53 protein-coding genes and 1 tRNA gene are annotated in these 54,831 nt (G+C 57.5%); 18 read left to right on the top strand and 36 right to left on the bottom strand.

All coding sequences use genetic code 11. The features are described 5' to 3' along the window. The 13 genes from HBH25_RS23925 to HBH25_RS21555 all read right to left on the bottom strand — a co-directional run. The coding region (locus HBH25_RS23925; RefSeq protein ID WP_484573233.1) for a hypothetical protein at nucleotides 1-87 on the bottom strand (87 nt) is incomplete at its 3' end. A 5-nt stretch (nucleotides 88-92) separates the two neighbouring features. Next, nucleotides 93-554: a DcrB-related protein gene (locus tag HBH25_RS21610; RefSeq protein ID WP_168085996.1), complete on the bottom strand. Its 462-nt coding sequence runs from the start codon at nucleotides 552-554 to the stop codon at nucleotides 93-95. 26 nt (nucleotides 555-580) lie between these two features. Further along, on the bottom strand, nucleotides 581-1,162 hold the full coding sequence (locus HBH25_RS21605; protein ID WP_168085995.1) for a DcrB-related protein: 582 nt from the start codon (nucleotides 1,160-1,162) through the stop codon (nucleotides 581-583). Between the two features lie 589 nt (nucleotides 1,163-1,751). Further along, entirely contained in the window at nucleotides 1,752-2,102 is a 351-nt protein-coding gene (locus HBH25_RS21600; protein ID WP_168085994.1) for a type III secretion protein HrpV, read from the bottom strand. 6 nt (nucleotides 2,103-2,108) lie between these two features. After that, nucleotides 2,109-2,315 carry an HrpT family type III secretion system protein gene (hrpT, locus tag HBH25_RS21595; protein WP_168085993.1) on the bottom strand — a complete coding sequence of 69 codons (207 nt, stop codon included), beginning with the start codon at nucleotides 2,313-2,315 and terminating at the stop codon, nucleotides 2,109-2,111. Further along, the gene (gene sctC / locus HBH25_RS21590) at nucleotides 2,312-4,414 is read right to left on the bottom strand and encodes a type III secretion system outer membrane ring subunit SctC (protein WP_168085992.1); all 2,103 of its coding nucleotides are present in this window, start codon (nucleotides 4,412-4,414) and stop codon (nucleotides 2,312-2,314) included. The genes hrpT and sctC overlap by 4 nt, the downstream gene beginning before the upstream one ends. A 78-nt stretch (nucleotides 4,415-4,492) precedes the next feature. Next, the gene (locus tag HBH25_RS21585) at nucleotides 4,493-4,717 is read right to left on the bottom strand and encodes a type III secretion protein (RefSeq protein WP_168085991.1); all 225 of its coding nucleotides are present in this window, start codon (nucleotides 4,715-4,717) and stop codon (nucleotides 4,493-4,495) included. 86 nt (nucleotides 4,718-4,803) lie between these two features. Beyond that, complete coding sequence (gene sctL, locus HBH25_RS21580) at nucleotides 4,804-5,376, bottom strand: type III secretion system stator protein SctL (protein WP_168085990.1); 573 nt, start codon at nucleotides 5,374-5,376, stop codon at nucleotides 4,804-4,806. Nucleotides 5,377-5,398: 22 nt separating this feature from the next. Next, complete coding sequence (locus HBH25_RS23430; RefSeq protein WP_229631907.1) at nucleotides 5,399-6,046, bottom strand: type III secretion protein; 648 nt, start codon at nucleotides 6,044-6,046, stop codon at nucleotides 5,399-5,401. Beyond that, on the bottom strand, nucleotides 6,043-6,843 hold the full coding sequence (sctJ, locus tag HBH25_RS21570) for a type III secretion system inner membrane ring lipoprotein SctJ (RefSeq protein WP_168085989.1): 801 nt from the start codon (nucleotides 6,841-6,843) through the stop codon (nucleotides 6,043-6,045). The genes HBH25_RS23430 and sctJ overlap by 4 nt, the downstream gene beginning before the upstream one ends. A 10-nt stretch (nucleotides 6,844-6,853) precedes the next feature. Continuing rightward, on the bottom strand, nucleotides 6,854-7,228 hold the full coding sequence (gene sctI / locus HBH25_RS21565) for a type III secretion system inner rod subunit SctI (RefSeq protein ID WP_168085988.1): 375 nt from the start codon (nucleotides 7,226-7,228) through the stop codon (nucleotides 6,854-6,856). 46 nt (nucleotides 7,229-7,274) lie between these two features. Further along, on the bottom strand, nucleotides 7,275-8,222 hold the full coding sequence (locus HBH25_RS21560) for a hypothetical protein (protein ID WP_168085987.1): 948 nt from the start codon (nucleotides 8,220-8,222) through the stop codon (nucleotides 7,275-7,277). Nucleotides 8,223-8,278: 56 nt separating this feature from the next. Continuing rightward, nucleotides 8,279-8,623: a type III secretion system major pilin HrpA gene (locus tag HBH25_RS21555; protein WP_168085986.1), complete on the bottom strand. Its 345-nt coding sequence runs from the start codon at nucleotides 8,621-8,623 to the stop codon at nucleotides 8,279-8,281. 206 nt (nucleotides 8,624-8,829) lie between these two features. Here HBH25_RS21555 and HBH25_RS21550 point away from each other — a divergent pair, with 206 nt between their 5' ends. Beyond that, nucleotides 8,830-11,349 (top strand): type III effector HrpK domain-containing protein, encoded by a 2,520-nt coding sequence (locus HBH25_RS21550; RefSeq protein ID WP_168085985.1) that lies wholly within the window; start codon nucleotides 8,830-8,832, stop codon nucleotides 11,347-11,349. A 39-nt stretch (nucleotides 11,350-11,388) separates the two neighbouring features. Here HBH25_RS21550 and HBH25_RS21545 read toward each other — a convergent pair whose 3' ends face one another. From HBH25_RS21545 to HBH25_RS21525, 5 genes are all read right to left on the bottom strand, one after another. Further along, on the bottom strand, nucleotides 11,389-12,294 hold the full coding sequence (locus HBH25_RS21545) for a sigma 54-interacting transcriptional regulator (RefSeq protein WP_168085984.1): 906 nt from the start codon (nucleotides 12,292-12,294) through the stop codon (nucleotides 11,389-11,391). Between the two features lie 61 nt (nucleotides 12,295-12,355). Then, entirely contained in the window at nucleotides 12,356-13,201 is an 846-nt protein-coding gene (locus tag HBH25_RS21540) for a sigma 54-interacting transcriptional regulator (protein WP_281361168.1), read from the bottom strand. An 863-nt stretch (nucleotides 13,202-14,064) separates the two neighbouring features. Beyond that, entirely contained in the window at nucleotides 14,065-15,144 is a 1,080-nt protein-coding gene (locus HBH25_RS21535; RefSeq protein WP_168085982.1) for a transglycosylase SLT domain-containing protein, read from the bottom strand. Nucleotides 15,145-15,388: 244 nt separating this feature from the next. Then, the gene (locus HBH25_RS21530) at nucleotides 15,389-16,210 is read right to left on the bottom strand and encodes an amino acid ABC transporter permease (RefSeq protein ID WP_168085981.1); all 822 of its coding nucleotides are present in this window, start codon (nucleotides 16,208-16,210) and stop codon (nucleotides 15,389-15,391) included. After that, the gene (locus HBH25_RS21525; RefSeq protein WP_168085997.1) at nucleotides 16,207-17,028 is read right to left on the bottom strand and encodes an ABC transporter substrate-binding protein; all 822 of its coding nucleotides are present in this window, start codon (nucleotides 17,026-17,028) and stop codon (nucleotides 16,207-16,209) included. Before HBH25_RS21525 ends, HBH25_RS21530 begins: the two co-directional genes overlap by 4 nt. Nucleotides 17,029-17,131: 103 nt before the next feature. On the opposite strand from HBH25_RS21525, the gene HBH25_RS21520 reads away from it, so the two are divergent. Together HBH25_RS21520 and HBH25_RS21515 are read left to right on the top strand one after the other, a co-directional pair. Next, nucleotides 17,132-18,031 carry a homocysteine S-methyltransferase family protein gene (locus HBH25_RS21520; RefSeq protein WP_168085980.1) on the top strand — a complete coding sequence of 300 codons (900 nt, stop codon included), beginning with the start codon at nucleotides 17,132-17,134 and terminating at the stop codon, nucleotides 18,029-18,031. A 330-nt stretch (nucleotides 18,032-18,361) separates the two neighbouring features. Then, nucleotides 18,362-19,660 (top strand): tyrosine-type recombinase/integrase, encoded by a 1,299-nt coding sequence (locus tag HBH25_RS21515; protein ID WP_168085979.1) that lies wholly within the window; start codon nucleotides 18,362-18,364, stop codon nucleotides 19,658-19,660. Nucleotides 19,661-19,712: 52 nt separating this feature from the next. On the opposite strand, the gene HBH25_RS21510 is transcribed toward HBH25_RS21515, so the two are convergent. The 3 genes from HBH25_RS21510 to HBH25_RS21500 form a co-directional block, all read right to left on the bottom strand. Next, a complete protein-coding gene (locus HBH25_RS21510; protein WP_168085978.1) occupies nucleotides 19,713-22,205 on the bottom strand; it encodes an N-6 DNA methylase in 2,493 nt (830 codons plus the stop codon). 159 nt (nucleotides 22,206-22,364) lie between these two features. Beyond that, nucleotides 22,365-23,363, bottom strand: a complete 999-nt coding sequence (locus HBH25_RS21505) for a replication initiation protein (RefSeq protein WP_168085977.1) — start codon at nucleotides 23,361-23,363, stop codon at nucleotides 22,365-22,367. A gap of 195 nt (nucleotides 23,364-23,558) precedes the next feature. Next, nucleotides 23,559-23,879, bottom strand: a complete 321-nt coding sequence (locus tag HBH25_RS21500) for a helix-turn-helix domain-containing protein (RefSeq protein WP_168085976.1) — start codon at nucleotides 23,877-23,879, stop codon at nucleotides 23,559-23,561. Between the two features lie 528 nt (nucleotides 23,880-24,407). On the opposite strand from HBH25_RS21500, the gene HBH25_RS21495 reads away from it, so the two are divergent. Continuing rightward, nucleotides 24,408-24,944, top strand: coding sequence for a hypothetical protein (locus tag HBH25_RS21495; RefSeq protein WP_168085975.1), 537 nt, complete (start codon nucleotides 24,408-24,410; stop codon nucleotides 24,942-24,944). Between the two features lie 70 nt (nucleotides 24,945-25,014). Here HBH25_RS21495 and HBH25_RS21490 read toward each other — a convergent pair whose 3' ends face one another. From HBH25_RS21490 to dapA, 6 genes are all read right to left on the bottom strand, one after another. Next, nucleotides 25,015-26,679: a hypothetical protein gene (locus tag HBH25_RS21490; protein ID WP_168085974.1), complete on the bottom strand. Its 1,665-nt coding sequence runs from the start codon at nucleotides 26,677-26,679 to the stop codon at nucleotides 25,015-25,017. A gap of 554 nt (nucleotides 26,680-27,233) precedes the next feature. Continuing rightward, nucleotides 27,234-27,323 (bottom strand) — tRNA-Ser (locus HBH25_RS21485). 228 nt (nucleotides 27,324-27,551) lie between these two features. Beyond that, entirely contained in the window at nucleotides 27,552-28,262 is a 711-nt protein-coding gene (gene purC, locus HBH25_RS21480; RefSeq protein ID WP_168085973.1) for a phosphoribosylaminoimidazolesuccinocarboxamide synthase, read from the bottom strand. A gap of 26 nt (nucleotides 28,263-28,288) precedes the next feature. Beyond that, nucleotides 28,289-29,047 (bottom strand): MBL fold metallo-hydrolase, encoded by a 759-nt coding sequence (locus tag HBH25_RS21475; protein WP_168085972.1) that lies wholly within the window; start codon nucleotides 29,045-29,047, stop codon nucleotides 28,289-28,291. Next, nucleotides 29,048-30,160 (bottom strand): outer membrane protein assembly factor BamC, encoded by a 1,113-nt coding sequence (gene bamC, locus HBH25_RS21470; protein WP_168085971.1) that lies wholly within the window; start codon nucleotides 30,158-30,160, stop codon nucleotides 29,048-29,050. A 17-nt stretch (nucleotides 30,161-30,177) separates the two neighbouring features. After that, entirely contained in the window at nucleotides 30,178-31,056 is an 879-nt protein-coding gene (dapA, locus tag HBH25_RS21465; protein ID WP_168085970.1) for a 4-hydroxy-tetrahydrodipicolinate synthase, read from the bottom strand. 260 nt (nucleotides 31,057-31,316) lie between these two features. On the opposite strand from dapA, the gene HBH25_RS21460 reads away from it, so the two are divergent. Together HBH25_RS21460 and HBH25_RS21455 are read left to right on the top strand one after the other, a co-directional pair. Continuing rightward, complete coding sequence (locus HBH25_RS21460) at nucleotides 31,317-31,877, top strand: glycine cleavage system transcriptional repressor (RefSeq protein WP_168085969.1); 561 nt, start codon at nucleotides 31,317-31,319, stop codon at nucleotides 31,875-31,877. A 10-nt stretch (nucleotides 31,878-31,887) separates the two neighbouring features. Beyond that, on the top strand, nucleotides 31,888-32,352 hold the full coding sequence (locus tag HBH25_RS21455) for a peroxiredoxin (protein ID WP_168085968.1): 465 nt from the start codon (nucleotides 31,888-31,890) through the stop codon (nucleotides 32,350-32,352). A 21-nt stretch (nucleotides 32,353-32,373) separates the two neighbouring features. Here the strand turns inward: HBH25_RS21455 and HBH25_RS21450 are convergent, their stop codons facing one another. Continuing rightward, complete coding sequence (locus HBH25_RS21450) at nucleotides 32,374-33,444, bottom strand: AI-2E family transporter (RefSeq protein ID WP_168085967.1); 1,071 nt, start codon at nucleotides 33,442-33,444, stop codon at nucleotides 32,374-32,376. Between the two features lie 20 nt (nucleotides 33,445-33,464). Then, nucleotides 33,465-33,704 carry a sulfurtransferase TusA family protein gene (locus HBH25_RS21445; RefSeq protein WP_168085966.1) on the bottom strand — a complete coding sequence of 80 codons (240 nt, stop codon included), beginning with the start codon at nucleotides 33,702-33,704 and terminating at the stop codon, nucleotides 33,465-33,467. 185 nt (nucleotides 33,705-33,889) lie between these two features. Here HBH25_RS21445 and HBH25_RS21440 point away from each other — a divergent pair, with 185 nt between their 5' ends. After that, a complete protein-coding gene (locus HBH25_RS21440; protein ID WP_168085965.1) occupies nucleotides 33,890-35,323 on the top strand; it encodes a M48 family metalloprotease in 1,434 nt (477 codons plus the stop codon). A gap of 131 nt (nucleotides 35,324-35,454) precedes the next feature. Then, complete coding sequence (locus HBH25_RS21435) at nucleotides 35,455-35,979, top strand: DUF4174 domain-containing protein (RefSeq protein WP_168085964.1); 525 nt, start codon at nucleotides 35,455-35,457, stop codon at nucleotides 35,977-35,979. Here HBH25_RS21435 and HBH25_RS21430 read toward each other — a convergent pair. Further along, nucleotides 35,976-37,160 carry an aspartate aminotransferase family protein gene (locus HBH25_RS21430; protein ID WP_168085963.1) on the bottom strand — a complete coding sequence of 395 codons (1,185 nt, stop codon included), beginning with the start codon at nucleotides 37,158-37,160 and terminating at the stop codon, nucleotides 35,976-35,978. The genes HBH25_RS21435 and HBH25_RS21430 overlap by 4 nt on opposite strands. 96 nt (nucleotides 37,161-37,256) lie before the next feature. On the opposite strand from HBH25_RS21430, the gene HBH25_RS21425 reads away from it, so the two are divergent. The 3 genes from HBH25_RS21425 to HBH25_RS21415 all read left to right on the top strand — a co-directional run bounded on the left by HBH25_RS21425 (nucleotide 37,257) and on the right by HBH25_RS21415 (nucleotide 39,582). Further along, nucleotides 37,257-38,168 carry a LysR family transcriptional regulator gene (locus HBH25_RS21425; protein WP_168085962.1) on the top strand — a complete coding sequence of 304 codons (912 nt, stop codon included), beginning with the start codon at nucleotides 37,257-37,259 and terminating at the stop codon, nucleotides 38,166-38,168. A gap of 98 nt (nucleotides 38,169-38,266) precedes the next feature. Continuing rightward, the gene (locus HBH25_RS21420; RefSeq protein WP_168085961.1) at nucleotides 38,267-38,806 is read left to right on the top strand and encodes a PadR family transcriptional regulator; all 540 of its coding nucleotides are present in this window, start codon (nucleotides 38,267-38,269) and stop codon (nucleotides 38,804-38,806) included. Nucleotides 38,807-38,808: 2 nt separating this feature from the next. Further along, nucleotides 38,809-39,582 carry a siderophore-interacting protein gene (locus HBH25_RS21415; RefSeq protein ID WP_168085960.1) on the top strand — a complete coding sequence of 258 codons (774 nt, stop codon included), beginning with the start codon at nucleotides 38,809-38,811 and terminating at the stop codon, nucleotides 39,580-39,582. Here the strand turns inward: HBH25_RS21415 and HBH25_RS21410 are convergent. Beyond that, nucleotides 39,539-40,198, bottom strand: a complete 660-nt coding sequence (locus tag HBH25_RS21410; protein WP_168085959.1) for a Pr6Pr family membrane protein — start codon at nucleotides 40,196-40,198, stop codon at nucleotides 39,539-39,541. The two genes, HBH25_RS21415 and HBH25_RS21410, sit on opposite strands and share 44 nt — an antisense overlap. Before the next feature lie 148 nt (nucleotides 40,199-40,346). Here HBH25_RS21410 and HBH25_RS21405 point away from each other — a divergent pair, with 148 nt between their 5' ends. Both HBH25_RS21405 and HBH25_RS21400 read left to right on the top strand, forming a co-directional pair. After that, a complete protein-coding gene (locus HBH25_RS21405; protein WP_168085958.1) occupies nucleotides 40,347-40,553 on the top strand; it encodes a hypothetical protein in 207 nt (68 codons plus the stop codon). A 37-nt stretch (nucleotides 40,554-40,590) separates the two neighbouring features. Further along, nucleotides 40,591-42,984 (top strand): glucose/quinate/shikimate family membrane-bound PQQ-dependent dehydrogenase, encoded by a 2,394-nt coding sequence (locus HBH25_RS21400; RefSeq protein WP_168085957.1) that lies wholly within the window; start codon nucleotides 40,591-40,593, stop codon nucleotides 42,982-42,984. A gap of 697 nt (nucleotides 42,985-43,681) precedes the next feature. Here HBH25_RS21400 and HBH25_RS21395 read toward each other — a convergent pair. From HBH25_RS21395 to HBH25_RS21380, 4 genes are read right to left on the bottom strand one after another with little or no spacing between them, the layout of a single operon-like run. Continuing rightward, nucleotides 43,682-44,107, bottom strand: a complete 426-nt coding sequence (locus HBH25_RS21395; RefSeq protein WP_168084333.1) for a group I truncated hemoglobin — start codon at nucleotides 44,105-44,107, stop codon at nucleotides 43,682-43,684. Further along, nucleotides 44,107-44,931: a DUF3034 family protein gene (locus HBH25_RS21390; protein ID WP_229631913.1), complete on the bottom strand. Its 825-nt coding sequence runs from the start codon at nucleotides 44,929-44,931 to the stop codon at nucleotides 44,107-44,109. The genes HBH25_RS21395 and HBH25_RS21390 overlap by 1 nt, the downstream gene beginning before the upstream one ends. 44 nt (nucleotides 44,932-44,975) lie before the next feature. Further along, nucleotides 44,976-47,333 carry a putative bifunctional diguanylate cyclase/phosphodiesterase gene (locus HBH25_RS21385; protein ID WP_168084335.1) on the bottom strand — a complete coding sequence of 786 codons (2,358 nt, stop codon included), beginning with the start codon at nucleotides 47,331-47,333 and terminating at the stop codon, nucleotides 44,976-44,978. Further along, on the bottom strand, nucleotides 47,317-47,997 hold the full coding sequence (locus HBH25_RS21380; protein ID WP_420708481.1) for a methylamine utilization protein: 681 nt from the start codon (nucleotides 47,995-47,997) through the stop codon (nucleotides 47,317-47,319). Before HBH25_RS21380 ends, HBH25_RS21385 begins: the two co-directional genes overlap by 17 nt. A gap of 221 nt (nucleotides 47,998-48,218) precedes the next feature. Between HBH25_RS21380 and lon the strand changes: the two genes are divergently transcribed. The 5 genes from lon to nadE all read left to right on the top strand — a co-directional run bounded on the left by lon (nucleotide 48,219) and on the right by nadE (nucleotide 53,917). Then, entirely contained in the window at nucleotides 48,219-50,657 is a 2,439-nt protein-coding gene (gene lon, locus HBH25_RS21375; RefSeq protein WP_168084336.1) for an endopeptidase La, read from the top strand. 64 nt (nucleotides 50,658-50,721) lie between these two features. Then, nucleotides 50,722-51,126 carry a protease inhibitor I42 family protein gene (locus tag HBH25_RS21370; RefSeq protein WP_168084337.1) on the top strand — a complete coding sequence of 135 codons (405 nt, stop codon included), beginning with the start codon at nucleotides 50,722-50,724 and terminating at the stop codon, nucleotides 51,124-51,126. Between the two features lie 153 nt (nucleotides 51,127-51,279). Further along, complete coding sequence (gene cmoA, locus HBH25_RS21365; RefSeq protein ID WP_168084338.1) at nucleotides 51,280-52,023, top strand: carboxy-S-adenosyl-L-methionine synthase CmoA; 744 nt, start codon at nucleotides 51,280-51,282, stop codon at nucleotides 52,021-52,023. Beyond that, entirely contained in the window at nucleotides 52,020-52,982 is a 963-nt protein-coding gene (gene cmoB / locus HBH25_RS21360; RefSeq protein WP_168084339.1) for a tRNA 5-methoxyuridine(34)/uridine 5-oxyacetic acid(34) synthase CmoB, read from the top strand. The genes cmoA and cmoB overlap by 4 nt, the downstream gene beginning before the upstream one ends. A 95-nt stretch (nucleotides 52,983-53,077) precedes the next feature. After that, nucleotides 53,078-53,917 carry an ammonia-dependent NAD(+) synthetase gene (gene nadE, locus HBH25_RS21355; protein WP_168084340.1) on the top strand — a complete coding sequence of 280 codons (840 nt, stop codon included), beginning with the start codon at nucleotides 53,078-53,080 and terminating at the stop codon, nucleotides 53,915-53,917. A 6-nt stretch (nucleotides 53,918-53,923) separates the two neighbouring features. Here nadE and pdxJ read toward each other — a convergent pair whose 3' ends face one another. Then, entirely contained in the window at nucleotides 53,924-54,676 is a 753-nt protein-coding gene (gene pdxJ / locus HBH25_RS21350; RefSeq protein WP_168084341.1) for a pyridoxine 5'-phosphate synthase, read from the bottom strand. Nucleotides 54,677-54,831: the final 155 nt, after the last annotated feature.

The following is a 54,831-nucleotide window of genomic DNA, read 5'->3' as shown; positions in this document are numbered from 1 at the left end:
GCCGATGCCAAGAACAGCCCCCAACACAAAGCCGCCCATTGCGCCGGAGTGGGCGATCTGGTCACCAAACCGTGCTGCCTCGAACATGGGCGTTACTCCTGTTCGGGGGTGGCGGGGGTCGCTGGCAGGCGAGGCTGGAAGCTGGCCAGCAGGTCAGCCCAGCCTTGGGTCTGTTCAGGGCTGAAATCAGCCGCAGAGGTGGTCGAGAACACCAGAGCACGTGTCGGTTCGATCAGGAACGCGGCCTGGCGCTGATAGTAGGGCCGCCCTTCGCCCATGTAGTACGCATCGATCTGCACGCCCTCCATGGGCGCCGCTGTCGAGAGAAACACGGCCTTGCGGCCGAGGGCAGTATAGCCGCGCAGCTTGGAGGCCATCAGCTTGACCTGCCGGTCCACATAGGCCTGCAGCGTTTCACCCGGCAACAACGTGTCCCTGGACACCGTGATGCTCAAGGGCGCTGGCAGCACGGAACCCAGCACGAACATGTTGACGGTACGGTCCTGAAAACCTTCTGGCAGCGTGATGTCGCCTTCTTGCAATGCGTATTCCATGTAACAGGAACTCCTTGTATCGAAAATCAGCCAGCGGCCAAGTCGGCCACCAGGCTATCGAAGTGTGCCAACCAGTCGCTTAGCTCGGGTTGGGTGGGGTCGATCCGGCAGGACACTTCCAGCCATTGCAAAGCTTCACTGCCTGCCTGGGGTACCAGTGCCCCAATCAGCCGTGCGTGCTGCGCCTTGCCCTGCGCGTTGATATGAACATCCACTGCCTGGGCATCACACCCTAGAAGCGTACAGCCCTGCTGACGAATCACCCGCAGGCCCGGCGCTTGCGCACTGAAGGCCTGCAGAGCACGTTCAAAGAGCACACCCAGCGCGTCACCTTCCCGCACCGTGCTACGTTTGATCGCCACCGTAAGCGGCTCGCCGTTGTAGTCCACCGTGGCCTGGACGGCGAGCAGGCGGGCGTGTGCCGGTAAACTCACCTGCAACCCACCAAAGCTGAAATGGCTGGGCCCCTCTTGCAGCGGTGTAACGGCCTGGGGCTCAGGCTCGGGTGCCGCTTCAACCACCGGGGCTTGAAGCGCGGCAAGGCGGGCCGCTTCTTCGTCGGCAATACGTTTGGCAGCAATGCGGTCGTACAGGCTTGGTCTGGCCATGGGCTGTTGTCTCACTGGTTGATATCGACCCGATCGCCTTGTACGAAGGTGTTTTCGCCCAGCACGCTGATCGACTTGCCTTTTAAATAAGCCAGGCGGCTTCCTCGGAGAACTTTGCTGGACATAACCCGCTGCACTAACGCCCTCGAAACAACGAGTAAGTCAGCGGTTCAACCCTGCAGGGGAACGGGTTCACTTTTAAAGCAGGTTGGCGCGCAAGGAAACACGCTTGCATAACAGGCTGTCAACCCAACTAGCGGACGTGGCGGGGGCTTAACGTGATCGGCAGGATGCGCTTTTAAAGGGAATAATACCCATTAAAGCCAACGATCACCGGGCGTTTGCGAAGCATGGAGGTTCACGCTTGGCACTTGGCGCGCAAAGTTTTTTTACAATTAAGCAGATTTTTTCGGACAAAACAGTAAGTGCAAAAACATTCAAAAAGGTTTAAGGCCGGATTATAAAAAGCAAACATCAAGGCCAGGCAGAGAGCTCATTTAGAGCGCTCAATCTTAAAATATTTCGTAATAAAGCTTCTGTTCAAAGAGGCTTCTAAAAAATCTCTTAAAGTGCTATGCCCAGCACTTACTCAATTAAACAAATGCTCAAGCCCTGCCAGGGCCAACTGGGTGCTGCGGATGTCGTCCAATGGTACAGCAGGGCTTACGCCCTGGGGCAGGCCGCGCCAGATGACGAACGCCTGGCGGGCGTCGAAGAACAGGAAGTAGTCATTGAAACGCTCGGCTTCACGAAAGCGCCTGGCCAACGCCGTGCGCAGTTGCTGTGGGCTAAGCACCTGGCCGGTGACCTGCAAAGCCAGACCCCAACGTCGATGTTCACGGCAACTGACAAAGCACACGCCTTTGGCGATGGGCCAGGTGGCTGCCTGCTCAGCGAGCAGGTGTTCGTAAAAGGCGCCTTTTTCCGCCACCTGGATCATGGGGCATCAATCCTTCAACGGGACCACAGTGAAATCTACCTGCGGGTCTCGGTCATTAAGGCCCTGACGCATATCTTCGGGCCACCACACTACCAACTGCCGGTCGGTAGAGTCTGGCCGCTTGCATGCGTAACCGGAGCAGCCTTCACGGCTGGCACACCCAGCGAGCGCGGCCAATGCAACGAGGGCAATCAGTACATGACCGGGCTTCATGGTGCGGTTCTCCGAAGCAGCGAGGTACGGCCCTGAGCTGCATTTTTCAAGGATTGTTTAGGCTGGCGCAGCGCGATGTAGATCTCGCTCTCCTCACCCGGCTGCAGCCACGCATGGGGCCAGGCACCTACGCCCATGGCCCAGCGGCCACCACAGCGGCTTTCATCGATGCGCAGCGGTTTGCCAGTATCGTTTTTCGCCACCACCACCGCCACACCCCAGTCTTTGCGGGCAAACCACTGGGAGCGTTGGGCATCGAGCACCAGGCCGTTGCCTGGGTCGCAGAGTGTTTGCGGTTCGAATGGCAATGCCGCTGACGCACTGAAGCCCGGCGGGGATACGCCATCGAGCAGTTGGCTGAACGCCTTTTCAATCTCGCCACGGGTAGGCTTCACGAACCCATCGCGGCGCGTGTCGATCCGGTCCATCTGCGCATCCACATCATGGGGGTTGCCATTGTCCACATAGCGGGAAGGGTCCACCTGGTCACCAATCAGGCGTGGCGTGAGAATGAACAACCGCTCACGCTGGCTGAACTCGCGGCTGCGGGACTGGAACAGCAGTTTACCCAGGTAGGGAATATCGCCCAGCAGGGGTACCTTGTTGATACGGTCGTTGGCCTCCAGGCCATGGAACCCACCGATTACCAGTGAGCCATGCTCGGCGATGACGGCCTGGGTGCTCACGTTCCCTCGGCGTACGGCCGGTTGCTCGTCGTTGATCTGGGACACATCGATTTGCCCGTCTTCAATGTCGACAATCAGTTGCACCTGAGACTTGTCGGCATGGGACAGCGCCCGCGGAATCACCTGCAAGCTCGTACCCGCAGTGATAGGTTCGATATTGGCCACCCGCTCACCCAATGCGGTCAGGTATTCGGTACGGCTAAAGTCGATCACCGCCGGCTGGTTTTCCAGGGTAAGAATGGACGGGTTACCAATGATCGAGGCCGAGCCATTACCCTCCAAGGCACGCAGGTCGGCTGCGAACTTGCCAGCATCCTGAATGAACAGTGTAGAGCTGGTGCCGGCATCCAACAGGCTGGCCCCACCGCTTATGCGCCCGGCGTTGAAATTCCAGCGGCTGGACAACTGCGCCAGTTCATTGCGGTCGATGTCCAGAATCACTGCATCGATCTCTACCACATTACGGGGCACATCCAGTTGTTTGACCACGGCCTCGTACATGGCGCGGCGCTTGGGCAGGTCGTAGATGAGCACGGCGTTATTGCGCACGTCAGCACTGACCCGGATACGAGGCCGGGCCGTGCTTTTTTCACCCCGCCCTTTGCGCCCGCTGCCACCGCCCAGTACCTGGTCTATCCCCTGCTCCAGCACGCCCATGTCGGTATCACCCCCGCCCAGGCCACCGAAATTCAGGCCCAGGGGGGTGTTGGCCATGCCACTGGCTGTTCCGCTGGAGCGCTGTGCCAGGCTGATGCCATTCAGAGACTCACCTCGCGAACGGCTTTCGAGCAGTTCCTGCAGAATGCTGGCCACGCCAGCTACGTTCAGGGTTTGGTCGCGGTAGTGGATGGTACGGTCTGCCGCGTTTGCATACTTGAGGGGCAGTACCATGATGTCCTGTTTTTCGGCCTTTTCAGGGGCTTCTACCTGGCGGCTGTAGTCACGTACAAAATCCACGTATTTGGCAGGCCCGCGTACCAGTACCAGCCCTTCGTCAGGCAATACACCCCAGCCAAATCGCGTGTCCAGCAGGCCAACATCGGTGAGCGCCTGTTGCAGGTCATCGACCGCATCCGAGGACACTTCAATGCGTGCAGTGGTCTGGTCCGACGTGGGGCTGATGTACAGCGTTTCGTTATAGACGAACCACTGGAAATGATGCTCCTGGCCCAGCCGGTCCAGGAAGGCCTGTGGGCTGGCAGCGCGGATGCGCCCATCGACCACGGCGTCCATGCTAGGCATGTCCAGGCCCATGCCAAATTCTTTGGCAAAATCTGCCAGGGTGGTATTCAACGTAGTCTGCCGCGCATCGTAGGCATACGCGGTTTGCTTCCAACTGTCGGGCACGGCCGCCCAGGCTTGCTGGCCAAGCAACAGCACACAACAGGTCAGCCACATTACAGCCTTTTGCATTTCACGCTCCCAACAGCGGTGCATCGAAGGTAGGCACGACCGAGGCGTGCCCCGGCCATGGTGTTGCTGGCCAAGAGTTTACTGGATTCCGTCGATGATTGACTTGGTAATGCCGTGCTTGGCGCGAAGCGATTCATTGAGAATGGTGTTGGCCATCTGCGTTTTGCGGGAGGCATCGTTGAAGGCAAGCATGTCTTCGAATTCACCGCTGTCGCTGGCGGTCATTTCTGCGTCATCCATTTCGGACTGGGCGTTGGAATAGGCATGGTCAAGGCGGTTCTGCAGTGATTTCAGGCTTAGCATGGCGAGGGCCTCAAGGTGGGTTCAGCCCTGTGTGGGGCTGAACCCCTCGGTGGTTCCCTGCGAGGCCGCCCCAGTGCTGGCGCAGGCTATGCCGTAGCCGCCAGCAGCCCCGCCCGCAGCTGGGCCCATTGAATATCGAAAGCCCCGGTAGCATGGCTGAGGGTAAGCACATCGTCTGCCAAACGGCTGTTGGCTTGCACCTGCCACACTGTTGCAAAACGGCTATCGGCCAACCATTGCGTGACCGCCGGCAGCAGGTCTGGGTGGCACTGTAAGGTGGCCTTCACCTCCAGCGGCTGGCTGGCCGCCAGGCTTCGTAACAGCGCACGGGTACGCTCGGCCAGGCCTGCTTCATCCAGCAGGCGAGCCATGGCGGTGCTCAGTAGCTGTTCGGCGGCTGCCAGTGCCTCGTCCTGGAAGTTCTGGCGTTCGGCTTCCAGGCCTTGAAGGAAGGCGCCGGCCTGCTCCCAGAACTCGGCTACGGCTTGGCTGACCTGTTCGTGGGCCTGCTCTTGGGCATGAAGCTGTATCTGTTCGGCCTGCGCCAAGGCCTGGGCCAGCACGTCCTCAGCGCGACGCGCATCCTCGATATGTTCACGCTTGAGTATGGGCTCAGCCAGGGAAGATACACCCAGCGACAGTGAACGCTTGACCAGCATGGCAATCTCCGTAATAGGCAGGCTAGCGTGCTTCAACCCGCCACAGCACCGCAGGCCACAAGGTATTGAGCCGTGCAGTGGCTAAGGCAGTGAACGCCGTTTGGTCAGTGGCCGCCAGCGTGCCCGGCCGAGGCCAGGCCAGCCGTAACCTGGCCCAGCACTGTGGGCCTAGCCAGCCCCCCAGTAAAGTAGGTGCTTCGGTTTTTTCGCTCTCCAGCCACAAGCCGGGGCGCAGGGCCTTCGCCAGGCTTCGGCACCAAGCCAGGTGGGGCTGTGCAGGAAGGTCCTCTGCCTCCGTTGGAGGCGGGCCATTGCAGATGTACGTGACGAGGGACAGTGCCAGCTGTTGCTGGGCAGTTGTCATCGACAGCCACTGCAACACCTGCGGCACAGGCGGGGGCGGTTGTGGCGGGTAGACACCGGCAAAGGCCAGAAAGGCCTGGGGGCGGTGACCGGCCCAAGCCTCGCAGGCCGGCAATGGCACACCCGCTTGCTCGGCAAAGCTTTGCTTCCAGCTGGTATGGGCATCGTTCCACGGTGTGCACCACCACCGTACCCATTGTGCCTCGGAGACCGCCGCAGGCACTGCCTGGGGTGCGGCGGCAGGCTCCGTAGCTTGGTCCGCATTTAGGGAAGTATCCAGCGCGATGTCGGCCGCCGCGTCACTCATACTCGGCTCGGCAAATTGGCACCGCTACCACGGCGCGATACCCTTCCGAACAGTGCCGCGCGCCAGTCAGCACGCACCACCAGCATCAACAGCACGATCAAGGCCAGCACACCGACCGGCGCCAGCCATACCATGCGGCTCCAGAACCCTACCTGCTTGCTGTCCACCAGAAACGGCCCGAAGCTGACCAGTTGCTGGCTGTCCTGGAACTCCGCCGCTGGCACGAATACCAAAGAAAATTTGCGTGAATCCGGCCCAGTGCCGGACGCCATCCCCGGAATACTGCTGGCGACCATTTGCTGGATGCGGCCACGCACGCTGTCAGGGTCCAATGCCGCGGTGTGCTTGATAAACACGGCTGCCGAGGCTGGCTGCACGGGTTCCCCAGGCGCCACCCGCTCGGGCAGCACTACATGCACACGTGCTACCACCACACCATCGATCTGCGACAGGGTGGCCTCCAGCTCCTGGGACAAGGCATAGATGTAGCGAGCCCGTTCTTCCAGCGGGGTAGAAATTACCCCTTCCTTCTTGAAGATCTCGCCCAGGCTGCTGCGGGCACGCCGGGGCAGCCCGGCCGCATCGAGCACACGTACCGCCCGGTTGATCTCGGCACTGTCCACGGCCACCACGATGCCGGTCTTGGCAGAGTGCTTGTCTGCTTCAATGTGCTGCTCAGCCAGCGAGGCGATCACATCGTTGGCGTCTTGCTCGGACAACCCGCTGAACAGTTCGGTCTGCTGGCCGCAACCGGTCAGCAGCAGGCACAGCGTTAGCAGTGCAGTGGGCCATTTCACAGGTTCGTACCTATTGCAGGTTGGTGAGCTTGTCGAGCGTCTGGCCGACTTTATTGACCACTTTCGTGGTCACGGCCGTTTGCAATGAATAGTTCGACAGGGCCCGGCTCATCTCAGTGATGTCAGTGGGGTCTTCCCCGACGGCTGCGGCCTTCATGCTGCGCATGGCCTGCTGGGAGAGCTTGTCAGTGGCCTGTACACGGCCCGACAAGGCCCCGGCCATTAACGCCGGGAGCGGCCCTGCGCCTACGCTTGCCACCTGGGCAGCACCCATGGCGGCTGAAAAGAAGTCGACGTCCGCCGAGGAAGGCTCATGCACCAAACCCTGCTCAAGGTCATCATCGGCCTTGGTTGCGGTGTGTTTGCTTACAGATGTAATGGTCATGCATGGCCTCCAGAGAACGGTGTCGAATGCAACGGGCAGACGTAGATCAGCGGATAGGGCTAGGGCTGGTCTGCGAATCGCTGCTTTGTACCAGGGTTTTGAGCAGTTCCTGCACAGTTTGGGCGCTGGTGCTGTCCAGGTTGTGCTGTTGGCGAGGGGTTAGCTGTTGCGACGGCCCGTCGGTCTGTCCTTTGGCACCCTGATCCAGTAATTTCAGGAGCGCGGCCTCTAGCTTCTCGGCCGAGATGCCACCCTGTGGCACTCCGCCGATCGGCGTGCTACTCCCGCCACCGAAGCCGCCTGATCCACCGCTACCGCCCAGGCCACCTTGTGCGTTACCAACGGAACCTGCGTCAAGCTGGCTGCTCAGCATGTCCAGGGCATTTTGTACCTGGCCGGTTTCGTCGGCGTTCAGGAGGTTGTCTTGCTCGCCGCCACCCTTGGACAGTTCGGTTTTCCAAGAGCCAGAATCCGGTGGAGGGAACTTTGCAGGGTTCTGATCCATGAACTCGCCGATTTTACTCAGCATGGCCTGGTCTTTTTCGGAGAAATTGCTGTTCCCCTTGCCATCAGGCTTGAGCATGCCACCGAGCATGGATTTGACCAGCGCCTTTAGCAGCTGGGTCATCAGGTCTTCTTCACCACCATTTGCGCCACCCACGCCTGCGCTACCACCCGTGCCGCCGGTCCCACTTGTCCCCTGCGTCCTAGGTTGAGCCTGGTCCGAACCGAAATTCTCGCCCAGCTTCTCCTTGATCAAGCTCTGCAACGCCTTCTCTACTTGAGCTTGACCACTTCCAAAAAGACCTTCGTTAGGCATTTTGGAGGCAACCATCTTGCCGAGCGGAGAACTTTCATCAAGCTTGCCATCCATTGTCATTAGCTGACTGGCTAGTTCTCTGATCGCTTTTTGAAGAGAGCTCAGTTGTTGGCCGCCGCCCTCGGACGGCTGAACGCGCGCACCCTGAATAGGTAGTGTGTTAGAAACCTGCATGTTGCCTCCTTAACCCGCAATGAGGCCCTGCGGTACGGGCAGGGCCGAACCCACGCTTAGAAGCTGATGCCTTTGGCGTTCTGAGCGGTAGCACTGATTTTCTTGTTGGTGGAGTCTTCCTTGCCCGACTGGATGGCGTTGAGCACGTCCTGGGTCTGCTTGCGGCGGGTTTCTTCACCCTGCAGGCCGATCAATGCGGCGCCGTTGGCGTCGGACTTGGCACTCTCAGCGCGCTGGGCTTCCAGCGACTTGGTGGTGCCGGTGCTGTCGATGATGGCTTGCTGATCGTTGATACCAGCTTTGGTCTGGTTGATGCCTTGCGCGAATTGGCCACCAGCATTGGTTACGTCGCCTACGAAGCCAGTCAAGCCAGTACCAGGGTTATTTACGGAGCCGACCATGGGGTGTACCTCAGTAGTGTGATGAATACCCGCAACATTGCGTGGTGCCGATAGGTGGCGCTAGCTTCCCGTTTGGTTCCATTACCGTTCGTCGGTACTTGTTATGTTGTTGTCCTGCCTCGCAGGGTGGTGGAAATGCGTGGGAACCGTCCGCAGCCCGGCGGCCACTCAGCAGCTCACTTACATTTTCACAGGCAGGTGCCGCTATGCGCGTAACTCAAACCACGCCCGGGCTGGGCGATATCGGCAATCAGGGAGGCGCAGGCGAGGCCATGCCTGCCTTGAACCCCGCCCTGAAGGCGCCGCTAGGCGGCATGGGCAATGGCGGAAATGGCGGGAATATCCAATTTGGCACCGCTTTCACTGTATCGACCCTTAAGGGCGCCCCAGCGGGCCTGCAAAACCCGCCGATAACGGCAGGCGCCAACGACGACACTTTACAATCGCTATTCAAGCAGTTTGCTGACCTCTTCCTGGGCAAGCCGCAGCCAGGCTCAAATAGCAACGGCACAACGCCTACGGGAGGTAATGCACCCGCTGCGCCGGCGGCTGGTACTAAACCTGCTGCACCAGCTGCACCTGCTGCGGGCACTACCCCTGCTACGCCCACTCAGGGCACCTGTGAAACACAGGGTGCAACCAAGCCCGACAACAGTACCGCCCTACCCAAAGCAACCCCTGCACCGCTTCTTGATAACTCAAAATATTCCTCCCCCGAAGAGTTGAAGAAATACGACGCGCTGGTGGCGCACTTGCCTGCCAACGAACGGGAGCAGGCGGCCAAAGAGCTGAACCGGCCAGTAGCGGCCGCGAAAATGGCGGCCGCTGGCGGAGAAGAAGGCAAGAAGGCCATGGAATTCATCAAGGCCAACCCGGCCTTGGAAAAAGCCTTGGACACCAGCAAGCACGGAGGTAAGGCGGACGGCAAAATTTCAAAGAATGACTTTTCCTCGTTCATCAAGAACATGGACAAGGCGACCAAGGCAGCAGGCAAAGACATTGAGGAGTACCAGAAGAAAAATCCCGATGCCGACCCACAGTCGCTGGCCATGGTGCACTCGGCGGCCATGCTGCGGGCTAATGAACCCTTGGTAAAGGCAGGTGAAAAAGACACGCCAGACGATCGCAAGCCGGTAGACAAGTACATCACCGACAAGGCATTGAAGGGCATGCAAGACGGCAACTCTGGCCTCTCGTTGCTGGCAAGGCAAACGGCCAAAACCTTCGCCGAGCCCGGCTTCCTGCACATGCTCGACCAGGGTGGTTTCGAAGGCGAAGGCCTGGCCCTTCACAACGCCGACAAGAAGATCAGCACCAAGAACATCGACGACTGGATCAAAAAGCAGGCGCCCAAGACCGGTGGCGAGTTTGCTTCGATGATGAGCGATGCGGCGACACGTAATGCCGTGGCGAAGGTGGACATCAGCAACCTCAACGAGGATGTATTCAACAACCCGGACAAGTACAGCGGTGAGCAGAAAGCCGCTGTCATGATCAAGCTCCAGGAAACCCAGGAGCAGGTAGAAGGCGGTAGCAAGCTGCGCAAGGTGGGCAAAACCTCCGAAGCCTTGCAGCAGAAGATTGCCCAGCTGCAGATGGACCCGGACGTTAAGACGTTTATGGATAAGGCCATACCCGAGCAGCAGAACGCCATTCTTAAAAGCGATCCAGCCCTGAAAGCGTCAGTGGAGAAGCGAAACGCTGACCTGGTCAGTGGTAAAGCGCTGCAGGATGATATGGCGACCGCAGAAAAGCAGGCCGAGGAAGCGAACAAGGGCAAAAAACCAGAAGACCGCACCCCAGTCGATTACAGCAAAGCACTGGGCGGCCTGAATGCCGAGCTTCAGATGCAGGGTGAACGCTCCGGCAACAAGACCCCCATGACCGCTGCCCAGGTGCTGGATAAGCGCCCAGACCTCAAGGCCAAGATCAACCAGTCGTACCAGGAAAGCTTTGTACAGGGCAAAGCGGTTGAAGGCGCCCTGAAAAAAGACCAGAAGTCTGATGCCAAGGACGTGCTGGGCCAAGTGGACAGCCAGAAAATGGCCTATGACGAAGCACTGGGCACCAGTGCGACCGCGGCGGCACAAAGTGGTTATGCCGAAGCCACCATGAAGGCCCTGACCACTACTGGCAAAGGCGCTAGCGTGCTCAAGGAACTGAAAGACGCCGGCACCCTGCCCAAGGATGCCGACACCCGCAAAATGACCGGCGCCCAGATGTATGGGCAACTGCGTGACAGTGTGGAGAAACAGACCTCCGCAGCAGGCTTGAACACCAGTGGCAAGCTTATGGCGGCCGGCGGCGGCGCCTTCAGCGTGGCCAGCTTGTTGAACATCAACCAGAAGCTCAAGGATGGCGACACCAGTGGTGCGATCAAAGGCATATACGATGGGGCCAAAGGCGCCGGGGAATTGGGCAAGCTAGGCTATAACGCGGCCGCTCAAGCCTTGGGCAAGGACGCCTCTGCAGGCCTGGGCCGTATCGCTGGCGCAGCGGCCGGGCGTATCGCCGGTATGGTTGCCGGTGAAGCAGCAGGCCTGGCAGCAGCGAGTGCCATTGGTGCGGCTGCCGGGCCCATAGGCTGGGCCATTGATGCCATCATGGCTATTGGCTTCGGTATCAAAGCCATTGTGGATGCGGTGAACAAGCACAAGCGGCAGGAAACGTTCGACCACAACGTGGACCCTACCTTGAAACAGTTCGGTATTCCAAAGGCCCACTGACACCCTACTCGCCCGCCTGATAGTCAGGCGGGCACAAGGTTACACATCCAACTCCTTCATGCGGTGGTACAGGGTGCGCCGGGGGATTTCCAATTCCCGAAGCACCGCCTCAATGCAGTGATTATTGCGCTTGAGTGACTCCTGAATCAGGGTTCGCTCGATGAGCCGCAGCTGTGATTTAAGGCCAGTGGCGCCGTTGTCCGGTTCTTCCTCGCCTAGCAAGGGGAGGTTGAGTACAAACCGCTTGGCAGCCGATTTCAGTTCACGGATGTTGCCAGGCCAGTCATGGTTGAGCAGCACCTGAGCCATTAGCGGGTCGATCGCTTGAGCCACCTGCTGTTGCTCAAACGCCGCTTGCTCGGCAAAGCGCTTGAACAAGGGCAATATACGTTCGCGTTGTTCACGTAGAGGCAAGAGCTTGAAGGTGAGCACGTTGAGGCGAAAATACAGGTCTCGCCGGAACATGCCCTGCTCCACCAGCTCGTCCAGTGAGCGCTGAGCCGAAGCGATCACACAAATGTCCAGTGGCACCGGCGTTGTAGAGCCAAGGCGTTCCAGCATACGGGTTTCCAGCACGCGCAACAGCTTGGGCTGCAACGTGAGGGGCATACTGTCTAGTTCGTCAAGGTAGAGGGTGCCGCCTTGAGCCGCTTCGATGTAGCCCATTCGTGACCGGTCCGCGCCTGTGTAGGCGCCACTGACCACGCCGAACAGTTCGCTCTCGCACAGGGATTCAGGGATGGCCGCGCAGTTCATGGCCACGAAGGGGCCGGTGCGGCCAGACAGGAAGTGAATGCGTTGAGCCAAGGTGTCTTTGCCGCAACCGGTTTCACCGGCCACCAGCAAATCAACACCCAGGTCCGACAGGCTCTTGGCTATGGCATCCAGGTTGCCCAGGTGATGGCCGAGCGCCAAGTGATCGTCTACTGCGTCGTACTCGCCCATGCTTAATCTCGATGCGGAACGGCCGGCCCCCTGCCTGGCCCATTCGCAGTAATTGAATCGGTTACACGCCCAATGCCTTCATGCGTTGGTAAAGGGTGCGTTTGGGGATGTCCAGCTCCTCAATGACCGAATCCAGGCTGTGTTTATGACGCTTGAGCGCATCCTGGATCAATAGGCGCTCCACTACGCGTAGCTGTGATTTCAGCCCCGCCGTACCTGGCTCGGACAACGGTGCGGACAGGTCACCCCCTAGCAGCCCGAAGCCCAACACAAAGCGCTTGGCCGCGGATTTTACTTCCCGGATATTGCCAGGCCATGAATGGCTGAGCAGCACCTGAGTCAGGTGGTTGTCCAACGGTGGTACGGAACGGCCCAGCTCAGCCGCTGTTGCCTGGGTGAACTGGTCGAACAATGGCAGAATCCGTTCCCGCTGCGCACGCAGGGCGGGCAACCTGATGGTTAGCAGGTTGAGCCTGAATAGCAGGTCGCGGCGAAAATGCCCTTGTTCCACCAGTACATCCAACGAACGCTGGCTTGAAGCGATGACGCGCAACTCGACCGGCACAAAGGTCGTTGACCCCAGGCGTTCGATTCCACGTGCCTCCAGTACCCTTAGCAGCTTGGCCTGCAAAGCCAGCGGCATGCTGTCTATTTCGTCCAGGTAAAGGGTGCCGCCGTGGGAGGCTTCTATATAGCCCTCACGCGCTCGGCATGCGCCCGTGAAGGCACCGCTGGTCACGCCAAACAGCTGGCTCTCAGCAAGCGCTTCTGGGATAGCCGCACAGTTTATGCCTACGAAGGCACCCGTACGCCCAGACGCATCATGAACCTGCCGCGCAAGTGTGTCTTTTCCAGTACCTGTATCGCCATAAAGCAGAATATCCATATCCAGATGACTGGAGTTCAATACAGACGGGTCTACTTCTTGGGGTTTGTTTTGCGGGCGGGCAATATGACTAGGTAAATCGATTTCACCATTCATTGACTTCCCTCACCGAAGGCTGTCGGCAGTGTATAACCCGCTTGGCGAGACCGTCAACAATATCAAGCGTGATGAAAATCACGCTGCTGTTACGAAAAGCTGACAGCGCTTTTTAAACGTCGGATTCAAACGACCATTTAACTATTCGCGAAAAATAGGCCTGTCGACACGGCGTGGAGAGGACAGCCTAATCTCAGCAAAAACAACGCTTTACCCTTTCAGCTTGCGGGCTCTGCCGTTTTTTCGTCAAAAATCGATCCTGGGCTCAAGCGCTGAAATCAAACTGAAACAGAACGGCTGAAACCTTCTTTTAAGTGGATGACCCGACTAACTATAAATTGTAAAAATCAGAAAATATAAAGGGGTAAAACTGGATGTTTGTAACGAACTTAAACGAACTAAAAAAGAGCTTTGCAATATTGCAGACCACTACACATTCACATCAAACTTACAACTCATCCAACTTACCTTTAGTTATAGGGAACTTGTAAGACACCTCATTGGGTGTCTCCTGCATCCCCTTGTTTTCATGGGCAATCCCTCAGCGGTCGCCACGACTCGCTGCGCTTCGGGCAATGGGAAATCGACATAGGAAAGCAAAGTATGGCAAAGGGCTATACGATGGATCCGACTTGTCACCTACCGTGCCCGAGGACAATGCTGCATGCGCGCTACCATGGTTCGTCGTAATACCCCGCCATAACGTTTGTAAATGTAGGCCCATGGATACAATTTGTATAAATTTGCACAAACTGTGACATATCGTTTATGCCCAACTAGATAGCCAGCTAAGGTACTCCAGCCACTACTACACCTGTCGAAGCCTGCACCCGTTCCGGCTCAGCAGCACCCTTCGGGCTCGATCCACTCAGGTACGCCAGGAGCGGGCCCCTGCCAGTGACGGGCACTAGCACATGGCCAGGGCCGCCTGCCGTATTGCTGCTCGAATAGGCGGGATTAAGCATGCGAAGGTCGTTTTCAGATATGCCGCAAGCGGTAGAGAGCTGTTTGAACCCCACAGGGTAAGGTAGCGCAACGGAAGCAAGGTAAGGCTGATCGGCCACAGGATGAAGCCGAAGGCGGTGTTCGCTGGGGTTGCTGATCAATCTGGACAAGGCCAGAAGGCGCGGCACGTAGTCCTTGGTCTCACGTGGCAGCTCCAGGTGCCAGTAGTCCACTGGCAAGCCTTTGCGGCGGTTGGCTTCCCTGGCACGGGTGACAGTCCCCTCGCCAGCGTTGTAGGCTGCCAAGGCCAACAGCCAATCGCCTTCGAACAACGTATGCAGCCGCTCCAGGTAATCCATGGCTGCCTGGGTAGAGGCCAATACGTCACGCCGGCCATCGTAGCCAGGTGTACGGCGCAGCCCGTAGTCGGTCGCCGTAGCCGGCATGAACTGCCATAGCCCTACTGCCATCTGGGGTGACACCGCCATGGGGTTGTAGGCGCTTTCGATCATGGGCAACAAGGCGAGCTCCGACGGCAGGCCACGCTGTTGCAGGCTCTGCATGATCAGGTGCACATAAGGTGTGGCTCGCCGGCTGGCCTGTGTGACAAACCCGGGGTTGCCCATGAGCCACGCCATTTGGCTAGATACACGCGGGTTAGGGCCAACTTGGCTCCACCAGCTTGTACCGCGCCCTACCCGCTCCCAGATCGTCTGGCCAGGAATGGAAGGTATGTCTGCGAGGAGCCTGACAGGAATCGCTTCGTTTGAGGTAGGGCGAATCACAACCTGGGGCGAGCGTGGGCTGGCCAGTTCGACAGGGCCAGGGGCTTGGCACCCCGCGCACAGCGCTATTCCAAGCAATACCCCTATACGCTCCGAACGCAAGGGGCTCAATACACGAGCAAGGTGTGAGGTAAACATGGGGCAGTTCTCTGAAGGCACGCGCACCTGAGTGGCGTGTTCAGCCGGCCAGTTCCTATCCTTGGCCCATGCGCGCCATACAAGCGATAAGGCACCCGCCTTTTTCGTCGCCCCCTGGAACCGATCGCGCCTTTAACACCACACAGGGGTGAAGCCCGGAAGGCTCCTCAAGCGTAGCGCTGCCGACTAGATTGCCTTGAGCAAGCACGAGCAACAGGCTCGCCTGGCCCGTATACAGCGCACGTTATCGCCGGTAAGCCCTACCAAAATGCCGTTCCAGATGGGCCTGCACCAGTTCCAGCAGGATCGACAGCACCCAATAGATCACCGCGGCCGTGGTGAGCATTTCAAGATAGCGATAGCTGGAACGACCATAGGACTGGGCCAGGAACATCACTTCCCACACTCCCATTACTGAGATGAGTGAGGAGTCCTTGAGCATCGAGATGAACTGGTTGGCAGTGGGCGGAATGATCGCGCGCATGGCCTGTGGCAGCACAATACGCAGGAAAATCTGCCAAGGGCGCATACCCATCGCCAAGGCTGCCTCACGTTGACCACTGGCAACGCCCACAATACCTGCGCGGAAGATTTCGCTCAGGTATGCGCCATAGTTGAGTGACAGCGCAATAATGCCTGCGCTGATAGCACCGGGCACCAGGCCCACCTGTGGCAACCCAAGGTAGATCAGCAGGATCTGGATCAATAACGGTGTGCCGCGGAAGAATGACGTATAGAAGCTGGCCACGCCCACCAGCACGGCACTGCGGGACAACCGCGCCAGCGCAGCGGCGAAGCCGAACAGGGCCGACACCACCATCGAGCACAGGCACAGGAACAACGTCAGCGCTGCCCCCTGCACAAAACCGTTCGGGGCCAGCTTCAGGCCAACCAGAGTGGGCAGCTTGTCCAAGATGATCGAAAACTTAAGGTCGAAGCTGAGGAAGAACCCTATAAATAGAAGAAACAAGACCAGCCAGGTCAGGTAAAGCCGGGTGCGAAAGCCGAAAAAGCGTTCGCCCGCAGGCTTGCCAGGCGAATTGGAGGGCGGAGGTAGCACACTCATTTGCTGATATCAGCCCCGATCCACTTTTGCGAGAGTTTGGTTAACGTGCCGTCCGCCTTCAACTCGGCGAACACCTGGCGCACCTTGGCCTCCCACTCAGGGTCACCCTTTTCAACCGCTACCGCGTTGGGTTCCTCATACAGCGGCGCACCTGCCAATTTGAAACGCTTGTCTTGGGCGAGCCGCGGTTGAGCCGTCACCAGATTGGTAAGGATGGCATCCAGGCGTACCCCCGCACCCAAGCCCAGGTCCTGGAAGGCGACGTTATCGGTATCGTAGGGAACGGCCTGTACGAAATCGAAGGGGTATGTGAGAGGCTTGTCTTCAGCGCCCTCTATCACCAGGTTCTTGTTCAGGTAGCTTTCATAGCTTGAAGCGCTGGTTAGGCCGACTTTGAGCCCGTTCAAGTCCTTAGCCGCGTGAATGCGGTCATCCTTGGCATTGACCACGATTACGGCAGGCGACGCATAGTACTCCACCGGAAAATCAAATACCTCAGCACGCGCTTTGCTTGGGGTCATCGAGCAGATGCACACGTCATAACGCCCGCTCCACCGGCCAGCCGCGATCACGTCCCAGGAGGGTGTTTCCAGGCGCAGCTTTACGCCCAGCTTTTCTGCTACGGCTTTGGCCACGTCAACGTCAAACCCATCCAACTCGTTTTGATCGTTGAGAAACGAGAACGGCGGGTAGCTTTCCATCAGCACATTGACCAGTTCCTTATGCGCCTCTACACGTTCCAGTGTGGCACCGGCATGGGCCTGTGCCCCTAATGTGAACAGCGCGAGACCTGCAAACAGCGAGCGAGAAAACCCCATGGACATACCCAAAAAGTTGATAAGAATGGACGCCGGGTATTTAATAGTTATAAGCATGCCCAACATAGTGAATTTTATTCATAAGCATAGTTAGAGACGTTATATGAGACAGCGACCTGTAATGATTCTGGACGGTGGGATGGGGCGTGAGCTGCAGCGCAGCGGTGCTCCGTTCCGCCAGCCTGAATGGTCCGCCCTGGCCCTTACCGAAGCGCCTGATGCGGTAGTCAATGTGCATAAGGCGTTCATCGCAGCAGGCGCCCAGCTGATTACCAGCAACAGCTACGCCGTAGTGCCGTTCCACATTGGTGAAGAGCGCTTTGCGCGTGAAGGCCAGCACTTGGCAGGCACGGCTGGGCGCTTGGCACGCCAGGCCGCAGCTGCCAGCAAGCACCCCGTGCAAGTGGCCGGTTCGCTGCCACCGCTGTTTGGTTCGTATCGACCAGACCTGTTCCAGCCCGAGCGCGTAACCGAGTTGCTCACGCCTCTGCTGCAGGGCCTGGGCCCACACGTGGACCTGTGGCTAGCAGAAACCCAGAGCGCCATTGCCGAGGTGCAGGCCATGCGTGCACAGCTACCGGCCGATGGCAAACCGTTGTGGGTGTCCTTCACCTTGCAGGACGACGAGGTGGGCGCCCTTCCCCGCCTACGCTCAGGCGAACCGGTGGCAGAGGCGGTAAAGGCAGTCGCACAATTAGGCGTAGCCGCCGTGCTGTTCAACTGCAGCCAGCCTGAGGTCATCGGCGCTGCAGTGGACGTGGCCCGTTCAGTGATTGAAACGTTGAAGGCTGATATCGCTATCGGCGCTTATGCCAATGCCTTCCCGCCGCAACCGAAAGAAGCTACGGCGAATGACGGCCTGGACGAACTGCGCGAAGACCTAGACCCGCCAGGCTACTTGAAATGGGCCACGGATTGGCGACAGCGGGGCGCCAGCCTGATTGGCGGGTGCTGTGGAATAGGGCCGGAGCATATTGCCGAGCTTAAAGGCAGCTTGGCGTAGGGTGCGGTGTGGCCAGTGCAGCGCTTGTGTACGCTGCCTCTGGCTAGCCTAGCTAGAGCCTTCAACGGCATAGCGTTGCCTATCACAGCTCACTAGGCGATGTTGGGAGCGGGCTAGGAAAATGCGGTAGAAAGGCGAGCCGTAAACAAAAACCCCCTTGTAACCATGAATGATTTACAAGGGGGTTTTTTAATATGGCGGAGAGATAGGGACTATATGACAAGGATCCTTAAACCCAGCAATCCCGCACCACACAAGGGTTCAGCCTTGCATGGGATAGAAAAGGGGGGTAGAAATAGGGGTAGAAATTGACTCTTAGAGATGACAGCGATGTCCGACTTTCTGATCCTTAAACGGGGCATTTTCCATGTTCGTTTAGACGTCCCTGCCGATGTGCGTGAAGCATTCGGAAACCGTAAGGTCTTGACCAAAAGCCTTGGGGCCACCTCCAAGAGCGAGGCGAATCACAAGAAATACAAATTTATTGAGCTGTGGAAACGACAGATTGCGGAGGCTCGGAAAAAGAAGAATGTTAGCGACAAAGAAATCTGGAAAGATGAAGCGCTATACATCTCGGAAACCATGCAGCAAGAAAATGATGCTTTCCCCATCGAAACATTAAAATTCATTGAATTGGTTGAAAAACATAAAATCAAGAATATCGATGATAGAGACGAACTGATAGATATTCTGACTAAAAAATCAACCTACACCTCTAAAACCATATTCACCGATGCCCGGCTTAAAGCCTATGCAGATTTTCAACACGACCGGATAATACCTAAAACAATAGACACTCAACTATCCAGGTTGAAAAAATTCAGAGCGTGGCTTGAAAAAGACGACCTAGATCTCAACTTCGACAGTGTAGAACTTCACTTAAACCTCCTCGAACACTCTCAAAAAACAAAGAAGCAGTATTTATTCGCTTACAACAGCTTTTTCAAGTGGGGAAAGAAATACGATAAAACTATTCGGGAAAAATATAAAGACTTAGCAAATCCTTTCGAAAATCATGATTTAAGAGAAAAGCTGAGCACTGAATTAAAGGAGCGAAAAGCCTTTACAAGCGCTGAAATAAAAATTATCCACCAAAACACTGATGACAAAAACTTGCGCAATATTATCAAAATTGGCGCATATACCGGAATGAGAATAGAAGAATTATTCAAAATAAAGAAATTCGAAGTCGAAAAGCAGGATGAGATATTATTCTTTAATATATCCAAGGCTAAAACCAAAGCCGGTCGAAGGAAAGTGCCTATCCATTCGCACATAAGAGATCTGATAGAGAACTATCGAAAAATCAACCCAAATGATGAATATCTATTACCAAGCACTGCCGGGAATAAGTATGGGAATAGAAGTGATGCTTTATCGAAACGGTTCGGAAGATACAAAACCGAGCTCGGATTTGGTTCTGAATATGTTTTTCACTCACTCAGAAAATCACTAATTACTGAGCTTCAACAAAATAACATAGACCCATTAATTATAACATCAATTGTAGGGCACAAAACCAACTCAATCACGTTTGACATTTACAGCACGGGCCCAAGTCTTAAACAAAAAACAAGCGCTATAGAGACGTTAGATTTTGGTCTGGAAACTATCGCTTTTGAGCTTTAGGACGCTTTATCTAACATCGATTAAGGATGCGCCATCCATGGCGCTCGATGCATTATTCCTGAGTCAGTTCTTCCCCGACGTGAAACGCTATTTCATCGATAACCTGTTTAGAAAGCTCTTTTGCTCGCTTCTTCATGGTCAAGATACTCTCAACCTTTTGAATAATATTCGAACGAGCAACGTTGTCTTTAGGTATAGGCAATATGAGCTCATTGATTCTATGTCCTAAGGTATCAATGATGTCCTGAGTAAATCTCTTGGAATAAATTTGCGCCTTGACTATAGGTGATGAGAAAGCTGCCAACAAGAGGTATGGGTGTATCACAGAATGGTTGTTAGAGCGTATTTTGTAGATATGACTTTGATATACGATCTTGGTGTCGTTAGACGTGATAAGCGCACTAGTTCCAACTAGATAAGTCCCGTCACGAACCATAAGGATATCATCCTCTCTAACGTCCTGCCTTTTACGCAAGCCCTCATAGATCAACTCACTTAGGCCATGCTTTGCGTCTAGCTTTATCTCCCAGTTCGCGATATCTGATGTCCTAATAAACGGAACCGGACCTGTCCCATACGCCAGCTTTCCAACTTCATCGCCAGTAGCAAGACTTACAATTTTTTGCTTAACCAATGAACCTAAATTAATCAGATCGTGAGTTGCCGATAGCTTCTCTAGGTCGCCAGCTATCTCAGGATTGTAATACTTCGGCAAGTAAATATCGTCATTGATATTGGACTCCTTAATTACGAAACCCAAATGGCTATAATCTAGCTTTCCTAGCTCACTATATTGATCATACTTTTCGATGATCTTTGGGATATCGTCAAAAGGAATTTCAGTTCCCCTGGAGTCATGTCCGCACCACTCTGCAACTGCCATGAAAACATCATGATCTGCGTTCTTCTCCGGAGGCGTATTTTCAATTACTACTGCACATGTCTTAGCATGAGTGTAGGGCTGAAAAAGCTCCTCAGGAAGAGATATAACGGTTTTAATCTTTGCCCTGCTTTTAATATATTGAACTATATATCTATGAGATGGGTTACAGAACATACTTTCAGGAGCGATGATTCCTAGACGCCCGCCTGGTTTAAGCAAATCAAGGCATCGTTCGATGAAGAGGATTTGTGGCGACTGTCCATCCAAGATAGCAGATGTCTTTTCGAAGTAACTTTCCCCCTTCACCTTTTTCCATTTCTTACCTAAATCATACTCAGCCAATGTAGCACTATCATCGACCTTGAGCTTTTTACCAAATGGTGGATTTGTTAGGACCAAATCAAATGAGCCAAGCTGAATATGCTCTCTTGTTTTGGACTTCCAATTTTTTGTATTATCAAGACTATTTTCACAGAAAACCCCGCCTCGACCATCTCCCATAATAGCCATATAAGCCTTAGCGACTTTACTGAGGAAAGAATCCTTATCAATTCCTCGAATATTCTTTATCGCAATTTTCTGCTTTTCAGCGTAAACCTCTTGATCTGGCCAGCCAAATTCCTTTCCCCTAGAATCAATCTCTTTCCATGTTTCCCTAAGGCTCTCAATTAGAAATCCACCACTCCCACAAGATGGATCAATAATGCGGTCCTCTGGTGTAGGTTTGGTTATGTCGGCCAGGAGTTTTACTACGTTCCTAGGAGTGAAAAACTGGCCTTGCCCACCTTTAAGCGACGGACCGATGAATATCTCAAAGGCGTCTGAAATAGCGTCCCTTTCGCTCTCAGTTATCGAGTATATTTGTAGCTCGCCGACAAGATAGGTAAGGGATTTTTCATCTAGTTCAATAGAATCATTTGGCGCAATGACATCATCGTATTGCTTTTTTACCCTATCAAAAATTTTTTGGATACGTTCCTTTACCTTTAATTGCGCCTCTTGATAACCGGCGCGGAAGTTGACCGTATCAGTCGGTTTTGTAAATCGCTCATCGTATATTTTGCAAAATATAAGATTGATAAGCTGTTGCGCAAATACCTCATCCCTAGTTATACCAATTGCATTAGCGGCCAGATAGTTCCTCGCGGTCCTGAAAACACTTTTAAGATTATGAGCCGGCCTCAAATCCTGGCGCTTATACAGGCCGACGTCTTCAACACGCTCTCCAAACTTAGGGATATTTGGAATTTCTTCAAAAGTAACTTTGCCGTTACCTTCTCGCTTCCTAAGAAATAACTTTTCTAACCCATTGAACCAGACACCCAAAGAGGCATTAGACAGCCTCATGTAGTCCTCTAGCTGACTACGACCATCTCGTCTGTTAGGTTTTTTACACTCAACAACTATTTTTAGATGGGCATCACCATGGTCATCGCCGTCAAACACCGCGATGTCCACTGGATATTCTTTTGTAGTGTCAGAAGGACGTGCTTTTACGCGCCACTGGGGTCGTGTTCTTATATGGGACTTAGGATAATTGTAGTCCGCAGTCAGCATCTTCGAATAGATTTGAACAGCGTGCAGCTCTTCAGGAGTAGCCTTTACATGCAAACCACTGATGTGATCAACAATGTAATTCTCTTTTTCAATCTCGCCACTCATTGATGGTGCGCCCTTGGTGTGAATAAAAAATGAACAGAATTATACAGGATTAAGAAAATTTGGTCTACTCGTTATTCGAAATTAAAGACAGGACCAAACCAATACTGCCTTCTACCGCTATTATCCCTGATATAGTTAAATTCCAAGTTTTAGTCTCACTCACATAACATTATCTAACCTTCTTCTCCTAAAGTAGGTGGAGCGACTTATGCCAAGCGCCTTCCAAGGCTCTTTGTCTACACTAGCTTTTAAATTAGAAACACTCTTTCGATAGTAATAAGTTGAAGCTGCGATACCCTCTTTTTCCCATGGTTTGCCATCGGTATACTTAACATTGCCACTACTTTTTTCTCTAGACTGCTTGGCTCGCTTGCTTTTAAGCTGGCCTAATATTTCAAGTGAGAAATTCTTTTCCATAAATCGATACACGCTAGAGGCGATAGCTACCACCTCTTTTTTATCTAGAGGAAGATCGAAATTATTGAAAGCGAGACCTTGCTCAATTAGAATCTTGTGCAGCTCCGACCCTTGCGTTTTATGCCAATTTTTATAAGCCCACAACCGCAAATTTTCGAACAAATTGCAGTTGCGACCCGAAGCAAAACCTGCCGCAAGATTTTTCTTTCTTCTAGCATCTTTATGCTGTTTCACAAGGTCTTTATCTACAAATTCATTGAGATATCCTAAATCATATGCTTCTGTCTCAAACGAAAAGATCTTGTATGCTTCTGCGTTAAAAGGATTCTTTGTCAAAATCCCATTGTAATTCATATCCGCACCCACCCTTACGGCAAGTCCATGTTCAACATCGCAGCAATACTTTATCGCGGTCGCACTACCGCAATAATCCATTTTTACCGAACTATTAAGAATGTAGCTCATATGCGCGCGACCATTATCAAGATTTCTGGCTATAATTTGCGGCGCAGGTAAGCCTTTGTCATACCAATCAAAAACCCCAGTATCACTATCAATATCCAACGTGATGAAATACTTATGAGTATTTGAGTTGGGCTGAATATATAGAGCGTTAAGTGCTGTTTTTTGTGCGCCTATCTTTTTGCCTTTGGTATAGTCATTCGAAAAATACGGCTTTCTTGGAAGCTTGCCTTTATATAAGTCCAGCGCATTTTCGATTCTTAATTGTGCATCCCTCATTATCTCCTCTTCTAATTATTATATAGGAGAAGACAATGAGCTTTACTCTTGCAAACGTGAACCTAAATGGTAAACTAATTAAGCAATTGAGCAATGTAGAAATTATCCTGGTTTGGTCGCCCTTAATCTCTACTCCTTTAATCAACATAACATTTACCCTTCAAAGCGCAAACGATGAGGGGTTTTGTTCTGTGTTTACTTACTAATTATCTTGTCAACCACACTTTTAAACTGAGCAAGAAGCGTTTTATCAGACTTACAAATTACGCTAATCAAATAAAATCTAAGCTGCTCCTCAGTAAGCTCTGAGTCTATTTCAGAAAAGAAATCACGAACCTGAATTTTGAGAACGCGCGCGAATACATCAAGTGCATCAAGACTAGGCGTGCGATCTCCAGTCTCAAGACGGCTTATCGTTTTGGGATCGAACCCAGTAAGCTCTCCAAAATCTGCCTGCGTCAGTCCCGCTTTTTTTCGGTAGTGCCTAAGAGCACTGCCTATCTCTGTGCGCGTCATGAAAAATCCTTCGAAGAATCAATCACTTAACGACACAACTGACCTGTCTAAAACGCCTTAAAAAGTCACCTTATTGCATTTTCACTTCCTAAAAGGTGACCTTTCAGGTAGATTTTCACTACCCGCCGATCTGTTGCGGGGGGCGGAATCGGAGAAAATGACCATGAAACAAGCAGTTATGGCATTGGTAGCAGGATTAGGTTTGGCATTAGGTGGATGCGCAGATATGCAGCGGCAAGCAAGCGGGTTCATGCCATCTCCACATGCGAGCAGTCAGCAGGTTGCCTATGAAGGTGGTCAACCCGTGCAGTCGTTGGGGGCCGGTCAGGCCGTGCCTAGTCGCACGGGAGCGCAAAGGGATAGCTCCGATGAAGGCTCATCCTTCGTTACAGACCTGGCGAAAGATGCCGCTAGCTCATTGAAAAACGAAGTGTCTAGCTCTGTCCGCTCCGCCATTCGTGGCGCTTTCAGATAAGCCATCACCTTTCTAAGCCCCTTTCGAGGGGCTTTTTGTTGGGAGTTGCTTCGATGAAGAGAATTATATTGATTGGCGTTTCATTATTGCTAACAACTAAGTTGCAAGCCGCTTGTAATGATCGCTATTACTACTATAAGCCTGAACTCACAACAGCTTCGATTAAAAAATGGCAGGTGTATGAAGATCGTGGCTTTATTAAAAGCCGAGAAATGGAAGATATTAAGCAGATGGTTAAAGTATGTGGTTCTCCACCGAAAGGAAGTAAATATAATCTAACCGCCATAGTGAACATGTTAGTTTCACCCAGCTTCTACAAGCTCAAAAATCCCCTTTTCACTTATCCAAACATTCTTTTGCCAAACGGCATCAATGGCGGACAGAGTGCCTATCTAGACATAAGAAAAAAACCTGGACTATCGAACGTCGAACCACAGCATGCTGCTGAAATAAATATTGGCAGTAATACAGGTCTGGTTCAGATTTATCTGGTCCGCGATGGAATAGACGAAATCAAGACACCAGAATGGTTTTACAAAAACCATTCTTATCTTGGAAATAGTGAATATCGGTATACTACATTTCGTTAGATAGGCGTTGTAGCTTCTTGAGCCATATGCTTATGGTTAGACAGACCAGTAATATTAAGGTCTGTCTAATTTAAGGCTTGATAATTTTTCTCTTTATTTCTAGCGCTTTGGGCAATTCTGGTAGCGCTGTGCCATACTCATCTAGAAACCCTAATTGTTGATCAATGGCCTCTTCGGCTTGCTTTACAAAGATTCCATCAGAGGATTCGTCATTCTCTCGAATTCTCGCATAAGCTTGTCTAGCACGCTCCAGACATAGCTCCTGTAAGTCCTGTTTTTTATCTTGGAAAAACTCGTCTAGCCATTGCATTATGCCGTCAATCAGGTCGGTAAGATTAGTTTTAAATAACTTAAGCTGTTTGCGCTTCTTCTCTATCTCATCTTGTATCCTGTCATACTGTACAGTTGACTTATGCAAGGACTGGATAAATGAATCGCTTCGCCTTTGATAAGCGGTAGCTCGCTGATACTCTTCTTCAGTTGCCTCTTCAGCAAGCTTTTGACGCTGTTCTGCATCCCTAGCAGACTCTTTGGCGTCTTTTGCCTTGGCTATTTGGACAGAAACATATTGCTTAGCTTTGTGGGTATATTCCTTAGCTTCTGCTGCCTGCCTTTGTGCCTGTTCTAAATCTTGAGCTGCCCGACTTCTTTTTTCCTTAATCAACTGATATAGGCTAAATTCCCGCTCTGATTTCGCTTTTCTTGACTCATCGTTAATAAATCTAAGCGTATTCGTATACCTTTCGGTCTTGCTATTTTTCCTGGCGAAATAAGGCGTCGCTTTCAGCAGCCTATTATTGGTGAAGGAATAGAACATGTCTTGTAAATAGCCGAATAATAATTGAGATTCTAAGAAGTCAGGTTTTTCGCTAATTGGGATCGTTCCTGGCCTATGTTTCTTGAGATAAGAATTGACTTTGTTGATCTGCGTTTCACGGAGATCATAACGCCCTGTTTTGTTATTTTTGGTTGAGATGAATATATGCGGATGGTCGCTATGATCTGTTAGATCCGCATCTTCATCGCCGTGCAACACCACAAAATGTATCGGGTAATCTGGAAATACAATCCCATAAAAGTCTTTGATTAGCTTAATCCGTTGCTCAGCACTCAGGCCCTCAACCTGATTTTTTGAAGGGAACTTGAAAAAAGCCTCCTGGATTACCGCTTGATTTTTTCTAATAAGTGGCTTCGGACCACGTTCTATTTCATTATGACACTCAAGAAATTGTCTAGCCGTGCTTAGCTTTTGGGATTTTCTCATAATTTCGAACTGGGCAAGAGCTGTCAATAACTCATCTATTTCGGCAACACCTTGCACATTCAAAATTTTTTGAAAGGTCGAAATCGTAGCTTCGTTGGTCTCTTGTTTACTGGCGTTTTTTACCTTGTTCTTTAATTTTGTTCTTAACTCCATAAGCTCCGATCTATTGTCATTTGCAATAGTTGGTGATTCCGCCTCGTCCGTGATCCGGGAAAGCAATTTCTCTCTCTGCTCTTCTGAGAAATCATCCAGCTTGATTACCCCCATCTCTGGCAACCAAATTAAATTTAGATGGGATTGTTCATCTAGCCATTCCAATTGTTTGGGAGTGCTGGCTGGTATTCGTAAGGAATGGCGTAAGCTCTTAATTAGCTGACGGCGCCCACCATGACCATTGATGGATTTTTTCTTAATTTCATTCGTATAATTCAAAGTTTTAAAAATCATCGAAACAGTTTTTTTGCTACTCATTTTCTCCTCATATTTATTGTTAATTTTCAGACTATAACGGCCTGGCTTCTGCCCTTCCGGCAAGGAACCCGTGCTTACTACCGCAAGCGAAGCGTCTTTGCGCAGCAAAGTGTGGTGGTAAGCCCAACGGGTTAAAAGAAGCCCTACTTAAATAGTAGCATTTAAATCAATGCTTTTTTTTCCGGACTTTTCCGGCTGAACCTGACTTGTCAGCTTTTGCTTTACGCTGGATTTGTCCAGCGACTCGGACTTGTCCGAGGCTGTGGCTTTTAGGCGGAGCCTCAAAAGGTGCCAAAACTTGTTTTGGTGCGTTTTGGGGCTGAATGAGCGATGGGAAGGGGGTAGAAGCAGATAGGACCAGAATGGGCCTAAAAAGGGGCTCAAAATGCAGTTAGAGACGATGGAGTGAGGTGTTGGAAGGATTGCCTTGGAACAGCATGAAAAAGGGCCAGCAGAACGCTGAAAAGGAGGATATGAAAATGGGATAGAAAAAGGGGTAGAAATAAAAAACCCTTGCAAACCTAACCAACTGATTTACAAGGGTTTTTTTGATATGGCGGAGAGATAGGGATTTGAACCCTAGGTACTGTTGCCAGTACAACGGATTTCGAATCCGTCCCGTTCGGCCACTCCGGCATCTCTCCAGTGGCGCGCATGATAGCAGCAGTTTCCCCCAAGGCGAAGCCCTTGGGTGAAAAAAACTCTCCTGCTTTCAGGCGTTTGCGTGGCCGCTTCGGTGGAGCAACGGATTTCGTGCAGGCTCAGTGATCGAATTCGCCCGCTGCGCACGCGCTGCGCACGCGCTTCGCAGGCTCCTACAGGGCTTGGCGCAGCGCGGGCGCAGCACTGGTGCAAACTGGAACAACAAGGGCTTACAGCGGCACGCCCAGGCGCTTGGCCACTTCTTCGTAGGCTTCGATCACATCGCCCAAGCCTTGGCGGAAGCGGTCCTTGTCCATTTTCTTGCGGGTGTCCTTGTCCCACAGGCGGCAGCCGTCGGGGCTGAATTCGTCACCCAGCACGATCTGGCCATGGAACACGCCGAACTCCAGCTTGAAGTCCACCAACAGCAGGCCAGCGTCATCGAACAGCTTGGTGAGTACGTCGTTGACCTTCAAGGACAGCTGCTTCATGGTCGCCAGCTGCTCGGCGGTACCCCAGCCGAACGCAACCACGTGGGATTCGTTGATGAAGGGGTCGCCCATGGCGTCGTTTTTCAGGAACAGCTCGAAGGTGGACGGCACCAGCTGCTTGCCCTCTTCGATGCCCAGGCGCTTGACCAGGCTGCCCGCAGCATAGTTGCGCACTACGCATTCCACCGGGATCATGTCGAGTTTTTTCACCAGGCATTCGTTGTCGCCCAGCAGGCGATCGAACTGCGTCGGCACGCCGGCTTCTTCCAGCTTCTGCATGATGAAGGCGTTGAACTTGTTGTTCACCATGCCTTTGCGGTCCAACTGCTCGATGCGCTTGCCGTCGAATGCCGACGTGTCGTTACGGAACAGCAGGATCAAACGATCGGCGTCGTCGGTCTTGTATACCGACTTGGCTTTGCCGCGGTACAGTTCTTCGCGTTTTTCCATGGTGGGCTCCGCTAACAGTGGTTGGGCTAGGCGATGTGTCGCCAGTCGAGCCCTGAGGCCTGGTCCGCCAGTTGCAGCCAGGCAGGGTCGCACCCGAGGGTATCGACGAAGCACTGCCTGGCGCGTTCCGGCAAGTTGTTCTTCTGGCTGATATGGGCAAGCACCAAATGTTGCAAGCCTTGCCATCCCAGCTCTGCCACCAGGTTCGCGGCCTGGTGGTTGTTCAAATGCCCCCGATCGCCGCCTACCCGCTGCTTGAGATAGTACGGGTACGGCCCATAGGCCAGCAGCTCACGGCAGTGGTTGGCTTCGACCATCAAGGCATCGAGGCCGCTGTAATGGTTCATCACCTTCGGGCACCACGAGCCCAGGTCGGTGAGCAGCCCGAAACGCCGGGCGCCATCGCTGAATACGTACTGGGTGGGTTCGCGCGCGTCGTGGGCAACACCCACCACGCGTACATGCAGGTCGCCGATATCGAAGGCATCACCGCAATGCACGCTGCGCGCAGCGACCACCGGCTTGCGCAACCCCGTGCGTGTACCTTCGCTGAGGTACACCGGTACGTTGTAGCGCCGTGACAGCAGCTCCACCCCATGCACATGGTCGGCATGCTCGTGGGTGACCAGCACGCCCTTCAGTTGCGCCGGGTGCACCCCCAGCAGCGCCATGCGGCGCTCGGTTTCACGCAGGGAAAACCCGCAATCCACCAGCACCAGCGTGTTGCCACTGGAGACGAGCGTGCCATTCCCTTGGCTTCCGCTTCCAAGAACGGCGAAGCGCACTTAACCCAGGTTGTCCTGAATGGCGCTCAACACACGGTGAGCCACATCGGCCGGGGCCACGGTATTGATGTTCTTCTCCACCGTGACCTGAACCGCATCACCTACCTTGCTCAGGCGAACCTGATAACGGTCGGCGCGGGCTTCCAGCTCTTCCTTGGTGGCCTCGTGCCCGAACAGGCGGCCGAAGAAGCCAGGCTTGCTGTCTTCCGGCTTGCCGCCTTTTTCCGCCAGGTTGATGTAATACAGGCCCAGGCTGCGGTTGATGTCCTCGACACGCCACTGGCCACCCTGCTCCAGGGCACGGCCAACGCTGGACCAGGCGCGGTCCAGGTCGGAACCGACGGTAAGCACGGGGTTACCGCTGCCGTCCTCGGTCATGGCCACCTGGCCGGGTGCGTCGAAGTCGCGGGCGGCCAGCAAGGACACCGTGCCACCTTTCTCGCTGCCGCGGGTGAGGCTGGAGAGCATTTCGTCCACCAGCGTTGCGTCTACGCCGCTGGTGGCACTGGCCGGGAAGCCGACGTTTTCAGTGCTGCCCGCCGGGCGCTGGGCACTGACGACATAGATTTCACTGGTATTACGCTGAACACCGGGCTCTACCCGCACCTGCAGGCGGATGTCACCATTGGCGTCAGTGCCACGCAGGCGCTGGGCCAGGTCGCTGCTCAAGCTGCCGAAGGGCTGCCAGGCCGTAGTGAACTCGCCGGTCTGCATGCTTTCGTGATCGATACGGAAGCCGTTGTCCTCGAAGAACTGGCGCGCCATCGGCCAGGCTTCGGCAGGCGGACGCTGGGCCAGGATCCACCGGCTTGCAGCGCTTTTCTGGAGGGTGAAGTCACCACTCTCGGCGGCCACCGACAAAGGCTGCGGGCGCGGCACGTCATAGTCGTTCAAGGCCGTGTCGTCTGCCACGTTGCGCGGAATCGGCAGCAGCGGATCCAGGCGTTTGGTGGTGGTCACGTCCTGGGGCAGGTTCATCGGCTCGGTGCGACGCGCTTCCAGGTAATCGTTGCCACGGTCACGGAAATAGCCGTGCTCACCCCAGAGCCAACCACAGCCACTGGTACTCGAAATAATCACAGCAAGGGCAGAAAGACCAGCCAAGCGCTTCATGCGTTGTACTTCCTCACTCAAACCAGAACGCCGGACTGGCGCAAGGCCTGCCGCAGCGGCTCTTGACAGGTATCGCTCAACCAGGTGAGCGGCAGGCGAATGCCTTCGGGCATCAGGCCCATTTCGTGTAGCGCGAACTTCACCGGGATCGGGTTGGCTTCAAGGAACAGGTTCTTGTGCAGCGGCATCAGCTTTTCGTTCAAGGCACGTGCCGTAGCGGCATCCCCCTTGAGGGCTGCGGCGCACAGGTCGGCCATGTCACGTGGCGCCACGTTGGCCGTGACCGAGATGTTGCCTTTGCCGCCCATCAGGATGAGTTCAACAGCCGTAGGGTCGTCGCCGGAGAGCAGTACGAAATCCTGGCTCATGCGGTCCAGGATCTGCCGGGCACGCTGCAGGTCGCCCGTGGCTTCCTTGATGCCTACGATGTTGCCGACCTTCGACAGGCGGGCCACGGTATCGGCCTGCATGTCGCACGCCGTGCGGCCGGGCACGTTGTAGAGGATCTGTGGAATGGCCACGGCCTCGGCAATGTGCTTGAAGTGCTGGTACAGGCCTTCTTGCGTAGGCTTGTTGTAGTAAGGGGTGACCAGCAGGCAGGCATCGGCACCGGCATTCTTGGCGTTGGTGGTCAGTTCCACAGCTTCGCGCGTGGAATTGGCACCTGTACCGGCGATGACCGGAATGCGTTTGTTGACCTGGGCCACAACGCGGCGGATGACCTCGATGTGTTCCTGTACGTCCAGGGTGGCCGACTCACCGGTGGTGCCGACAGCGACGATGGCATCGGTGCCGTTTTCGAGGTGGAAATCCACCAGCTTGCTCAGGGCGTCCCAGTCGAGACCGCCTTTGGCATCCATCGGGGTGGCCAACGCCACCATGCTGCCCGCGTACATGCAACCGCTCCTGCCGGAAAAAGAGAGCGGTAATGGTACTGGCGCCACCGACCTTGCACAAGCGACGCCTCCGTTTCCAGCATTCCCACAGGCGGCGCTTTTCGCTACCCTTGGCCCTTTGATCGATACAGGCGGGCGCTATTGCTGCGCCAACCCCTGCAGGCCGACCGCACCAGGCCCTGTGGGCAGCCCCGGCGGCCCTTGTGGCACCCGCGCTGGCACCTGCGTGTATCGACCGCTCATCGCTTTAGGAAGGCTGCATGTCCACCCCACCCGTTCGCGAACAATTCCTCGTCCTCAGCGCCATGGGCCGCAACCCCATGGAGCTGACCAATGTGCTTTGCCGGGCCAGCCACGACAGCCGCTGCTCGGTGGTTACGTCCCGCCTGACCCGCCACGGCGAATACAGTGCACTGGTGCTTCAGGTTGCCGGCAACTGGGATGCCCTGGCACGCTTCGAAGGCTTGCTGCCTGGCCTGGCCAAACGCCACGACCTGCACGTGGACGTGGTACGCAGTTCCACACTGGAAAGCCGCCCACAGGCCCTGCCCTACGTAGCCTACGTCAGCTCGGTGTACCGTTCGGACATCATCAACGAGCTGTGCCAGTTCTTCATCGACAACAACGTGGAACTGGAAAACCTGACCTGCGACACCTACCAGGCGCCCCAGACCGGCGGCATGATGCTCAACGCCACCTTTACCGTGACGCTGCCAGCGGGCGTACAGATCAGTTGGCTGCGCGACCAGTTCCTGGATTTTGCCGATGCCTTGAACCTGGATGCGCTGATCGAACCCTGGCGCCCGCAAAACCCTGTCTGAGGAACCGCACATGGCCGTAACGCTGGATCAACCGGTCCCGGATTTCACTGCCCAGGCCACGTCCGGGGAAACGGTGTCGCTGGCGCAGCTGCGCGGGCGCAAGGTGGTGCTGTATTTCTACCCCAAGGACAGCACCCCTGGCTGCACGACCCAGGGCCAAGGTTTCCGGGACATGCAGGCACAGTTCCAGGCCGCTGGCACCGTGGTATTTGGGGTTTCACGGGATGGGCTCAAGTCCCACGAAAACTTCAAGGCCAAGCAAGGTTTTACCTTTGAGCTGATCAGCGACAAGGACGAAACGCTTTGCCAGCTGTTCGACGTTATCAAGCTCAAGAAGCTGTACGGCAAGGAGTACCTGGGCGTGGATCGCAGCACCTTCCTGATCGATGAACAGGGTGTACTGCGGCGCGCGTGGCGAGGGGTAAAGGTGCCCGGGCATGTGGCCGAGGTACTGGAAGCGGCACAGGGCCTGTAGGCGGCCCTGTTGGGGTACAAGCTACAGCAAGGGGGCGACGGTAACCTGGTTCCGCGGCCAGGCTTCCAGCACCGCTTTCACCAGCGTGGCCAGTGGGATAGCGAAGAAAATCCCCCAAAAGCCCCATAGCCCACCAAACAGCAGCACCGCACAGATAATCGCTACCGGGTGCAGGTTCACGGCCTCGGCAAACAGCAGCGGGACCAGAACATTGCCGTCCAGTGCCTGAATGATGCCGTACACCACCATCAGGTAGATGAACTGGTCACCCCAGCCCCATTGGAACAACGCAATCAAGGCCACAGGCACCGTTACCACCACGGCGCCCACATAGGGCACTACCACGGATACGCCTACCAGCAGGGCCAGCAAGGCCGCGTAGTTCAGGCCAAGGGCTACGAACCCGATATACGTGGCCACGCCACAGATAACGATCTCGATCACCTTGCCGCGAATGTAATTGGCGATCTGCCGGTTCATTTCATGGGTAACACGGGTCAAAAGGGCGCGTTCCCTGGGCAGATAGCCATTGATCCAGCGGCCTATCAGCTCGCGGTCCTTGAGGAAAAAGAACACCAGGATGGGCACCAGCACACAGTAGATCATGAGGTTGACCAGCAATGGCAGGCTGGACAACGACAAGGTCAGCGCCCATTGGCCGAACTTGCCGATCTGGCCACGGGCCGCTTCGATGGCCGCCAGCACCTGCTCGTCACTCACCACTTGCGGATAGCGTTCGGGCAACAGCAGCAGCAAGGACTGCCACTTGCCCAGCATGCCGGGCAGCTCATTGAACAGCGTGATGATCTGGTGCCACAGCAAGGGCACCAGCACCAGCACAATCACGGCCAACAGCCCCATGAACAGTGTGAACACCAGCCCGACAGCCATGGCCGGCGGCATGCGCCAGCGCTCCAGCTGGGCAACCAGGCCATGCATCAGAAATGAAAGCACCATGGCTGCCAGTACGGGCGCCAACATGCCGCCTACGGTCAGCACTACGGTGAAGGCCAGCACCAGCAGCAACACCAGCACCACGGCTTCTTCGTCTGAGAAGTAGCGCTGGGTCCAGTCCCTGAACAGCTTGTACATTCAAAATCCTTGATGGAGGGTCAGCGTTTGCGCAGCCAATAGGTATAGGTGCCCGCTTGGGCCGTTTCATTGAACAGATCGTTACCGGACAATTTGGCGAATGTCCGAAAGTCCCGCTGGGAGCCTGCGTCGGTCGCAACCACCTTGAGCACCGCACCAGCGTCCAACCCATTGAGCGCCAGCTTGGCCTTGAGCAAGGGCAGCGGACAAGTCAGACCGCTGGCATCCACCTCCGCGTCACACTTTATTTCGTCGACCATTACACCCCTCGTCTCATTCGCGTTGTTCCCAGCATTACGGCTTGCCACAAGGCACTTTGGCACAAGGGTACAGAAGTATGAGCAAATCTTCAGGCAACACATTGAGTACCCTACCCTTCACCCTGCGCTTGTGGCTGACCCCTTGCCATGGCTACAGTACCCTTTTGCCGCCCAGAGTCTCGTGCATGACCCTTCTGCGCCCTACGCTGTTGGCCCTGGCCTGCCTGCTTGCCCTGCCTGCCCATGGCGATGACCTTCCCTCACTAGGCGATGCCAGCTCGGCGATCGTTTCACCCGAACAGGAACACGACCTGGGCCGCGCCTGGCTCGCCATGTTGCGCTCGCAGGTCAAGCAATTGCCCGACGCGCAACTCAAGGACTTCGTGGAAACCAGCGTCTATCGCCTGGCCGAAACCAGCCAGGTGCAGGACCGCCGCCTGGAATTCGTGATCATCGACAGCAAGGAGCTCAATGCGTTTGCAGCGCCGGGCGGCATTGTGGGGGTAAACGGCGGGCTGTTCCTGGGGGCCCAGACCGAAGGTGAATATGCCGGCGTACTGGCACATGAACTGGCCCACTTGTCCCAGCGGCACTTCGCACGTGGGCTGGAAGCGCAGCAGCGCATGCAGTTGCCGCTGATGGCTGCCCTGCTGGCGGGGGTAGTCATGGCTGCTGCTGGAGCAGGCGACGCGGGCATGGCCACCATTTTTGGTAGCCAGGCCGCAGCCATTCAGAACCAGCGCGGTTTTTCTCGGCAGAACGAAGCCGAGGCGGACCGCATCGGTATTCTCAACCTGGAAAAAGCCGGCTACGACCCTCGCAACATGCCCAATATGTTCGAGCGCCTGGCGCGGCAATACCAGTTCGACGGCAAGCCGCCGGAGTTTCTGCTGACTCACCCGGTGACCGAATCCCGTATTGCCGACACCCGCAACCGCGCCGAACAGTCTCCCAAAGGCGGCAAGGAAGACAGCACGCTCTACCAACTGATGCGCGCGCGGGTGCAACTGATGTACGAGGAAACACCGGGGCTTGCCGCCAAGCGCTTCCGGGCGCAACTGGATGAGAACCCTGGGAACGATGTGGCCCGCTATGGCCTGGCTATCGCACAGACAAAAACCGGGCAGCTCAACGAAGCGCGGGAAAACCTCAGGCCGCTGTTGGTCAAGGCTCCCAACGACCTGACCTACAACCTGGCCGAAGTGGACCTGGACATCACCAACAACCGCTTGGCGGATGCACAGCAACGCGTGGATCGCCTGCTCACGCTGTACCCCGACAGCTACCCTCTTAACCAGACCCGCATTGACCTGCTGCTAAAGCAAGGCCGCACCGCCGATGCCGAAAAAGGCCTGGACGCCTTGCTCAAGTCCCGGCCAGAAGACCCGGACGTGTGGTACATGGTGGCCGAAACCCGTGGCCAGAACGGCAACATCATTGGCCTGCACCAGGCCCGCGCCGAATATTTCGCCTTGGTGGGCGATTTCCAGCAGGCCCAGCAACAGCTGGACTTCGCCAAACGCCGTGCCGGCGACAACTTCCCCCTGGCCTCGCGTATAGACGCGCGCCAGAAGGAAATGATGGAGCAGGAGCGGCGCGTGAAAGAAATGATGCGTTGAAGGGCTGGCGCCTTGTACCGAACCCTCGGCCCTCTCAGGTGACCAACAAGGGCCGCTGCGTATTATTTTCTCGCCGGGCTGGCCGTTTTGCCAGTTTGAGCGATGATTAAAGGATCTAGAAGGAGACCTGCATGCTTATCCGCACCCTCGCGCTCACCGCCCTGTTCGCCGCCAGCCCGCTGTATGCGGCAGACGGTGACTCGCCGCTGGCCCAGGACCGCGGCAAGGCCAGGCCCTTGCTGATCTACTCCAAAAGCAGCGGCGACCAGGCACTGGTCAATGAAAGCGCCGCCGTGCAGGACCCCGGCCTGAAACAGCGTGACGTTGTGGTGTACAAGGTGGTTGGCCTGAGCGGCGAGCGCAACGGCAAACCGTTGGATACCCAGGCCACCATGGCCTTGATACGCGAACTGAACCCGAATGCCGGCACCAAAACCAAAGTGGTACTGGTGGGCAAGGACGGTGAGCGCAAGCTGGAAAGTACCGACCCGTTACCGCTGGAACAGGTGTTCTCTACCATCGACCAGATGCCCATGGCCGAGAAGGAAGCGGCGGCGGCAGCAGCACCTGCCGAGCCTGCTCCAGAGGCCACCAAGGCCAAGGGCAAGCCCGCTAAAGGTGCTGCGGCCAAGCCTGCGTCGGACCTGGACGACTAAGCCACCGCGCTTGCCGGGGCCAGCAGTGCCACCAAGTGTTCAACCACTTGTGAAGCTTCGTCTTCTGTCAGCGTCAAGGCTGGCAGCAGCCGTATCACGGTGCCCCGAGTCACGTTCAGCAATAGCCCCCGCTCGGCGGCACGCTGGGCCAGGCCACCGGCGGCGTGACTCAATTCGATACCGATCATCAGCCCCTGCCCCCGTACTTCGCGCACCGCCGGGTTTCCGGCGAGGCGTGATTGCAGTGTCCCCAGCAGCCAGGCACCTAGCTGCCGCGCATGGCTGACAAGGTGCTGGCGCTGGATGATATCCAGCACCTCACAGGCCACGCGACAGGCCAATGGGTTGCCGCCAAAGGTACTGCCATGGCTGCCGGGGGTCAGCAGCTGTGCAGTACGTGAGCGCGCCAGGCAGGCACCAATGGGTACACCGTTGGCCAAGCCTTTGGCCAGTGTGAGCACGTCGGGCACGATGCCTGCCTCGGCATAGGCAAACCAGTGCCCCGTCCGCCCCAGCCCGGTTTGCACCTCGTCCAGCATCATCAACCAGCACTGGCGATCACACAGCGCCCGCACGGCCCGCAGGTAGCCAGGCGGGGCTGGCCGAACACCGCTTTCCCCCTGAACCGGCTCCAACAGCACGGCCACCACTTGTGCGCCATAGCGCTGGGCAATGGCGTTCAGCGCATGGATATCGCCGAAGGGTACCCGCAGAAAGTCATCTGCGTGCGCACCAAAGCCCAGGCGCACGCCCGAACAATCGCTGGCCGCCAGCGTGGCCAAGGTGCGGCCATGGAAGGCGTCCTCCATCACCACGATGCGCGGCCGCTCGATACCCCGGTGCCACGCCGTCAGGCGCGCCAGCTTGAGGGCCGTTTCGTTGGCCTCGGCACCTGAGTTGTTGAAAAAGGCAGCGTCCAGGCCACTGAGGGCGGCCAGCTTGCCGGCCAGTTGGCGCTGCCAGTCAATGGCATAGTGGTTGGACGTGTGCAGGACCAGGCCCGCCTGGTCGCGTATGGCTTCAACCACCTGCGGGTGGCAATGGCCGACACAGGTCACGGCCACGCCGCCCATGGCATCCAGGTAGCGCCTGCCAGCAGCATCCCACAGGGAAGCGCCCTCACCGCGTACGAAACTCATAGGCAAAGGGGTGTACGTATTCATCAGGTTCGCGGCGGTCATGTCTGGGCTCCTTTCCTTGAAGGCTTCCAGTATCGTTAGCCACTTGAGCTGGATAAACATCCGCTTTGTTTAATCATTGGCAAGCTGAGGTTGATAATGGACGTGTTGCTGGCCATGTCGGTGTATGTGAGGGTGGTAGAAGAAGGCAGCATGACGGCTGCTGCACAGGCGTGCGGGCTTTCAACGACCATGGTAGGCAATCATATTCGCGCTCTTGAGCAGCGCCTGGGCGTCAGCCTCTTGCAACGTACCACCCGGCGCCAGCGCCTGACCGAATTCGGCACCCAGTACTACCAGCGCTGTGTGGAGGTCCTTGGGCTGGTCGACGCTGCCGAACAGTTGGCTGAACAGGCCCAGGCTGAACCTGCTGGCCGGCTGCGTATCACGGCGCCGCTCACGTTTGGCGTAGAACGGCTGTCCCCTGCGCTGGCCGAGTACCACCGGCATTACCCTAAGGTCCGGCTCGATGTGGTTCTGAGCAACCAGCGCCTGGACCTGCTGGACAACGGCTTCGATATTGCCATACGCCTGGGCAACCCTGACCCGGCCAACGGGGTAATCGCGCGCCGCCTGGAAGACTACACGCTCACCATCTGTGCCGCGCCAGCGTACCTGCACGCCCATGGCATACCCCAGGCTCCGATGGACTTGTGCGCCCACAACTGCCTCGCCTTCGATTACCCCGCTGGGGATGACTGGCAATGGGTGGAGAAGCAATGGCGGCTGGAGGGTGCTGAGGGGGAGGTACTGGTACCCGTCAGTGGGTCGATCATCATGAACAGCTCATCTGGGCTGCACCAGGCCGCCTTGGCGGGCATGGGCATTGTGATGATGCCGGACCCTCTGGTAGCCGACGACCTGGCTAACGGCCGGCTGGTGCCGTTGCTGCAAGCCTATCGGCTACCCCGCCGGCCCATGAACCTGATGTATGCCAGCGACCGCTATCGGCTGCCCAAAATCCGTACGTTCGTGGACTTCGCACTCGACCGTTGGGCACGGCCCGCCTAAGAAGCTGTGGGCACCGTGGCGACGAACGGAAAGATACATCTCTAGACTATTCTTAAGATATATCTTAACCTGCGCTCACATCCCACAGGAGTATCACCATGAAACACCATCATCCTCATCATGACGGCCTTGACCATGGCCCCAAGGGTCGTGAACGCGGCCCTCGCGGCGGCAAGGTCTTTGCCCCCGGCGATCTCAAGCTGCTGCTGCTGTCGCTGATCGCCGAGCAGCCCTGCCATGGCTACGACCTGATCCGCCGTATCGAAGGCTTGTTCGATGACACCTACAGCCCAAGCCCTGGCGTGATCTACCCTACCCTCACGTTCCTGGAAGAAAGTGACCTGATTGTGAGCGCAGCCGACGGCAACAAGAAGCTGTACAGCGTCACTGATGCCGGGCAGGCCTCCCTAGGCGAGCAAGCCGTTGCACTGGACGGCATTCGCACCCGCATTGACGTCAGCAAGCGTGCCCTGCGTGGCCCCGATCGCCCACCGGCTATCCATGAGGCAGTGAACAACCTGCGCCATGCGTTGCATGTTCATCATGGCCGTTGGACCGAAGAGGAAATCACCCGGGTTCGCGACCTGCTTAATCAAACAGCCCACGCCATCGTCGGCAGCAGTACCTCTCAGGAGTGACCATGACTCAACGCCCTGAATCGGCCACACGCCGCGTGATGCATGAAATCAAACGCCGCCAGCTGGAGGTGTTGCGGGTAACCGACCTGACGCCGCGCATGCGCCGTATCACCCTGGGCGGCCCGCAATTGGCTGGCTTTCTGAGCCTGGCCCCGGATGACCACATCAAGCTGATGTTTCCACGCACGCCCGAGGAAGCGGCGGCGCTGCCCACGCTGGTGCTGGGCCAGGGCGATGAAGGGCCTAAGCCCGCCATGCGCGACTACACCCCAAGGCGTATCGACCTGGCAGCTGGCGAGTTGGACATCGACTTCGTGATCCACGGTGACGGCCCTGCGTCTACATGGGCCGAGCAGGCCCAACCCGGGCACACGCTGTACATAGGCGGCCCTCGTGGCTCGCTGATTGTGGAGGACGTGTTTGACAGTTACCTGTTGATCGGCGACGAAACCGCCTTGCCCGCCATCGCCCGGCGGCTGGAAGAATTGCCTGCCAACCGCCAGGTACTGGCGGTGATCGAAATCGAAGACGATCAGGAGCGCCAACCCCTTCCAGGGCGACCTGGCCTGGAAGTGATCTGGGTGCTGCGCCATCCGCAACGCCTTGAACACACTGTCGCCGGGCTGACCCTGCCCGCCGGCAAGCTGTATGGCTGGGTCGCCACCGAAGCGTCGTTGTCACGCCGGTTGCGGCGCATTCTGCTGGACCAGTTCCAGCTAAGCGAAGACCACGTCAAGGCTGCTGGCTATTGGCGCCGTGAAGGCGACGACGCCTAGCCAAGCCAGCATCCACGCTGACTGTTATCAGCCCACCTAGGCAAAACGCAATTAGCAGGCCCAGTGCGTTGACGAATGCACGGGCAAAACCCAACTCGGTGGCGTCCATGAAGGGGTATGGCCATACACCAATGGACCAGCCGCGCATCAGCGTAAAGCCGTACCAGCCTAAGGGGTACAGAGCCCAAAGCGCCACATGGTGACGGCGCAACTGCCCCTTGGGAATGCACCCCCACCAGAACGCCAGCATCGCCGGCGGCATCAGGTCATGCAGCACTTCATTGACCACCCACTGCACCCCCTGGGGGTGCCAGAACTGGCGCAGTAGCAGGTTGTAGGCAATACCCACCAGCAGCATGCTAAGCACTGCGCAACTGGCTACCGGCGGCAAGCGGAAGAAACGTGACGGGCGTGTGCCCCGAGGCCAAGCGTGCGCACTCAATACCGCAGCGGCAAATGTGTTGCTCAGTACCGTGAAATAACTCAATACGTGGATCAATCCGCCGACAAGGCTCGCCCCTATTGCCCAACGCGACTGCAGTACCAGGTAAACCTGCGTCACAATGGCGGCCCAGGCAATCAAGGCCAGCAGCTTTACTGCAGTGAGCCCCCGCATCAGTTGCCGCTCCGCATTGTTACGAAGTGAACAAGACTGTCTTTTTGCAGCGGCGCTTTGCCGCAGCGGCAGATGGCTATATTCTCCCCGCGCTTTTGGCTGAAACCGTTCAGCCTATTACATAAAACCATTAGAAAGACTGCCTTCAATGCCTGCCCCTACTCCCCGCCTACCCGGCGGCGTTGTGCGTTACGTGGCCTCTGCCATGGCGTACGCCGTGCCTACCCTACCTACCCTTCACGTTTCATGCACAGGCCTGTTCGACGCAGGCCTGGCCTGGACGTTCGATGGCGAGAAATGGGCGGCCCGTGAGGGCGGGCGTAGGCAGGCACCTCCCACTGGCGCCCCTGCATAAAGGGCCCAGCATTTTCACACTTTGGAGATTCGTACGTATGAGCACTGACAGTGCCAAGAGCGGTCGGCGCCTGTTGCCTACCCTGCTCGGCCTGCTCTTCCTGCTGATGGGCCTGGCCTTGCTGGTGGGCGGTATCAAGCTGGTGGCGGCCCATGGGTCGCTGTATTACCTGGTGGCCGGTGTCGGCATCCTGCTGACCGGCGTACTCCTGGTCGCCCACAAGCGCGCCGCCTTGGCGGTATATGCGCTGGTCCTGTTCGGCAGCACCCTGTGGGCATTGTGGGAAGTGGGCCTGGACTGGTGGCAGCTGGTGCCACGTTTGGCACTGTGGTTCGCCCTGGGCGTGGTCATGCTGCTGCCTTGGCTGCGCCTGCCCCTGACCCGTGGTGCGCGCTACCCCCTTGGCACTAATGGCCTGGGCGTAGCCGTGGTGCTGGCCGGCCTGTGTGCCCTGGCCAGCCAATTTACACACCCTGGTGAAATCAAAGGCGAGCTGGGCCGCGACACGGCAGGCACTGCCAGCGCCGCCCCTGCCATGGCCGAGGGCGACTGGGGTTCCTATGGGCGCACCGCCTTTGGTGACCGCTACTCACCGCTCACGCAGATCACGCCCGGCAACGTAGCCAAGCTGGAACCGGCCTGGAGCTTCCGTACGGGTGACATTCCAGGCGCTGGCGACCCTGGCGAGACCACGGCGGAAAACACGCCGCTGAAGGTCAACGGCTTGCTGTACGTGTGCACACCGCACAGCCAGGTGATTGCCCTGGACCCGGATACCGGTAAGGAAATCTGGCGCTTCGACCCGAAAATCAGCTCCCAGGGCGCTGACAGCTTCAAGGGCTGGGCCCATATGACCTGCCGCGGTGTGTCGTACCACGATGACGCCGCCTATGCAGCTGATACCCAAGCCAGCCCAGCGGTGGCGACTGCATGCCCGAAGCGTATCTTCGTGCCCACTGCCGATACCCGCTTGATCGCACTCAATGCCGATACCGGCAAGATGTGTGAAGACTTCGGCAACAAAGGCGCCATCGACCTGAGCGCCAACATTGGCACCTTTGCGCCGGGCGGCTACTACTCCACGTCGCCACCCGCAGTGACCAAAGACCTGGTAATCATTGGTGGCCACGTGACCGACAACGTGTCGGTGGACGAGCCTTCGGGGGTGATCCGTGCCTTCGACGTACATGACGGCCACCTGGTCTGGAACTGGGACAGTGGCAACCCGGAACACACCACCCCGATCGCACCGGGCGAGCACTACACCCGTAACTCGCCCAACATGTGGTCGCTGATCTCGGTAGACGAGAAACTGGGCCTGCTGTACCTGCCCATGGGCAACCAGATGCCCGACCAGTGGGGCGGCGACCGTACCCCGGAAAGCGAGCGGTACAGCGCTGGCGTGACGGCCCTGGACATCGCCAGCGGCCAGGTGCGCTGGACCTTCCAGTTCACCCACCACGACCTGTGGGACATGGACGTGGGCGGCCAGCCCAGCCTGATCGACATCAAGACCGCTGACGGCCTCAAGCCGGCTGTGATGGCGTCGACCAAGCAAGGCAGCATCTACGTGCTGGACCGTACCAACGGCCAGCCTATTGTGCCGGTCAACGAAACGCCGGTGCCACAAGGCGCGGTGGAAGGTGACCATACCTCGCCGACTCAGCCGATGTCCGAGCTGAACTTCATGCCGCCTACCCTTCGCGAACAGGACATGTGGGGCGTGACGCCGTTCGACCAGATGCTGTGCCGTATGGACTTCCGCTCCATGCGCTACGAAGGCATCTACACGCCACCCTCCCTGCAAGGTTCTCTCGTGTACCCAGGCAACTTCGGGGTGTTCGACTGGGGTGGGATTTCGGTTGATCCGGTTCGCCAGATTGCCTTCGTGAACCCGGACTACATGGCGTTCAAGTCGCGCCTGGTACCCCGTGCCGATGTGGAAAGCGGCCCCGCTCGCAAGAGCGAGACCGAAGGCGTGCAGCCTAACAAAGGCGCGCCCTACGGCGTGGTATTGGAAGCCTTCCTGTCCAAGGCCGGCCTGCCGTGCCAGGCACCGGCGTGGGGTTACGTGGCAGCTGTGGACCTGACCACTCACAAGACCCTGTGGAAGCACAAGAACGGCACCGTGCGCGACAGCGCTCCGGTACCGATGCCGCTGACCATGGGCGTGCCCAGCCTGGGGGGGACCTTCGTGACAGCCAGCGGCCTTGGCTTCCTGAGCGGCACCCTGGACCAGTACCTGCGTGCCTACGACATGAACAACGGCAAGCAGCTCTGGGAAGCCCGCCTGCCAGCCGGTGCGCAAACCACGCCGATGACCTACACCGGCAAGGACGGCCGCCAGTACGTACTGGTGGTTGCCGGCGGCCACGGTTCGCTGGGCACTAAGCAAGGTGACTACGTGATGGCGTATGCACTGCCCAAGTGATGCACTGACGATGTAACGAAAACGGCGCCCTTCAAGGCGCCGTTTTCGTATGCCATACGCTGCCCGCTGTGGGACTGGCCGGAGCCGTAGGCGCAGACCGGGAACCTGCCGGGCTACCACAGGCGAGGTTTCTATAGGTGGGTTGCACACTGTGGGACTGGCCGGAGCCGTAGGCGCAGGCCGGGAACCTGCGGGCGCTGCGTGCCCGGCCAGTTCGCCCGCTCCGCAGGCTCCCACAGGCGAGGTTTCTGTAGGTGGGTTCCACACTGTGGGACGGGGCGGAGCCGAAGGCGCAGGCCAGGAATCTGCCGGGCGTTACGTGCACGGCCAGTTCGCCCGCTACGCAGGCTCCCACAGGCGAGGTTTCTGTAGGTGGGTTGCACGCTGTGGGACGGGTCGGAGCCGAAGGCGCAGGCCAGGAATCTGCCGGGCGCTGCGTGCACGGCCAGTTCGCCCGCTATGCAGGCTCCCACAGGCAAGGTTTCTGTAGGTGCGTTGCCCGCTGTGGGACTGGCCGGAGCCGTAGGCGCAGGCCGGGAACCTGCCGGGCTACCACAGGCGAGGTTTCTATAGGTGGGTTGCACACTGTGGGACTGGCCGGAGCCGTAGGCGCAGGCCGGGAACCTGCGGGCGCTGCGTGCACGGCCAGTTCGCCTGGTACGTGGGCTCCCGCAGGGTTTGCAGAACAGGGCCTGTATCACCTGCGAATCACCTCACCCCGCTCGGCCGCCAACCGGGCCAGCAGCCGGTTCTGCACGGGCGTAGGCACGCCCTGGCTGTCCATCGAGGCCATCAGGTTTTCCACCAACGCATTGAACTCCGCAGGGCTGATCTGCTGGCCCTTGTGGGCTTCAGCCATGGTGTCACCGGTATAGGTACACGGGCCGCCCGCTTCAACGCAGAACTTTTCAACCAGCTTGCTTCTCAACCGCTCTGGGTCCACGTTGCGAAAGTGCTGCACAATACGCGGGTCTCGGGCAACGTTAAGCAACATGCCTTCCACGATACGTGTAATACCAGGTTTGCCACCCAAGGCCTGGTACAAGCTGTCATCCGCAACAGGCGCCTGGGTACACGCCGACAGCAATGCCACCAACCCCGCAACCAGCACCGCACGCCGCATCAGAAGCCCCCCTGAATAGACAGGTAGGTACCGTTCTGGTTATCCAGGGTGGCGATTTCGCCCAGCCGGGCATAGGCCAGTACCACGGATACATGCTTGGTCGGGAACCAGCCCACAAAGAGATCAGCCCAGTCGCTTTCACCCGCAAATGACAGGTTATCCGGCTTCTCCCGGTACTCCAGCCCTACCGCCCAGCGCGGGTTGAGCAACACAGCCACGGCCCCCTCCTTGAGCAGGCTACGGCTGGCCCGACGGTCGCCGCCAAAGCCCAGCAGGCCCAGCTCGTTAGCACGGCTGTAACGCAGGCCAGCGTTCACCAATAGGTTGTAGCCAAAGGCGCCGCCCATGAACAACCGGCTGGCCGCCAGGTACCCCTCTACGTCTTCATCGCGGCGCGCGCCGACTAGGCTGGGGATAAGAAAGTCCCTCTGGTGCTTGTATTCCAGCCCCAGGGATACCTGAGGCAGGCGGTCATAGATCAGGTCGCCGAACAGCCGCACCTTGGCCCCAAGCACGTCCTGGCTCAAGGTGTTCTCCGGCAGGTTCAGCGTGTGTACCAGGCTACCCAAGTCGAAGCGATTGCGTGCCACGGACAGCTCGATCCGGTTCCCATAGCCCACTGCCGCGCCCGCCACGTCCAGCCGGTAGTCCGGCAGTTGCACACGGGTAGCGAACACGGTGGCGCCGACCTGGCCCTCGTCCCCGTAGCCCGCAATCATGGCCCAGGGCGTAAGGCCACCGCCCGCCGCACCGTCAATGCTGCTTGCGCCACCGGTGGCCAGCAGGCGCCCCTGGCGGCCAGGCTCATCGGCAAAGGCCGGCATGCTTAGCGTTAAGGCTATGCCTAGCAGCGCGTTGGCAAACCGCTTCATCCCACCACCGTCTTAGCCGGTAAGTACACTGTTTTGCGTACCCAGGCTTCAAAGTGTTCAGCCGTCAAGGGGCGGCTGATGAGGTAGCCCTGGGCCGTGTCGCAATTCCAGCGTTCAAGCAGGCGCAGGCTGCGCTCATACTCCACGCCTTCAGCCACTACCTTGAGCCCCAGGTTATGGCTCATTTCAATGGTGGAACGCACGATCACGGCGTCTTCGCTGGTTTCGTCCAAGTCCCGCACGAAGGACTGGTCGATCTTGAGTTCTTGCACGGGCAAGCGCTTGAGGTGGGCCAGGGAAGAATAACCGGTACCGAAATCATCCACCGACAGGCTGATGCCGCAGTTTCGCAACTGGTGCAGCACGTGAAGGGCGGCCTCCGGTTCGCGCATGATGGCGCTCTCGGTGATTTCGAACGTCAGTTGCTGGGCAGGGACGCCATGGCTGCTCAGTAGGCGCGGCACCCGATCGGCCAGGTCCGTGCCCAGCAAGTCCTCAGCAGAGACGTTGACAGACAGTTCCACCTGCAGGCCCCGGCTGTTCCATTCAGCCAGTTGGCGAATGCTTTCGGCGATCACCCAGCGTGTCAGCGCCTGGATGCTGCCGGTACGCTCAGCCAAGGCGATGAACTCTCCGGGTGAAACCTGCCCGAACTGCGGGTGATTCCAACGCAGCAGGGCTTCGGCCTGGCGCACCTGGCCAAGGCGCAGGTCCAGCTTGGGCTGGTAGTGCAACAGCAGCTCACCGTTCTCGGCAGCGTTGCGCAGGTCGCGGATCAGGCTGACCTCGCGCAGGTGCACCAGGTCCCTGCCATGCTGGTACAACTGCAACCGGCCCGGCAGCGCCTGGGCATCGGTGCGGGCAATGGCCGCACGCGAGGCCAGCACGTCTGCACTGCTGCCGTCATCGGGGAAGACCGCAATGCCGATACTGGCATCCAGGCTGAAGTCGTGGCCGTCCAACCGCCGCGCCTTGAGCAGCGCTTGCTGCAACCGGTCTGCCACGGCCACGGCGCGTTGGGCGTCTACGGCTTCAAGTACCAACAGGTACTCACCCCCGATGAGGTGCGCCAGGGTATCGCCGGGCCGAAGCACCGGTTCAAGGGTCGGCCCTACGCTGCGCAACAGGTTCTCGGCAAAGCCTGTTCCGCCGTTGGTGGTCAGCGCTGCCAGGTTGTCCAGGGTCAGGCTCAGCACTGCCGCTGGCCGCTCTGCCGCGATGGCGCTGCCCAGGCGCTCCATGGCCAGTGCTCGGTTGGGTAGGCCCGTCAGGTGGTCATGGAGCGCATTATGGGCCAGGCGATGCTCACGCTCGGCAATACCGGCCTGCATCATGTTGATGGCACTGGCCAGGGTGCCGAATTCATCACTACGGCGCAGTTGTACCCGTACGTGATAGTCGCCTTGGCCGATACGCTCTGCGGCATCGGCCAAAACACGCACGGGGCTTGAAATCGTGCGCGCAAGCAACAGCGCGCCAATCAAAGAGGCCACCAGTGCGGCCAGCGCGATAATCAGGATGTCATGGTCCAGCGGCGCAAAGGCGTGCATGGCATCGTCCAGTGGGCTTTGCAGCAAGGCGATCACGCGCTCATCTGTGCCAGGCGCCCCTGCCAGCTCCAGGCGCTGTTCAAGAAAGCGTTGCCCGTCATGTTCACCCAGTGTAACCAGTGCAGGCGGGTGCTCGTTGAGCAGCCATTGAAGTAGCTCGGCACGCAGGCCTTGGGGTTGGGTCGTGATCAAGGCACTAGGCTGATCGCCGTTCACCGCCAGGAAAGACACTTGCAGGTTACTTAACGCGTGCAGTTCTTGGGCAAAGGCGTCGTCCATGGTGAACCCCATCACCACGCGGGCGATGGGGAGTGGCGCCAGTACTACAGCGTCCACCAGCAACACCGGCATGCCGCCCCACGCCACGATCAGCATGTTCTGGTTGCGTTTGCGTGCCTCACGCAGGGCTTGGTCGTAAGGGAACAGCGCTCCTTCAGCGAAGGTGGCGTGGGTACTGGCCATAACCTTGCCATCCATGCCCAGCAGCACGGCGTCACTGGCGCCGATACGGCCACCATGGTTGAGCAAGGCCGAGCGGATGGTGGCAGCGTCGGCGCTGGTGATAGCGTCTCGCAGGCCAAAGTCGGCGGCCAGCAGCTGCACGCCATCACGCAGGCGCCGGCCTCGCATGTCCAGCAGGCGTTCGAAGACGCGCCCGCCCACCTCCAGCTGTTGGTGAGCCTGTGCCTGCACGGCGTCACTGGTCGCCAGCTTGACCGCGACGGTCAAGGCCACAATCACCACCAGTAGCAACAGCACCAGTACCGTGCTGATACGCCATTGAACGCTATTCTTTGTTTTCACGCAGTGCCTTGCCGAACGCATCGCCGAATGGGCTGGTGGGCGGTACAGGTGCGTCGCTGGCCAGTGGCTGCACGGCCAGGGTGAACACTTTGCTCACGGCGGCTTGTGTGATCACCAGATTACCGCCGGCCTGGGGCTGCAGGTCTGCACGCTGGGGGTGCCACAGGGTCAGGCTGTAGCTGCCAGTAGGTAGATTGGCAAAGGTTACCTGGCCTTTGCTGTCCGTCACGCCGTACCAAGGGTCCTGAGTCACGTAAATATAGCCCAGCATCCAGTCATGGATATTGCAACCGAGCACCACAACGCCGGGCTGGTCGAACAGCACGGGGGCAGCTGGAATGCCTTCGTACAGGCGCAATTCGAAGCGCTTGCTGGGAGAGAAGGAGTACACCTGGTGGCGAATGTCGTCGCTGTTGGGAAAGGTCACCGCCGTGCCGGTGTGTATAGCCAGCACGTGGGGGTAGAACACCTTGTCCCGCTGGTCCATGTCGGCCTTCAACGGCCCAGGCGCAGCGCCAGGGGGGCCGGCCAGCGTGACTACCGCGTCCGCCAATGGCGCGCCCTGTGGGTCGATAAGGCCGACTTGCAACATCCCGGCACACACTGAGGTTGCCACCGAGCTGGCCAGTAACCACACCGCAATACGGCAGAAGAAAACACGCATCGCACACACTCACGTCAAATCTGGGAGGCCCCACTCAAGGGCTCTACACCGGCCGGGGTAACACTGCAGCATAGTGCAGCCAACGGGGTAGCGAGGCTCGATGTGGCACAGGGGCGCTGTACTTGGTTATCGGCCGTAATGCCCAATCCTTCAGCCCTCCCATTGAAACCCGCGACGCTGTGCCCCATCTAAGCGTTCATAGCCATTTTCGCAGGTGCCCCATGAGCGACCAGGATTCCGTTGTGGACCACTCCAATGTTTCAGACGAAGCGTCCGCTGAATCGGAGCAGGTAGAGCATTCCACCACTTCCAGCACCGAGCTGGTATTGCCGGGCCAGAACCTGCCGGACAAAGTGTATGTGATCCCGATTCACAACCGGCCCTTCTTCCCTGCACAGGTGCTGCCGGTCATTGTCAACGAGGAGCCTTGGGCAGAAACCCTGGACCTGGTCGCTAAAACGCCGCACCACTCCCTGGCACTGTTCTACATGGAAACCCCTGCCGAGGACCCGCGCCACCTGGACACGGACACGCTGCCTCTGTACGGCACCCTGGTGAAGATCCATCACGCCAGCCGCGAAGACGGCAAACTGCAATTCGTGGCCCAAGGCCTGTCCCGGGTACGCATCCGCACGTGGCTCAAGCACCACCGCCCCCCCTACCTGGTGGAGGTGGAATACCCGCTGCAGCCGGTGGAGCCTACCGATGAGATCAAGGCCTACGGTATGGCCCTGATCAATGCCATCAAGGAGTTGCTGCCGCTTAACCCGCTGTACAGCGAAGAGCTGAAAAACTACCTCAACCGCTTCAGCCCTAACGACCCCTCGCCCCTGACTGACTTCGCCGCAGCGCTTACGTCCGCTACCGGTGCCGAGTTGCAGCAGGTGCTGGATTGCGTGCCCATGCTGCGCCGGATGGAACGGGTGCTGCCAATGCTACGCAAAGAGGTAGAAGTCGCCCGTTTGCAGAAAGAAATCTCTGCCGAGGTGAACAAGCAGATCGGCGAGCACCAGCGCCAGTTCTTCCTCAAGGAACAGCTTAAAGTCATCCAGCAGGAGCTGGGCCTGACCAAAGACGACCGCAGTGCTGACATCGAACAGTTCGAGCAGCGGCTGGAAGGCAAGACATTGCCGGTACCGGCCCGCAAGCGCATCGATGAGGAAATGGGCAAGCTGGCCATTCTGGAGACCGGCTCACCTGAATACGCCGTAACGCGCAATTACCTGGACTGGGCCACTGCCCTGCCCTGGGGTGTGTATGGCAAGGACAAGTTGGAGCTCAAGCACGCTCGCAAGGTATTGGACGCCCACCATGCAGGCCTGGGTGATATCAAGAACCGCATTCTGGAGTTCCTGGCCGTAGGCGCCTACAAGGGCGAGATCAGCGGCTCTATCGTACTGTTGGTGGGCCCACCAGGCGTGGGTAAGACCAGTATCGGCAAATCCATCGCCGAATCCCTGGGCCGGCCGTTCTACCGTTTCAGCGTGGGCGGCATGCGCGACGAGGCCGAGATCAAGGGGCACCGCCGTACCTACATCGGCGCCCAGCCCGGCAAGCTGGTGCAAGCGCTTAAGGATGTGGAGGTGATGAACCCGGTCATCATGCTCGATGAAATCGACAAGATGGGCCAGAGCTACCAGGGCGACCCGGCATCTGCCTTGCTCGAAACCCTGGACCCTGAGCAGAACGTGGACTTCCTTGACCACTACCTCGACCTGCGGCTGGACTTGTCCAAGGTGCTGTTCGTGTGTACCGCCAACACGCTGGATTCCATTCCCGGCCCCTTGCTGGACCGCATGGAGGTGATCCGCCTGTCTGGCTATATCACCGAGGAAAAGCTCGCCATCGCCAAGAAGCATCTGTGGCCCAAGCAGCTGGAAAAAGCTGGGGTGTCGAAAAACAACCTCACTATCAGTGACAGCGCCTTGCGCCTGGTGATCGAAGGCTATGCCCGCGAAGCCGGTGTACGCCAGCTGGAAAAACAACTGGGCAAGGTGGTGCGCAAATCCGTGGTCAAACTGCTGGACAACCCGGATGCGGTGATCAAGGTGGGCCCCAAGGAGCTTGAAGCCTACTTGGGCATGCCTGTGTTCCGTAGCGAACAGGTGCTGTCGGGCGTTGGCGTGATCACCGGGCTGGCCTGGACCAGCATGGGGGGTGCCACCCTGCCTATCGAAGCCACACGCATCCATAGCCTTACCCGGGGGTTCAAGCTCACGGGGCAACTGGGTGAGGTGATGAAAGAGTCCGCGGAAATCGCCTACAGCTATATCACGGCCAACCTCAAGCAGTTCGGTGGCGAGGCTACCTACTTCAACGAAGCTTTCGTACACCTACATGTTCCTGAAGGGGCTACCCCCAAGGACGGCCCTAGCGCAGGCGTGACCATGGCCAGTGCCTTGTTGTCTCTGGCCCGCAACCAGCCACCCAAGAAAGGCGTTGCCATGACGGGCGAGCTGACCCTGACGGGGCATGTACTGCCCATTGGCGGGGTACGCGAGAAAGTGATCGCAGCGCGCCGCCAAAAGCTCAACGAGCTGATTCTTCCAGAGGCCAACCGGGGTAACTTCCAGGAACTGCCGGACTACCTGAAGGAAGGGATTACCGTACACTTTGCGAAACGCTTTACCGATGTGGCCAAGGTGCTGTTCCAAGGTTAACGGTTCCGGGCGTCGCTTGCCTGCGCTATGCTCGCAGGCGTCGCCCCCGCCTGGATGCCTGTCGATGCCTGTTTTGCGTAGCCTTTTCCTTGCCAGCCTGGCCCTGCTTGCCGCTTGCGTGGGACGTCACACGCCCGATGCCTCGGTGGCGTTCGACTTGAGCCGGCAACAGCAATGCCCTGTGGTATTGGCCAAGGGCCAACTGCTTATTGTCACGCTCCCTAGCAACCCCACCACCGGCTACCGCTGGCTGGTGCAGAACCCAGCACCCGCTGCGCTGCGCAGCCTCGGGCCTGAGGTGTACACCAATGCCGAAGACGCTGGAATCGTAGGCGTGGCGGGCCAGTCAGTATGGCGCTATCGCGCTCAAGGCCCCGCCACGGGCAAGCTGCTGATGGTGCTGCAGCAACCCTGGGCACCTGAAGTGAAGCCCGTGCAGACCTTTGCGTGTGATATTGAGGTGCAGTAAGCCGCGCCAAGCTTCAAGCTTCAAGCTTCAAGCTTCAAGCTTCAAGCAAAGGCATCACAGGCCGCCATTACGCGATCCGCCTTTACTTGTAGCTTGTAGCTTGTAGCTTGCAGCTCTAAAATTCTCCGCCCCCGCCCTACCCGCAGACCTCCCGTGACCGAACGCCCTGATCGTCTTTTCGCCCAACCTCTGGCCCAGGTGCCCGACTTCGTCTTCAACGATGACGTGGTGCGGGTGTTTCCCGACATGATCAAGCGGTCAGTGCCGGGCTACCCGGCTATCGTGGAAAACCTAGGCGTGCTGGCGGCACGCTTTGCCCAACCCCATACGCACCTGTATGACCTGGGCGCTTCATTGGGCGCGGTTACCCAGGCGCTGCGCCGACATGTTCGCCAGGACGGTTGCCAGGTCATAGCCCTGGATAATTCGCCCGCCATGGTTCAGCGCTGCCAGGAGTACCTCAAGGCGCAAGACGGCATGTACCAGGAACTGCTGCCCGTGCAGGTCATGGAAGCCGACATTCTGGAGGTTGCGTTCAAACCAGCCTCAGTCGTGGCGCTGAACTTCACGCTGCAGTTCATCGCGCCGCAACACCGCCTGGCACTGCTGGCCCGCCTTCACCAGGCACTGGTACCGGGCGGCGCGTTGCTGCTGTCCGAAAAACTGCGCTTTGAAGACCCCCACGCTCATCACCTGCTCACTGAGCTGCACGTAGATTTCAAGCGCGCCAATGGCTACAGCGAGCTGGAGATTGCCCAGAAGCGCAGCGCCATCGAACATGTGATGAAGCCCGATACCTTCGAAACGCACCGTGACCGTTTGCTGGCTGCTGGCTTCAGCAAAGTCATCCCCTGGTTTCAATGCCTCAACTTCGCCTCGATGATTGCCCTGCCATGATTGACCTCGCTCCTCTCGTCCGCCGCCTGGCCGGCTCTCCCCTCGCCGATTGGGCCAATGGCCTGCAAGCCGACCTGAACAACCGGCTGGAAAAAGGCCACGGCGACCTTCAACGCTGGCAGGCTGCACTCAATGCCCTGCCGGTGTTAACGGCGAGTGAGGTGGACCTGGTCCACGGCCTGGCTCTGGAGGGTGACTGCGACGACAGCACCCGACACCAGCTGCACGACGCCCTGATGGGGCTATCGCCCTGGCGCAAAGGCCCTTTCAATGTGTTTGGTGTGCACGTAGACACCGAATGGCGTTCGGACTGGAAATGGGCCCGCGTGGCGCCCCATCTGAACCTGCGTGGCAAACGCGTGCTGGACGTAGGTTGCGGCAACGGTTACTACCAGTGGCGCATGTTGGGGGCTGGGGCTGAGAGTGTGATCGGCATCGACCCCAACTGGCTGTTTTTCTGCCAGTTCCAGGCGTTAAGCCACTACCTTCCAGCCTTGCCCGCCTGGCACCTGCCACTGGCCCTTGAAGACCTGCCGCCAAACCTTCAGGGATTCGACACTGTGTTCTCAATGGGCGTGCTTTATCACCGTCGCTCCCCCATCGACCATCTGTTTGCCTTGAAGGATTGCCTGGTCAAAGGGGGCGAACTGGTGCTGGAAACGCTCGTGGTAACCGGTGATGAGCGTCAGGTGCTGGTGCCGGAGGACCGCTACGCGCAAATGCGCAACGTCTGGTTCCTGCCCTCGGTAGCCGCGCTGGAATTGTGGGTACGGCGCGCCGGTTTCATCGATGTGAAATGCGTGGACGTCAGCTACACCACAACTGACGAACAGCGCAGTACCCCGTGGATGCGCTATCAGTCATTGGAGCACTTCCTGGCCCCAGAGGATCACACTAAAACCGTGGAAGGGCTGCCCGCGCCGATGCGTGCAGTGATTACGGCGCGCAAGCCAGCGTGACCTGTTACCGAGCGAACCTCAACGGATCAAGTTAAGCTTTACGCCTGTCTAAAGCCCTTTGCCAGCCTTAATGGTACTTACCGGAGGTCACCCTTATGAGCAATCGCCAGGCCGAAATCGCCGCAGCGCTGAACGTCGTTCCCCCCTTTGCCAATGAGGCAGCGCTGGTGGCCGAAGTCGACCGCCGCAAAGCCTTCATCAAGCAAACCCTGCGCAACGCTGGCTTGAAAGTGCTGGTACTGGGCATCAGTGGCGGTGTGGACTCAAGCACAGCGGGCCGCTTGGCGCAGTTGGCGGTCGAAGCGCTTCGCGAAGAAACGGGTGACAGTGCTTATCGCTTTATTGCCGTGCGCCTGCCCTATGCCCAGCAGCATGACGAAGAAGATGCCGCCGCCGCCATGAAGTTTGTAAACGCAGACGAGGAGGTGACGGTGAACATCGCAGGTGGTGTACAGGGGCTGGATGCTCAGTTGGACGCACTCACCGTGGCCAAGCCTTTGACCGACGCACGCCGTGATTTCGTGCGGGGCAATACCAAGGCGCGTATACGTATGGTGGCGCAATATGCCATTGCCAACGCCAACGATGGGCTGGTGATTGGTACGGACCATGCCGCTGAAGCCGTGATGGGGTTCTTCACCAAGTTCGGTGATGGGGCCTGCGACCTTACGCCCTTGGAAGGGCTGGTGAAAGGCCAGGTGCGCGCCATTGCTCAGTATCTGGGTGCACCCGAGAAGCTGTTCGCGAAAACGCCAACAGCCGACCTTGAAGAACTAACCCCAGGCAAGCCAGACGAAGACGCCCATGGGGTGACCTACCAGGAGATCGACGCCTTCCTACACGGGCAGCCCGTGCGCCAGGAGGCCTATGACACCATCGTGCGTACCTACGACAAGACGGCGCACAAACGCCGCCAGCCGTATGCGCCGGAGTAGCCTTATCTAGCGGTGGGCTCGATCTGCAGCGGCCACGATCAGTGCTTTCATCTCAGCTACGGCGGCCGGGAAGCCAACGAACAGAGCATGGGCCACTAAGGCGTGGCCAATGTTCAGTTCGTTAATGCCTGGGATGGCGGCTACAGGCTCCACATTGTGGTAATGCAAGCCATGGCCCGCGTTAACGATTAGCCCCAGGCTTAGACCCAGCGCTACGCCTTCGGTAATGCGCTGTAACTCAAGCGCCGCCTCTTCGGCGGTATGCGTATCTGCGTATCGCCCGGTGTGCAACTCAATGGCCGGAGCCCCAGTCCGGGCCGATGCCTGGATCTGTGCCGGGTCAGCGTCAATGAACAGTGAAACCTCGCTGCCTACAGCGCTCAGCCGCTCCACGGCATCACGGATACGCGCTTCCTGGCCCGCAACATCCAGGCCGCCTTCCGTGGTCAGCTCCTGCCGTGTTTCAGGCACCAGGCACACATGTTCTGCGCGTAGGCGCTCGGCGAACTCAAGCATCGTGTCTGTGACGCCCATTTCGAAGTTCATGCGGGTTTGCATCACTTGCTTGAGCAACAGCACATCCCGCTCCTGAATATGCCGGCGGTCTTCACGCAGGTGAACGGTGATACCGTCGGCGCCAGCCTGCTCAGCATCCAAGGCGGCCTTCACCGGGTCCGGGTAGCGCGTACCGCGGGCCTGACGCAAGGTGGCGACGTGGTCGATATTGACGCCCAACAAAATACGGGTGCGGGTGGTCACGGAAAAACTCCCTGGCTCTAGGTGACTGCAGGATACGTGGGATAGGCCTGGTACGCACCCATGGTGATGTAGTCGCACTTCCCGGCCTCCGCCTTCGGCTACGACCGGTCCCACAAGGAACGCACAGCAGGGCCATTGTAGGAGCTGGCGAAGCC

The organism is Pseudomonas quercus (assembly GCF_012033695.1).
In the GTDB taxonomy this organism is placed as follows: domain Bacteria; phylum Pseudomonadota; class Gammaproteobacteria; order Pseudomonadales; family Pseudomonadaceae; genus Aquipseudomonas; species Aquipseudomonas quercus.
This window is presented reverse-complemented; position numbering and strand designations above follow the sequence as displayed.

Bases quoted from the DNA above. Each gene is read 5' to 3' on its own strand.
- bamC (WP_168085971.1), bottom strand. From the start codon at position 30,160: ATGAAGCGCTTGGCTGGTCTTTCTGCCCTTGCTGTGATTATTTCGAGT.
- HBH25_RS21420 (WP_168085961.1), top strand. From the start codon at position 38,267: ATGAAACACCATCATCCTCATCATGACGGCCTTGACCATGGCCCCAAG.
- HBH25_RS21610 (WP_168085996.1), bottom strand. From the start codon at position 554: ATGGAATACGCATTGCAAGAAGGCGACATCACGCTGCCAGAAGGTTTT.
- HBH25_RS21440 (WP_168085965.1), top strand. From the start codon at position 33,890: ATGACCCTTCTGCGCCCTACGCTGTTGGCCCTGGCCTGCCTGCTTGCC.
- cmoB (WP_168084339.1), top strand. From the start codon at position 52,020: ATGATTGACCTCGCTCCTCTCGTCCGCCGCCTGGCCGGCTCTCCCCTC.
- sctL (WP_168085990.1), bottom strand. From the start codon at position 5,376: ATGCTGGTCAAGCGTTCACTGTCGCTGGGTGTATCTTCCCTGGCTGAG.
- HBH25_RS21490 (WP_168085974.1), bottom strand. From the start codon at position 26,679: ATGAGTAGCAAAAAAACTGTTTCGATGATTTTTAAAACTTTGAATTAT.
- HBH25_RS21460 (WP_168085969.1), top strand. From the start codon at position 31,317: ATGTCCACCCCACCCGTTCGCGAACAATTCCTCGTCCTCAGCGCCATG.
- HBH25_RS21390 (WP_229631913.1), bottom strand. From the start codon at position 44,931: ATGCCGGCCTTTGCCGATGAGCCTGGCCGCCAGGGGCGCCTGCTGGCC.
- HBH25_RS21410 (WP_168085959.1), bottom strand. From the start codon at position 40,198: ATGCGGGGGCTCACTGCAGTAAAGCTGCTGGCCTTGATTGCCTGGGCC.
- HBH25_RS21515 (WP_168085979.1), top strand. From the start codon at position 18,362: ATGTCCGACTTTCTGATCCTTAAACGGGGCATTTTCCATGTTCGTTTA.
- HBH25_RS21560 (WP_168085987.1), bottom strand. From the start codon at position 8,222: ATGCAGGTTTCTAACACACTACCTATTCAGGGTGCGCGCGTTCAGCCG.
- HBH25_RS21395 (WP_168084333.1), bottom strand. From the start codon at position 44,107: ATGCGGCGTGCGGTGCTGGTTGCGGGGTTGGTGGCATTGCTGTCGGCG.
- HBH25_RS21455 (WP_168085968.1), top strand. From the start codon at position 31,888: ATGGCCGTAACGCTGGATCAACCGGTCCCGGATTTCACTGCCCAGGCC.
- nadE (WP_168084340.1), top strand. From the start codon at position 53,078: ATGAGCAATCGCCAGGCCGAAATCGCCGCAGCGCTGAACGTCGTTCCC.
- HBH25_RS21555 (WP_168085986.1), bottom strand. From the start codon at position 8,623: ATGGTCGGCTCCGTAAATAACCCTGGTACTGGCTTGACTGGCTTCGTA.
- dapA (WP_168085970.1), bottom strand. From the start codon at position 31,056: ATGTACGCGGGCAGCATGGTGGCGTTGGCCACCCCGATGGATGCCAAA.
- HBH25_RS21605 (WP_168085995.1), bottom strand. From the start codon at position 1,162: ATGGCCAGACCAAGCCTGTACGACCGCATTGCTGCCAAACGTATTGCC.
- hrpT (WP_168085993.1), bottom strand. From the start codon at position 2,315: ATGAAGCCCGGTCATGTACTGATTGCCCTCGTTGCATTGGCCGCGCTC.
- HBH25_RS21380 (WP_420708481.1), bottom strand. From the start codon at position 47,997: ATGCGTGTTTTCTTCTGCCGTATTGCGGTGTGGTTACTGGCCAGCTCG.
- HBH25_RS21415 (WP_168085960.1), top strand. From the start codon at position 38,809: ATGACTCAACGCCCTGAATCGGCCACACGCCGCGTGATGCATGAAATC.
- HBH25_RS21400 (WP_168085957.1), top strand. From the start codon at position 40,591: ATGAGCACTGACAGTGCCAAGAGCGGTCGGCGCCTGTTGCCTACCCTG.
- HBH25_RS21495 (WP_168085975.1), top strand. From the start codon at position 24,408: ATGAAGAGAATTATATTGATTGGCGTTTCATTATTGCTAACAACTAAG.
- HBH25_RS21545 (WP_168085984.1), bottom strand. From the start codon at position 12,294: ATGGGCGAGTACGACGCAGTAGACGATCACTTGGCGCTCGGCCATCAC.
- HBH25_RS21405 (WP_168085958.1), top strand. From the start codon at position 40,347: ATGCCTGCCCCTACTCCCCGCCTACCCGGCGGCGTTGTGCGTTACGTG.
- HBH25_RS23430 (WP_229631907.1), bottom strand. From the start codon at position 6,046: ATGAGTGACGCGGCGGCCGACATCGCGCTGGATACTTCCCTAAATGCG.
- HBH25_RS21425 (WP_168085962.1), top strand. From the start codon at position 37,257: ATGGACGTGTTGCTGGCCATGTCGGTGTATGTGAGGGTGGTAGAAGAA.
- HBH25_RS21530 (WP_168085981.1), bottom strand. From the start codon at position 16,210: ATGAGTGTGCTACCTCCGCCCTCCAATTCGCCTGGCAAGCCTGCGGGC.
- HBH25_RS21510 (WP_168085978.1), bottom strand. From the start codon at position 22,205: ATGAGTGGCGAGATTGAAAAAGAGAATTACATTGTTGATCACATCAGT.
- HBH25_RS21445 (WP_168085966.1), bottom strand. From the start codon at position 33,704: ATGGTCGACGAAATAAAGTGTGACGCGGAGGTGGATGCCAGCGGTCTG.
- HBH25_RS21585 (WP_168085991.1), bottom strand. From the start codon at position 4,717: ATGCTAAGCCTGAAATCACTGCAGAACCGCCTTGACCATGCCTATTCC.
- HBH25_RS21430 (WP_168085963.1), bottom strand. From the start codon at position 37,160: ATGACCGCCGCGAACCTGATGAATACGTACACCCCTTTGCCTATGAGT.
- HBH25_RS21505 (WP_168085977.1), bottom strand. From the start codon at position 23,363: ATGAGGGATGCACAATTAAGAATCGAAAATGCGCTGGACTTATATAAA.
- sctI (WP_168085988.1), bottom strand. From the start codon at position 7,228: ATGACCATTACATCTGTAAGCAAACACACCGCAACCAAGGCCGATGAT.
- sctC (WP_168085992.1), bottom strand. From the start codon at position 4,414: ATGCAAAAGGCTGTAATGTGGCTGACCTGTTGTGTGCTGTTGCTTGGC.
- HBH25_RS21500 (WP_168085976.1), bottom strand. From the start codon at position 23,879: ATGACGCGCACAGAGATAGGCAGTGCTCTTAGGCACTACCGAAAAAAA.
- HBH25_RS21600 (WP_168085994.1), bottom strand. From the start codon at position 2,102: ATGATCCAGGTGGCGGAAAAAGGCGCCTTTTACGAACACCTGCTCGCT.
- HBH25_RS21435 (WP_168085964.1), top strand. From the start codon at position 35,455: ATGCTTATCCGCACCCTCGCGCTCACCGCCCTGTTCGCCGCCAGCCCG.
- HBH25_RS21450 (WP_168085967.1), bottom strand. From the start codon at position 33,444: ATGTACAAGCTGTTCAGGGACTGGACCCAGCGCTACTTCTCAGACGAA.
- HBH25_RS21370 (WP_168084337.1), top strand. From the start codon at position 50,722: ATGCCTGTTTTGCGTAGCCTTTTCCTTGCCAGCCTGGCCCTGCTTGCC.
- HBH25_RS21535 (WP_168085982.1), bottom strand. From the start codon at position 15,144: ATGTTTACCTCACACCTTGCTCGTGTATTGAGCCCCTTGCGTTCGGAG.
- HBH25_RS21525 (WP_168085997.1), bottom strand. From the start codon at position 17,028: ATGGGGTTTTCTCGCTCGCTGTTTGCAGGTCTCGCGCTGTTCACATTA.
- purC (WP_168085973.1), bottom strand. From the start codon at position 28,262: ATGGAAAAACGCGAAGAACTGTACCGCGGCAAAGCCAAGTCGGTATAC.
- lon (WP_168084336.1), top strand. From the start codon at position 48,219: ATGAGCGACCAGGATTCCGTTGTGGACCACTCCAATGTTTCAGACGAA.
- HBH25_RS21520 (WP_168085980.1), top strand. From the start codon at position 17,132: ATGAGACAGCGACCTGTAATGATTCTGGACGGTGGGATGGGGCGTGAG.
- HBH25_RS21550 (WP_168085985.1), top strand. From the start codon at position 8,830: ATGCGCGTAACTCAAACCACGCCCGGGCTGGGCGATATCGGCAATCAG.